Annotated in this window: 48 protein-coding genes, 1 tRNA gene and 1 other RNA gene (2 of these 50 cut by a window edge); 10 read left to right on the plus strand and 40 right to left on the minus strand. The window is 70.5% G+C overall.

Annotated features, from left to right (window positions below; all coding sequences use genetic code 11):
* Positions 1-867, minus strand: the 5' portion of a protein-coding gene (locus IE325_RS37180; RefSeq protein WP_190074580.1) for an MFS transporter. Its footprint begins 588 nt before the window's first position; only the first 867 of its 1455 coding nucleotides appear in the window; the start codon lies at positions 865-867; its stop codon lies off the left edge, out of view.
* 188 nt (positions 868-1055) lie between these two features.
* On the opposite strand from IE325_RS37180, the gene IE325_RS37185 reads away from it, so the two are divergent.
* A tRNA-Cys gene (locus tag IE325_RS37185) sits at positions 1056-1130 on the plus strand.
* A gap of 7 nt (positions 1131-1137) precedes the next feature.
* Here the strand turns inward: IE325_RS37185 and IE325_RS37190 are convergent.
* Positions 1138-2211 carry an endonuclease/exonuclease/phosphatase family protein gene (locus IE325_RS37190; protein WP_190074581.1) on the minus strand — a complete coding sequence of 358 codons (1074 nt, stop codon included), beginning with the start codon at positions 2209-2211 and terminating at the stop codon, positions 1138-1140.
* Between the two features lie 131 nt (positions 2212-2342).
* Here IE325_RS37190 and IE325_RS37195 point away from each other — a divergent pair, with 131 nt between their 5' ends.
* The 3 genes from IE325_RS37195 (at position 2343) to IE325_RS37205 (ending at position 5471) form a co-directional block, all read left to right on the plus strand.
* Positions 2343-3029, plus strand: coding sequence for a response regulator transcription factor (locus IE325_RS37195; protein WP_190074582.1), 687 nt, complete (start codon positions 2343-2345; stop codon positions 3027-3029).
* Positions 3022-4134 (plus strand): sensor histidine kinase, encoded by a 1113-nt coding sequence (locus IE325_RS37200; RefSeq protein WP_190074583.1) that lies wholly within the window; start codon positions 3022-3024, stop codon positions 4132-4134. The genes IE325_RS37195 and IE325_RS37200 overlap by 8 nt, the downstream gene beginning before the upstream one ends.
* Positions 4135-4232: 98 nt before the next feature.
* Positions 4233-5471, plus strand: coding sequence for an LPXTG cell wall anchor domain-containing protein (locus IE325_RS37205; RefSeq protein ID WP_190074584.1), 1239 nt, complete (start codon positions 4233-4235; stop codon positions 5469-5471).
* A 42-nt stretch (positions 5472-5513) separates the two neighbouring features.
* On the opposite strand, the gene IE325_RS37210 is transcribed toward IE325_RS37205, so the two are convergent.
* The 11 genes from IE325_RS37210 to IE325_RS37260 form a co-directional block, all read right to left on the minus strand.
* Positions 5514-6002, minus strand: coding sequence for a GNAT family N-acetyltransferase (locus tag IE325_RS37210; protein WP_190074585.1), 489 nt, complete (start codon positions 6000-6002; stop codon positions 5514-5516).
* Positions 6003-6022: 20 nt separating this feature from the next.
* The gene (locus tag IE325_RS37215) at positions 6023-7228 is read right to left on the minus strand and encodes an SUKH-4 family immunity protein (protein ID WP_190074586.1); all 1206 of its coding nucleotides are present in this window, start codon (positions 7226-7228) and stop codon (positions 6023-6025) included.
* 286 nt (positions 7229-7514) lie between these two features.
* On the minus strand, positions 7515-9824 hold the full coding sequence (locus IE325_RS37220) for a xanthine dehydrogenase family protein molybdopterin-binding subunit (RefSeq protein ID WP_190074587.1): 2310 nt from the start codon (positions 9822-9824) through the stop codon (positions 7515-7517).
* Entirely contained in the window at positions 9821-11506 is a 1686-nt protein-coding gene (locus IE325_RS37225) for a 2Fe-2S iron-sulfur cluster-binding protein (RefSeq protein WP_190074588.1), read from the minus strand. Before IE325_RS37225 ends, IE325_RS37220 begins: the two co-directional genes overlap by 4 nt.
* Positions 11503-12396 (minus strand): FAD binding domain-containing protein, encoded by an 894-nt coding sequence (locus IE325_RS37230; RefSeq protein ID WP_190074589.1) that lies wholly within the window; start codon positions 12394-12396, stop codon positions 11503-11505. The genes IE325_RS37225 and IE325_RS37230 overlap by 4 nt, the downstream gene beginning before the upstream one ends.
* A 236-nt stretch (positions 12397-12632) precedes the next feature.
* Positions 12633-14258 carry a beta-N-acetylhexosaminidase gene (locus tag IE325_RS37235; RefSeq protein WP_491590975.1) on the minus strand — a complete coding sequence of 542 codons (1626 nt, stop codon included), beginning with the start codon at positions 14256-14258 and terminating at the stop codon, positions 12633-12635.
* 1 nt (position 14259) lies between these two features.
* Positions 14260-15093 (minus strand): carbohydrate ABC transporter permease, encoded by an 834-nt coding sequence (locus IE325_RS37240; RefSeq protein ID WP_373315290.1) that lies wholly within the window; start codon positions 15091-15093, stop codon positions 14260-14262.
* Between the two features lie 14 nt (positions 15094-15107).
* Positions 15108-16088: a carbohydrate ABC transporter permease gene (locus tag IE325_RS37245; RefSeq protein ID WP_190074591.1), complete on the minus strand. Its 981-nt coding sequence runs from the start codon at positions 16086-16088 to the stop codon at positions 15108-15110.
* The gene (locus IE325_RS37250) at positions 16085-17380 is read right to left on the minus strand and encodes an extracellular solute-binding protein (RefSeq protein WP_190074592.1); all 1296 of its coding nucleotides are present in this window, start codon (positions 17378-17380) and stop codon (positions 16085-16087) included. Before IE325_RS37250 ends, IE325_RS37245 begins: the two co-directional genes overlap by 4 nt.
* A 199-nt stretch (positions 17381-17579) precedes the next feature.
* A complete protein-coding gene (locus tag IE325_RS37255; protein WP_030946851.1) occupies positions 17580-17870 on the minus strand; it encodes a DUF3039 domain-containing protein in 291 nt (96 codons plus the stop codon).
* A 29-nt stretch (positions 17871-17899) separates the two neighbouring features.
* Positions 17900-18472, minus strand: a complete 573-nt coding sequence (locus tag IE325_RS37260) for a YqgE/AlgH family protein (protein ID WP_190074593.1) — start codon at positions 18470-18472, stop codon at positions 17900-17902.
* A 252-nt stretch (positions 18473-18724) separates the two neighbouring features.
* Here IE325_RS37260 and murA point away from each other — a divergent pair, with 252 nt between their 5' ends.
* Complete coding sequence (gene murA, locus IE325_RS37265) at positions 18725-20065, plus strand: UDP-N-acetylglucosamine 1-carboxyvinyltransferase (protein WP_190074594.1); 1341 nt, start codon at positions 18725-18727, stop codon at positions 20063-20065.
* 161 nt (positions 20066-20226) lie between these two features.
* Here murA and IE325_RS37270 read toward each other — a convergent pair whose 3' ends face one another.
* The 6 genes from IE325_RS37270 to IE325_RS37295 form a co-directional block, all read right to left on the minus strand.
* Positions 20227-20508, minus strand: a complete 282-nt coding sequence (locus tag IE325_RS37270) for an HU family DNA-binding protein (RefSeq protein ID WP_007382399.1) — start codon at positions 20506-20508, stop codon at positions 20227-20229.
* Positions 20509-20869: 361 nt separating this feature from the next.
* The gene (locus IE325_RS37275) at positions 20870-22282 is read right to left on the minus strand and encodes an NAD-dependent malic enzyme (protein ID WP_190074595.1); all 1413 of its coding nucleotides are present in this window, start codon (positions 22280-22282) and stop codon (positions 20870-20872) included.
* Between the two features lie 315 nt (positions 22283-22597).
* Positions 22598-24955, minus strand: a complete 2358-nt coding sequence (locus IE325_RS37280) for a HelD family protein (protein ID WP_190074596.1) — start codon at positions 24953-24955, stop codon at positions 22598-22600.
* A gap of 69 nt (positions 24956-25024) precedes the next feature.
* A complete protein-coding gene (locus tag IE325_RS37285; protein ID WP_308437706.1) occupies positions 25025-25804 on the minus strand; it encodes an anti-sigma factor family protein in 780 nt (259 codons plus the stop codon).
* A gap of 59 nt (positions 25805-25863) precedes the next feature.
* Entirely contained in the window at positions 25864-26385 is a 522-nt protein-coding gene (locus tag IE325_RS37290) for a sigma-70 family RNA polymerase sigma factor (protein ID WP_010039908.1), read from the minus strand.
* Positions 26386-26704: 319 nt separating this feature from the next.
* Entirely contained in the window at positions 26705-27301 is a 597-nt protein-coding gene (locus IE325_RS37295; protein WP_190074598.1) for a CGNR zinc finger domain-containing protein, read from the minus strand.
* A 160-nt stretch (positions 27302-27461) separates the two neighbouring features.
* Between IE325_RS37295 and IE325_RS37300 the strand changes: the two genes are divergently transcribed.
* Positions 27462-27989: an anthrone oxygenase family protein gene (locus IE325_RS37300; RefSeq protein WP_229912282.1), complete on the plus strand. Its 528-nt coding sequence runs from the start codon at positions 27462-27464 to the stop codon at positions 27987-27989.
* Positions 27990-28079: 90 nt separating this feature from the next.
* Here the strand turns inward: IE325_RS37300 and IE325_RS37305 are convergent, their stop codons facing one another.
* The 7 genes from IE325_RS37305 to IE325_RS37335 all read right to left on the minus strand — a co-directional run bounded on the left by IE325_RS37305 (position 28080) and on the right by IE325_RS37335 (position 37964).
* Positions 28080-29234: a uroporphyrinogen-III synthase gene (locus IE325_RS37305; protein WP_190074600.1), complete on the minus strand. Its 1155-nt coding sequence runs from the start codon at positions 29232-29234 to the stop codon at positions 28080-28082.
* Positions 29235-29388: 154 nt separating this feature from the next.
* A complete protein-coding gene (locus tag IE325_RS37310; protein ID WP_190074601.1) occupies positions 29389-30771 on the minus strand; it encodes a nitrate/nitrite transporter in 1383 nt (460 codons plus the stop codon).
* Between the two features lie 177 nt (positions 30772-30948).
* A complete protein-coding gene (locus tag IE325_RS37315) occupies positions 30949-31836 on the minus strand; it encodes a hypothetical protein (RefSeq protein WP_190074602.1) in 888 nt (295 codons plus the stop codon).
* Positions 31837-31917: 81 nt separating this feature from the next.
* On the minus strand, positions 31918-33210 hold the full coding sequence (locus IE325_RS37320; protein ID WP_190074603.1) for an acyltransferase family protein: 1293 nt from the start codon (positions 33208-33210) through the stop codon (positions 31918-31920).
* Entirely contained in the window at positions 33207-35411 is a 2205-nt protein-coding gene (locus IE325_RS37325) for a bifunctional polysaccharide deacetylase/glycosyltransferase family 2 protein (protein WP_190074604.1), read from the minus strand. Before IE325_RS37325 ends, IE325_RS37320 begins: the two co-directional genes overlap by 4 nt.
* Complete coding sequence (locus IE325_RS37330; protein ID WP_190074605.1) at positions 35411-36700, minus strand: hypothetical protein; 1290 nt, start codon at positions 36698-36700, stop codon at positions 35411-35413. Before IE325_RS37330 ends, IE325_RS37325 begins: the two co-directional genes overlap by 1 nt.
* Before the next feature lie 298 nt (positions 36701-36998).
* Positions 36999-37964 carry a LysR family transcriptional regulator gene (locus IE325_RS37335; protein WP_190074606.1) on the minus strand — a complete coding sequence of 322 codons (966 nt, stop codon included), beginning with the start codon at positions 37962-37964 and terminating at the stop codon, positions 36999-37001.
* A gap of 84 nt (positions 37965-38048) precedes the next feature.
* Between IE325_RS37335 and IE325_RS37340 the strand changes: the two genes are divergently transcribed.
* The gene (locus IE325_RS37340) at positions 38049-39356 is read left to right on the plus strand and encodes an MFS transporter (protein ID WP_190074607.1); all 1308 of its coding nucleotides are present in this window, start codon (positions 38049-38051) and stop codon (positions 39354-39356) included.
* Here IE325_RS37340 and IE325_RS37345 read toward each other — a convergent pair.
* Positions 39307-40677, minus strand: coding sequence for a cytochrome P450 (locus IE325_RS37345; RefSeq protein ID WP_190074608.1), 1371 nt, complete (start codon positions 40675-40677; stop codon positions 39307-39309). The two genes, IE325_RS37340 and IE325_RS37345, sit on opposite strands and share 50 nt — an antisense overlap.
* Positions 40678-40800: 123 nt before the next feature.
* On the opposite strand from IE325_RS37345, the gene yicI reads away from it, so the two are divergent.
* Positions 40801-43053 carry an alpha-xylosidase gene (yicI, locus tag IE325_RS37350; protein ID WP_190074609.1) on the plus strand — a complete coding sequence of 751 codons (2253 nt, stop codon included), beginning with the start codon at positions 40801-40803 and terminating at the stop codon, positions 43051-43053.
* Positions 43053-44036: a LacI family DNA-binding transcriptional regulator gene (locus IE325_RS37355; protein ID WP_190074610.1), complete on the plus strand. Its 984-nt coding sequence runs from the start codon at positions 43053-43055 to the stop codon at positions 44034-44036. The genes yicI and IE325_RS37355 overlap by 1 nt, the downstream gene beginning before the upstream one ends.
* A 608-nt stretch (positions 44037-44644) precedes the next feature.
* Here IE325_RS37355 and dacB read toward each other — a convergent pair.
* The 10 genes from dacB to ftsE form a co-directional block, all read right to left on the minus strand.
* On the minus strand, positions 44645-46243 hold the full coding sequence (gene dacB, locus IE325_RS37360) for a D-alanyl-D-alanine carboxypeptidase/D-alanyl-D-alanine endopeptidase (protein ID WP_190074611.1): 1599 nt from the start codon (positions 46241-46243) through the stop codon (positions 44645-44647).
* A gap of 49 nt (positions 46244-46292) precedes the next feature.
* Positions 46293-47273 (minus strand): extracellular catalytic domain type 1 short-chain-length polyhydroxyalkanoate depolymerase, encoded by a 981-nt coding sequence (locus IE325_RS37365; RefSeq protein WP_190074612.1) that lies wholly within the window; start codon positions 47271-47273, stop codon positions 46293-46295.
* A gap of 67 nt (positions 47274-47340) precedes the next feature.
* Complete coding sequence (locus IE325_RS37370) at positions 47341-47907, minus strand: hypothetical protein (protein WP_190074613.1); 567 nt, start codon at positions 47905-47907, stop codon at positions 47341-47343.
* The gene (locus tag IE325_RS37375) at positions 47904-48911 is read right to left on the minus strand and encodes a DUF4232 domain-containing protein (protein ID WP_190074614.1); all 1008 of its coding nucleotides are present in this window, start codon (positions 48909-48911) and stop codon (positions 47904-47906) included. Before IE325_RS37375 ends, IE325_RS37370 begins: the two co-directional genes overlap by 4 nt.
* 74 nt (positions 48912-48985) lie before the next feature.
* Positions 48986-50293 carry a hypothetical protein gene (locus IE325_RS37380; RefSeq protein ID WP_190074615.1) on the minus strand — a complete coding sequence of 436 codons (1308 nt, stop codon included), beginning with the start codon at positions 50291-50293 and terminating at the stop codon, positions 48986-48988.
* A 78-nt stretch (positions 50294-50371) separates the two neighbouring features.
* Positions 50372-50740: a transfer-messenger RNA gene (gene ssrA, locus IE325_RS37385) on the minus strand.
* A gap of 112 nt (positions 50741-50852) precedes the next feature.
* Positions 50853-51395, minus strand: a complete 543-nt coding sequence (gene smpB / locus IE325_RS37390; protein WP_190074659.1) for an SsrA-binding protein SmpB — start codon at positions 51393-51395, stop codon at positions 50853-50855.
* A gap of 84 nt (positions 51396-51479) precedes the next feature.
* Positions 51480-52646, minus strand: coding sequence for a S41 family peptidase (locus IE325_RS37395; protein ID WP_190074616.1), 1167 nt, complete (start codon positions 52644-52646; stop codon positions 51480-51482).
* A gap of 68 nt (positions 52647-52714) precedes the next feature.
* Positions 52715-53632: a permease-like cell division protein FtsX gene (ftsX, locus tag IE325_RS37400; protein WP_190074617.1), complete on the minus strand. Its 918-nt coding sequence runs from the start codon at positions 53630-53632 to the stop codon at positions 52715-52717.
* 38 nt (positions 53633-53670) lie between these two features.
* Positions 53671-54360, minus strand: coding sequence for a cell division ATP-binding protein FtsE (gene ftsE / locus IE325_RS37405; RefSeq protein WP_030952755.1), 690 nt, complete (start codon positions 54358-54360; stop codon positions 53671-53673).
* Between the two features lie 278 nt (positions 54361-54638).
* Here ftsE and IE325_RS37410 point away from each other — a divergent pair, with 278 nt between their 5' ends.
* Positions 54639-54830, plus strand: a complete 192-nt coding sequence (locus IE325_RS37410; RefSeq protein WP_190074618.1) for a hypothetical protein — start codon at positions 54639-54641, stop codon at positions 54828-54830.
* A gap of 110 nt (positions 54831-54940) precedes the next feature.
* Here the strand turns inward: IE325_RS37410 and IE325_RS37415 are convergent, their stop codons facing one another.
* From IE325_RS37415 to IE325_RS37425, 3 genes are all read right to left on the minus strand, one after another.
* Entirely contained in the window at positions 54941-55573 is a 633-nt protein-coding gene (locus IE325_RS37415; protein ID WP_190074619.1) for a hypothetical protein, read from the minus strand.
* Between the two features lie 306 nt (positions 55574-55879).
* Positions 55880-56986, minus strand: a complete 1107-nt coding sequence (prfB, locus tag IE325_RS37420; protein ID WP_190074620.1) for a peptide chain release factor 2 — start codon at positions 56984-56986, stop codon at positions 55880-55882.
* Between the two features lie 135 nt (positions 56987-57121).
* On the minus strand, positions 57122-57536 hold the 3' end of the coding sequence (locus IE325_RS37425; protein ID WP_190074621.1) for a serine/threonine-protein kinase. Its footprint extends 827 nt past the window's final position; the window shows 415 of its 1242 coding nt (coding positions 828-1242); its start codon lies beyond the right edge, outside the window; its stop codon occupies positions 57122-57124.

Genomic DNA, 57536 nt, shown 5'->3' on the forward strand with positions numbered 1-57536 from the left:
CAGCACCACCGAAGGCAGCCCGCGCGCCGCCCGGTAGGTGCCGCGCGGGAGCAGACCGAGCACGGCCGGCACGAGCAGCGCGGCTCCGACCGCGCCGGGCACGAGGGAGAGCCAGCGCAGGTCCTGGGCGGCGTACTGAAGGAGCCCCGCGCCGAGGGAGATGCCGAGGGCGAGCCGGATCCGCCGCCGGTCGAAGGACGCGCCGCCGGCCGAGTCGTCGAGCGGGCCGCCCGCCCGGCGTCGTATCTGCGGCAGCGCCAGCGCGAGCGGGAAGACGACGAGCACCGGAATCCCGATGAACACCCAGCGCCAGCCCAGATGCTCGGTCACCGCCCCGGAGGCCAGCGGCCCCACGATCGACGGCACGACCCAGCTCGCCGCGAACGCCGCCATGATCGCCGGCCGCAGCCGCTCCGGGTAGACCCGCCCCACGACGACGTACAGCGCGACGATCACCAGCCCGCCCCCGAGCCCCTGCACGGCGCGCCCGAGGATGAACACCCACATGGCGCCCGCGGTCCCGGCCAGCAGCAGCCCGGCCCCGAAGGAGGCGATCCCTGCCGTCAGCGGGCCGAGCGGTCCCCGCCGGTCCGACCACTGCCCCGCGAGCACCATCCCGAACAGGCTGGTCGTGAAGTACCCCGAGAACGCGAACGCGTACAGCGACACCCCGTCCAGCTCCCGCGCCGCGACGGGCATCGCCGTGCCGACGGCGGTCGCCTCGAAGGCGATGAGCAGCACGACGGAGACGATCCCGATGCTGAGCGCCCGATAGGACCTGCTCAGCACCTTCTCCTCGGCCGCCGGGTCCGGGGGCGCGTCGGATGTCTTCGCGAGGTCGGGGCCGCGCGGCTCGAGGGCAGTCATGGTCGCCAGCGTAAGGGCCGCAACCGACTTTGACCCCTGTCGGGAGACGGTCCCACGGTGCGACCTTGGTCGTACGACCAAGGGGTGGAACCCGGGATTCATGAACGCGGTGTGGCAGTCGCGTTGCAGCGCGCCCGATTCCCTTGAGCCGCTCGTCAACCGGCCCGTACGGTCGAGGAACCGATCACGGCCGTGTGCCCGAGTGGTTCAGGGATTCGCCTGCAAAGCGAATTACGCGGGTTCGATTCCCGCCACGGCCTCCAAGCTCTTTCACCAGCCGATCGCCGCCGCCACCGGACGGTGATCGCTCCCCGTGGCCGGCAGCACCCACGAGCTCTCCGCCCGCACCCCGCGCACGAGGATCTGGTCGATCCGCGCCACCGGGAACTCCGCCGGCCAGCTGAAGCCGAAGCCGGACCCGGCCTCCTCCTGGACCGAGCGCAGCTGCGAGGTGAGTCCGGCGAACGCGCGGTCGTCCATGGTGCCGTTCAGGTCGCCGAGCAGGACCACGCGCTCGCTCCGCTCGGCGGCGACGGCCTTGGCGAGCGCCTGCGCGTTGCGGTCCCGTGAGTCCGTCCAGAAGCCGTTCCGGGGCATCACCCGCACGGAGCCCAGGTGGGCCACGTACACCGCCAGCGGGCCCTGGTCCGTGGCCACCGTGGTGCGCAGCGCGCGGGCGTAGGCCAGCTTGACCTCTTCCGGCTTGGCCTCCCCCAGCGGCCCGACGTCCTGCTCGATGTCGACCGACCGGGTGTCCGACAGCGGCAGCTTGCTCCACAGCCCGACCGTGCCCAGCACGGTGTGGTGCGGGTAAGCCTTCGCCAGCGCCTTCTCGTACTGCGGCTTCGCCTGTGCGGTGATCTCCTCCAGGGCCAGCAGGTCCGCCCCGGAGGCGGCCAGGTCCCTCGCGGTGCCCGCCGGGTCGGGGTTGCCGGCACCGACGTTGTGGCTGACGAGGGTGAGGTCGCCGCCCGAGCGGGACTTGTCGGTGAGGAGCCCGCCGAAGAGGTTCAGCCACACCGTGACCGGCAGCAGCAGCGCGACGACCGCGGTGGCGGAGCGGCGCCAGAGCGCGCCGGCCAGCAGCGGCGGCACGAACAGGGCGAACCACGGCAGCATCGTCTCCACCAGGCTGCCGAGGCCCCCGGTGTTCGGGACGCTCGCGTGGAACAGCATGACCAGGCCGAGCAGCAGCGCGAGCGCCGCGAGCAGCGGGCCGCGCTTCCAGGGGGCCGGCCGAGAGAGGGCGCGGATCGCGCGGCGGATGTCCGCGCGCCGTGTGCTGGTGTCCCTGGGACCGGCGGCGCCCTGTCCGGTCGTCGCCTCCGTGTCCACCTGCGTCATCGTCCGTCCTCGCTCACTGTCGGCCGGGTCATGGCAATGGAGTGACCGTCAGTGAACGCGGTGCGGTGTTGCCTGCGCGTATGCGGATTTCGATACGCCGCCGATACGCGCCGGCTCCTAGCATCGATGGCATGCGTGTGCTGATCGTCGAGGACGAGCCCTATCTGGCGGAGGCCATCCGGGACGGGCTTCGTCTGGAGGCGATCGCGGCGGACATCGCGGGTGACGGCGACACCGCGCTGGAGCTGCTGGGCGTCAACGCGTACGACATCGCCGTGCTCGACCGTGACATCCCCGGTCCGTCCGGTGACGAGATCGCCCGCCGTATCGTCGCCTCCGGCAGCGGGATGCCGATCCTCATGCTCACCGCGGCCGACCGCCTCGACGACAAGGCGTCCGGTTTCGGACTCGGCGCCGACGACTACCTCACGAAACCCTTCGAGCTGAAGGAACTCGCGCTCAGGCTCAGGGCGCTCGACCGCAGACGTGCCCACCACAGGCCTCCCGTACGGGAGCTCGCGGGACTGCGCCTCGACCCGTTCCGCAGAGAGGTCTACCGGGACGACCGCCATGTCGCGCTGACCAGGAAGCAGTTCGCGGTGCTGGAGGTCCTCGTGGCCGCCGAGGGCGGGGTCGTCAGCGCCGAGGACCTGCTGGAACGGGCGTGGGACGAGAACGCCGACCCCTTCACCAACGCCGTACGCATCACCGTCTCGGCCCTGCGCAAGCGGCTCGGCGAACCCTGGCTGATCGCCACGGTGCCGGGCGTCGGCTACCGCATCGACACGGCGCCGGACTCCGGAGGCGACCATGGATAGGGCACCTGGTCCGAGCGTCCGCCTCAGACTCACCCTCAGCTACGCCGGATTCCTCATGGTCGCCGGCACGCTGCTGCTCGCGGCGGTGTGGGTGTTCCTGCTGCGTTACGTCCCCGAGCGTGCCGTGCTCATCGTCCCCGACGACGGTGGCGCGCCCGGTGATGTCTTTCCCGTCCGGTCCAATCTGCTGGGCGTCTTCGCACCGAGGGCGGCCGCGGTGTTCGCGTTCCTGCTGGTGTTCGGTCTCGTGGGAGGGTGGTTCCTCGCCGGGCGGATGCTCGCTCCCCTGACCCGCATCACCGACGCCACCCGCAGGGCCACTCACGGCTCGCTCTCCCACCGCATTCAACTGCCGGGCCGCGACGACGAGTTCCGTGAACTGGCCGACGCCTTCGACGCGATGCTCGCCCGCCTCGAAGCACATGTCGCCGAACAGCGGAGATTCGCGGCCAACGCCTCGCACGAGCTGCGCACCCCGCTCGCGATCACGAAGTCCCTGCTCGACGTGGCCCGCACCGACCCGGACCACGACACCGGCGAACTCATCGACCGTCTGCACACCGTCAACGCCCGCGCGATCGACCTCACCGAGGCACTGCTCCTGATCAGCCGCGCCGACCAGCGCGCCTTCACCCGGGAAGACGTCGATCTGTCCCTCCTGGCGGAGGAGGCCACCGAGACCCTCCTCCCCCTCGCGGAGAAGCACGGCGTCACCATCGAGACCGGCGGCGACATCACCCCCACGTCCGGATCGCAGGCGCTGCTGCTGCAGCTGACCATGAACCTCGTGCACAACGCGATCATCCACAACCTGCCCGAGCAGGGCACCGTATGGGTCACCACCGGCGTCCACCCCGGGACGGTGACGCTCACCGTCGAGAACACCGGCGAGCAGCTCACCCCGGAGCTGGCCTCGACCCTCACGGAGCCCTTCCGGCGCGGCACCGAGCGCGTCCACACCGACCACGCGGGCGTCGGCCTCGGCCTGGCGATCGTCAGGACCATCACCGAGGCCCACGACGGAACCCTGACGCTCACCCCGCGCCCGGCCGGCGGGATCAGGGTCACCGTGGAACTCCCCACATCCCCCTCAGTTTCTTCATGAACGGCGGCGCAACCTTCGGGGCTCTCGGGATGTCCAGTACATGACTGGACGGTGACGTTCCGATCGCCGTGCTTCCGTTTCGACGAGGAGACCCATCCGTGCGCCAGCGCCTCCGCCCCTCGTACCTCCGCACGTCGGCCGCCTGGGTGGCCGCCGCCGCGATCGCCGCGGCCGTTCCCGCGATCGCCGCCCCCACCGCGTATGCCGAGGAGGGCGAGCCCTCCCTGGTGATCTCGACCCTGCCGACTACGTCCCCCAAGCCGGGCGAGGTGTACGACGAGAACGTCGTCATCACCAACAAGGGCACCGCCGCCGCGGACGGCGTCACCTTCCGGATCCGGCTGACCCGCGGGCTCGACTTCCCCGAGACCGTCGAGGGCTGCACCTACTCGACGATCGAGGACAAGGTCAGGCAGGCCCTCTGCGAACTCGACACCGTCGTCGAACCCGGCGCCTCCGTCGAGACTCCCGTGCGCTTCAAGGCACAGCCCAGCGCCCTGATGGAGGCCATCGAGTACGGCACCTCGGCCACCGGCGAAGCACCGGGCGAGGGCTTCGGCGACAGTCACCGGCGGCTGACCCTGACCGCCGACAGCTCGGCCGATCTCGTCGCCATCGGCGAGGACACCGAGGCGCTCGCGGGCGACCGGCAGTCCATCACGGTGGGGCTCCGCAACGACGGCCCGGGCTGGATCCAGAACCAGGAGAGCGACGACCAGACCGCCCTCATGGTGCGGATACCGGAGGACACGGTCGCCACCCAGGTGCCCGAGGAGTGCGCGCCGTTCGGGATCGACGGCCCGTCCGGACCCGGGGGTACGCCGGGCAAGTCCACGTACGTCTGCTGGCCAGCCGATCACACCATCGACGTCGACGAGACGCTGTCCTTCACCTTCATGCTGGACATCGACGACGACGCGAAGACCACCACCGGCGAGGTGAAGGCGACCTCCGTCTACGACATCCACCCGGAGTTCGACAAGAACCCCGCCAACGACAAGGCCGCGATCCGCGTCGCCATCCCGACCGACTACGAGCCCGAACCCGCCACCTCCGGCGGCTCCTCCACCGGCGGCTCGACGGACGGCGGCGCCACCACGGGCGGCGACGGCAACGACCCCGAGGGCCAGTCCACCGGCGGCACGGGTGGCACGGGCGGCAGCACCGGCGGTACCGGCACCACCGGTTCCACCACCGACTCCGTCGACGGCAACCTCGCCAGCACCGGCTCCGACGGCACTCCTCTCATCGCCGGCGCCGCAGCCGCCACGGCGGCCCTGGGTGGCGGCCTGGTCCTGGCCGTACGCCGCCGTCGCGCGGCCGCCAACTCCTCCTGACGACCCCTGCCTCTGGGCCGGCGCGCACAGCCAGCAGCCGGCTCAGGGGTACGGCGTCGTCCGCGCGACCGGCACCTGGAGCAGTCTCGGCGAGTTCTCGAACCCCTGGCGGGCGTAGGCGGGGACCGCCCGAGGCGACGAGTGGACGGTGACCCGCTCAAGGCCTAGCTCCCTCGCCCTGGCCAGGGTCTCGGTGATCAGCCGGCCACCCAGCCCGGAGTCCCGTGCCTCGGGGACGACATACACGCACTGGAGATCGCCGGACGCCCGGTGCAGCGCCTGCGGGGTCGGCACCCGGTGGACGACCGCCAGCCACGCCATACCGAGGATCTTCGCGTCGCCGCCCACCAGGACCATGCAGCGGTGCGAGGAGGAATTCCGCTCGGCCCAGTCGACGAAGTGGCGTACGAACTCCTCGCGTTCCACGCCCGTCGGCGCGGAGCCGTCGCCCTCCAGGATCCACTGCCAGCGCAGTCCGGCGACGGCCGCCAACTCCCCCGCCTCGGCGGGCCGGACGATCACACGGTCCATGCCGGCCCCGCCGATCGGGCTCACCGCGCCCCGCCCACCGACTCCAGCGCGCCGCACGCCTCGTCCTGGAACACCTGCGTCCAGTAGTGCCGTCCGTCCGTGCCCGCCTCGGTGCCCGTCGGATCGACCGTCGACAGGACCTGGAGCATCGTCATGGCCAGCTGGTCGTAGGTGTCGGCCGTCAGGGCGTGGCCCGACTCCTCGTCGATCGTCTGCTCGCGGTGCAGCAGCCAGAGGGTGAAGGCGAGCGTCGAGATGTCGGTGTTCAGCGGGAACAGTCTCGCCTCGGACTCGCTCCAGTTCAGGACCGCGCCCGTCGAGCCGTCGACGACCAGGCTGTGGTCCTCGACGAGATGCCCGAGGCGGATCAAGTGACCGGCCCCGACCGGGAGTTCGGCCGAGGCATCGATGTCGGCGTAGTACTCGGCGAGCGTCGGCAGCGACACGTCGTCGGTGTCGAGGGTGAACAGGAAGCCGTCCTCCGGCAGGCCCACCTCGCGCAGGAAGCGGCGAGTCGGCTCATGGCGGAGCGCGCCGGGGAAGTCGACGTCCTCGAAGCGCACCATCCTGCGCCGGCCGAACTCCTCGTCGAGCAGCCGCGGCGGCAGGTCCAGGGCCAGCCCCGACGCCCCGGCCCGGCCCGCTACGAGCGCCAGCGGCCGGATCAGCGCCGCCATCCTCCAGAACGGCGCGGGCTCGCCGTCCGTGGCCTCCTCGAACACGGAGAGCAGATGCCGCGAGGCCTCCGCCACCGCCTTGGGGCCGTAGCGGCCGACGTACGAGGCGAACTGGCCGCGCAGCCCCGCCAGTTCGTCCGTGGCCTCGGCGAAGCGCACCAGGGTGTGCAGGGACGGGGCCAGGGGGCGGCGGTCCATCAGGTCCGGGCGGTCGTGCAGGAAGTGCGTCGTCGAGATCTCGCCCGTCGCCCCGTCCAGCAGGACCGACTCCGTCTCCAGGCCGCCGGGGCCCAGCAGTCCGCCTATCACCAGCTGGTCCCGCAGCTCCGCGGTCAGCCTGTCGTCCGCGTCGCCCGTGGAGTCCGCCACCCTGCGCAGACCGTCCCGGCCCAGCCCGGCGAAGCTCAACACGCCATTGTCCCCGGGCAGTCCGGGGCCGGTCAGCCAGCGCCTGGTCGACGCGTGAGTGACGTACGGATCCAGGTCCGCCTCGGTCAGGACGATCGACGTCGCCGTGTCACCGATGTGGGTTGTGATCGTCGTGCTCATGGCTCCCCCGCATGCGCTTTCTCACCGCCCCCGGGCACGACACGGCCGGCTGACCGACCGACCGCCGGATCCGGCTGCCGTCCCCACTGCCCAGAACACTACGCGCCACCACTGACAACGCCCCTGGGCCACAGCACGCCCGCTGACAGCGCTTCACCTCAGTAGACGCTCTCCCCACCCGCGAACGTTCCCTTCCGGCTGGAATCGCTCCCACGACCGGCCTCGCGGCGCGGACAATCCCGCACCTTCGGGACAGTCCGGTCCCGGTCCGCCGACCGGGGCCGGTTCACTGCGCGTTGACCACCGCCGCCTGCGGGCGGATCGGCAAGCGGTTCACCGGCCGGCCCGTCGCCGATCGCACCGCCGACGCGATGGCCGCCGGAGACGTCACCACCGGCACCGCGCTGACCGCCTTCGCACCGAAGGGCGCGACCACGTCCCGCTCCTCGACCAGCTTCACGATCTGGATGTCGGGGGCGTCGAGCGCCGTCGGCAGGGAGTAGCCCGTCAGATCCGGGTGGCGGATCAGGCCGCGTGCCGAGCGCAGGTTCTCCGTGAGCGCTATGCCGACGCCCTGCGTCACCCCGGCCTCGATCCGCGCCTGGAGCTGCGCCGGGTTCAGCACCCGGCCGACGTCCTGGGCGAGGGCCAGTTCCACGACGCGCACCGAGCCCAGCTCGATGTCGACGTCGACCACCGCGCGGATCGCGCAGAAGGACATGCCCACGAAGGCATCGCCCTGCCCGGCGTCGTCCAACGGTTCGGTCGGGTGCGGGCGGCACTGGGCCGTCGCCCACAGCTCCTTGCCGTCCATCGCCTCGGTGACGGTGGTCGACAGGACTCCGTCGTACGACGTGATCTTGCCGTCGGTGATCTGGAGCAGCTCGGTGGACATGCCGAACTTGTGCGCCAGGGGCTGCAGCAGCTGCGTACGGACCATCTTGGCCGCCCGCTCCACCGCGCCGCCCGACACCCAGGTGTGACGGCCGCGGCAGCCCGCGCCCGCCGGGGGCTGGTCGGTGTCCACGGGCGCGACATGCACCTCGTCGATGCCGAGCGTGTCCTGGACGATCTGCCGGGCCAGCGTCGTGAAGCCCTGGCCGGTCTCGACGGCCGCGCAGAGCACGGTCGCCACACCGTCGTGGACCTTCACGGTCGCCGTGGAGACCTCGTCCGCGCCCTCGGCGCCGAGCATGTGCACCATGCCCAGGCCGTAGCCCACGCCCCGGCGCACGGCACCGGGTTCGCCCGCGCCCTCGGGGCCGCCGGGCAGCAGCCACTCGTCCTCGGGGGTGTCCTTGGGCAGGGCCGGAAGCGGGTAGTCCCGCACAGCCTGCAAGAGCTCCGCCACCGGGGCCGGACAGGTCACCGTCTGGCCGGTCGGGAGTACGTCGCCGGTGGCCAGCGCGTTGCGCAGGCGCAGTTCCGCCGGGTCGACGCCGAGCTTCTTGGCGAGCTTGTCCATCTGCGCCTCGTAGGCGGCGCACACCTGCATGGCGCCCTCGCCGCGCACATGGCCGGAGGGCGGGTTGTTGGTGCGTACGGCCCAGCCCTCGATGAAGGCGTTCGGGACGACGTACGGCCCGCAGGCGAAGCCGACCGCGGCGGCCAGGGCCTCGGCGGAGGTGTCGGCGTAGGCACCCGCGTCCAGCAGGATCTGCGCCTCGACCTTGACGAGCTTGCCCTCTGCGTCCGCGTGGTGGCGGTACCGGAGAAGGGTGGGGTGCCGGTGGGTGTGGCCGAGGAAGGACTCCTCGCGCGTGGCCGTCAGCTTCACCGGGCAGCCGGTCTTCAGCGCCAGCAGGCCGAGCGGGAGTTGGAAGCCCTGGTCCTCGCGGTCGGCGGTGGCGCCGGGGACGCCGGTGACGACGACCTTGACGCGCTCGGGCTCCAGGCCGTAGCAGGCGGCGGCCCGGTCGCGGTCGGTGTGCGGGTCGGTGGAGGCGAGGTACAGCTCCACGCCGCCGTCCGGGCGCGGCACGGCGAGGCCCGCCTCGGCGCCGATCGGGGCCGGGTCCTGGCGGCCGATGCGGTACAGGCCCTCTACGACGATGTCGCCGGCCGCGTCGGGGTCGCCGTGGCGCAGCGGGATGTGCCGGATCAGATTGCCGTCGGGGTGCAGCGGCTCGGCCTCGAAGGCCTGCTCGGGGTCGGTCACCGGGTCGAGCGTCTCGTACTCGACGATGACGGCGGCGGCGGCCAGGCGCGCGGTGTCGGGGTGGTCGGCGGCGACGGCGGCGATGGGCTCGCCGTGGTGGCGTACGACCTCGGAGGCGAACACCGGGCGGTCGGCCTTGCCGCGGCCGAGCAGCGGGCTGCCCGGCACGTCCTCGTGCGTGACGACGGCCCGGACGCCGGGCATCTCGCGCGCGTGGGTCGTGTCGATGGACTTGATGCGCGCGTGCGGGTGCGGCGAGCGCAGTACGGCCGCCCACAGCAGGCCCTCGGCCCACAGGTCGGCCGCGTACGGGAACGTGCCCTCGGTCTTGGCGCGGGCGTCGGCGGGCTGCAAGGAGGCGCCGATGCCGTGCGGGATCTGGTCGGGGGCGGGGGCTGCCTCCGCGGCTGTGGTCGCGGTGGCGGCTTCGTTGCTCACGCCTGGCCTCCGTCCTGGCCGTACGCCTGGTCATGCGGTCGTCCCATGGCACCCGGCGCCTCGAACGCCGACGGGTTGACCCCGCCGGCCCCGGGGCCCGCCTGGTGAGGGATACGCGGCTCGTCCCCGTCCTGTTCGCCGTCGTCGGCACCGGCATGCGCCTCGCGTTCGGCGACGACCTCCTTGACGGCTTCCACGACGCCCCGGTAGCCGGAGCAGCGGCACAGGTTGCCGCACAGCGCCTGGCGGGTCTCCAGCTCGCTGGGTGCCGGGTTGCCCTCCAGCAGGTCGTGCACGGTCATCGCCATGCCCGGCACGCAGAAGCCGCACTGCACGGCGCCGCACCGGGCGAGCGCGCGCTGCACGTCGGAGGGCCGGCCGTCCTCGGCGAGCCCCTCGACCGTACGGACCTCGGCGCCTGCGGCGGTCACGGCGGACACCAGGCAGGACGCCACGAGCCGTCCGTCGACCTGCACGTTGCAGGCCCCGCACTCGCCCTGCGAGCAGCCGTCCTTGGCGCCCGCGAGGCCGAGCCGTTCCCGCAGCACGTAGAGCAGCGACTCGCCGATCCAGGCGTCCGAGACGGGCCGGTCGACGCCGTTGACGCGCAGGACGTAGGAGGCGAGGGGGTGTTCCTCACCGGGCAGCGACGGCGCGTCGTCGGTCTGCTCGGCGTCCCCGGCGTCCTCCGTGGCCTCGGGGCCCGGGTCGTCGTCGGCGGGCGGCTCCGCGGGGCCCTGGGGGGCCTCTGTGACGCCTTGGGCGTCCGGGCCGTCCGTTGCGGGCTCACCGGTCCCGGGAGCGTCCTGTGAGGCCTCTGTAGCGCTTTCGGCGGAGTCCTCGGCGGGCCGCTCGGAGCGGCCCGGGGCGAATGCGTCGGGCTCCACGCGCGCGTGGGGCTCCGCGGCCGGGTCGCCGTCGCGGCCGAACGCGGCGGACGCCGGACCGGTTCCGACAGGCCGCCGGTTGGGGCGCCCGCCGGTGGGCCCGGCGTGCGGGTCGCCGGGTTGCGGTCCCGGCTGCCCGGGAACGTGCCCGGCATCGGCAGGCCGCCCGGGCGCGGTTCCCAGCGCCTCGCCGGTCGCCGCGGCGGCCTCGGCCTGCTCTCCCCACGGCTGTCCGGTCGGCTGCGTCGCCCACGGCGCGGCGGCGCCGCCCGGCAGCGTGGCCGGCGGGGTGCCGCCCCACTGCTCGACGAGCGACGACGTGGTGAACTCGCCGGATTCGTCCGGAAGGTCACCGTCGGCGACGGGGATCGACCACTGCCCGGTGACGTCCTGGCGCTGCGCGGCGGCGTCCTGTCCGGCCGCGGTCGCCCCGGTCTCCGAGAAGTTCCACTGCTGGGTGGCGCCGGGGTTGTACGTGAACCGGTCGCCGCCCGCGTCCTGCGCGGCAGCGTTCGGGTCGGGCCACCGGTCACCCTCGGCGGGCACGCCGGCGGCGGGCCAGCCGGCGGGGGCCGCGGGGTCGGCGCCCGCTCCCTGCGCGGCCGCTATCTGCGGCGGGACGTACCCGTGGCCGGGCGCGGCGAGCGGGGTGTCGGAGGATGCCAGGAGGGCGTCGATGCCGCCTTCGGGGAGCTTGACGAAGGCGGTGGCGCCGTCGTCGTACTCACCCTGGGGCAGCGGGTCCCAGCGGCCCGCGCCCTGGGGCGTGCCCTCTCCGTGCTGGTCGTCGGTCACGACAGCGCCCTCCCCAGTGCTCGTCGGGCCAGCGCGGCGACGGTGCGCCGCAGGTGCAGTACGGCGGGCGGATGCTGGGCCACGGATCCGTCCTCGGCCGGGGCCGGGTCGGGGATGCAGGCCGCGGCGACGTACTCGCCGAAGGCGCCCAGCGCCTCGGGGACGATGGTGCGGTTGTTGTCCCAGTCGATCAGCTGGGCGACCCACTGCTCGGCCTCCAGCGGCCTGAGCGGCATCGGCGCTATGGCGCCGACGGCGCACCTGACTCCGCGCCGGGCGGGGTCGAGGACGACCGCGACGGACGCCATGGCGCGCCCCGGGCCGGTGCGGCCGGTGGCCTTGAGGAAGACCTGCGGGGCGTGCAGCAGCGGCACGCGCACGTAGCCGATGAGTTCGCCGGCGCGCAGCATCTCCATGCCCGCCAGCAGGTGCGACACCGGGATCTCTCTGCGGGCTCCACCCGGGCCCGCGACGATCAGGGTCGCTTCGAGGGCGGCGAGCACCGGCAGGGCGTCACCGGTCGGGGACGCGGAGGCGATGTTGCCGCCGAGGGTGCCGGCGTTGCGGATCTGCGGCGGGCCCGCGGCGCGTGCGGCGGCGGCGAGCGCCGGGATGAGGGCCGCGAAGTCGGGGCGGCCCATGCGCGCGTGCGTGAGTCCCGCGCCGAGCAGCGCGTGGCCGTCCTGGTACTGCCAGCCGCGGATCTCGCTGATCCGCCCGAGTCCGACCAGTGCGGCGGGCCTGAGCTGCCCGGAGTTGACGGCGGCCATGAGGTCGGTGCCGCCCGCCACGGGCACGGCGGCGGGCATGGCCGCGAGGGCCGCCACGGCCTCGTCCAGTGTCGTGGGCAGCGTGACGGCCTGCGCCGCCTGCGGTGCGTGCGTGGTCAAACCGGCTGCCCCTTCCCGCTGCCCCACCTGGTCCCACCTGTGTTGCCGTACGGTACGTGCTGACAGGGCGGACGTGGCAACTCTGGCACATCTTCGCAGGGCACGAAGACAGGGGTCCGCTAGGAGGCATTCGCCCACCTGATCAGGGAGATGGTCCGTTTTCGCACGGCATCACCCGGCATCACCAGTGCGTACCGATTGACACTCTTCGGTGACCCGTTGCCGGTTTTTTTCCATTATCTGTTCGGGGGCGGGCCGTCGATCGGCCGGCCCAGCACTCCGGGGCGCCGCTGCCAGGGCCGCGGTCCCGTGGGTGGCCGGTACGCGACCCCCAGGGCGTCAAGTCGCCCGTAGTGGACGGCCAGTCGGCGCTCGAAGCCGGCGAAGTCCCGTTCCGCGGGGACGGGCAGGCTGCTCCAGGCCACTTCGGCGAAGGCGGCCAGGCGCGGAAACGCCTGGTAGTCCACCCGTGCCTGGTCCTCCATCACCTCGGTCCACACATTGGCCTGCGTGCCGAGCACATGCCGGGCCTCGTACGGCGTCAACTCGGCGGGCACCGGCTCGAACCGATAGACGTCCTCCAGGGAGCGCACATAGCCGATCGGCACCGGCTCGTCGGCGCCCGCGTCCTGACGGTGGTCCAGATACACCTGCTGCTCGGGGCACATGACGACGTCGTGACCCGCGCGGGCCGCCGCGATTCCACCGGCGTATCCACGCCAGGACGACACGGCCGCGCCTTTCGCGAGCCCGCCCTCCAGAATCTCGTCCCAGCCGATGAGGCGCCGCCCGCGCGCGGAGAGCCAGCCGTCGAAGTGGCCGATGAACCACGCCTGGAGCTCGTCCTCGTCCTTCAGCCCGAGTTCCCGCATGCGGGTCTGCGCGGTGGCCGACTGCCGCCACTGGTCCTTGAGGCATTCGTCACCCCCGACGTGAATGAACTCCGAGGGGAACAGCTCCAGGACTTCCTCGAAGACGTCCTCGTAGAAGCGGAGGGTGTTGTCAGTGGGGGCGAGTACGTTCGGATTGATCCCCCAGGTGTCCCAGACGGAGAGGGCGGTCGTGTCGATGACGTCGGTGTTGCCGAGTTCCGGATACGCGGCGATGGCGGCCTGCGAGTGGCCCGGTACGTCGATTTCGGGGACGACGGTGATATGCCGCTCGGCGGCGTACGCGACGATCTCGCGGATGTCGTCCTGGGTGTAGTGGCCACCGTGCGGCTTCTCCTCCCACAGCGGGGAGGCCCGGTGGCCGATTTTCGTGCGCGCCCGCCAGGAGCCGACTTCCGTCAGCCGGGGGTACTTCTTGATCTCGACGCGCCAGCCCTGGTCGTCCGTCAGATGGAAGTGGAAGACGTTGAGTTTGTGCGCGGCCAACAGGTCCAGGTAGCGCAGCACGCCGTCCTTGGGCATGAAGTGCCGGGCCACGTCGAGCATGAGGCCGCGCCAGCGGAATCGGGGCGCGTCCTCGATGGTGAGGTGCGGCACGGCCCAGGTGCGGTCGCGGCCGACCGGGGCCCTGCGGTAGGCGTCGGGGCCGAGGAGCTGACGCAGCGTCTGGGCACCCCAGAAGACACCGGCCGCGCCGCCGCCCTCGATCAGGACACCGCTCGGGCCGCTGACGAGGCGGTACTCCTCGGCGCCCAGCCCCGGGGCGAGCCGGAGCCCGATGCCGTCGCCGTCGGTGTCGTCGAGTTCCCACCCCTCACGCAGGGGCAGCCCGGTGGCCTGGCGCAGCACGCCGCTCAGCCACTGCCCCACGCCCTCCGCCCCCGGGCCGGCATGGATCTGCGAGTACTCCGTCAGCCTCACCTCACCGGAACCGGCGACGACATCACGGGGCATCGGAATCAGTTCAGTCACGTCAGTCCTTTACCGCTCCGCCCAGCCCCGACACCAGCCGTCGCTGCACGAGCACGAAGAAGATCAGTACCGGAATCGTCATCACCGTGGACGCCGCCATCACACCACCCCAGTCCGGCTCGTCCGGCTTGTAGAAGACGAGCAGGGCCATCGGCAGGGTCGACTGCGAAGTGTCGCTGATGATGAAGGACTTGGCGAAGAGGAAGTCGTTCCAGGCGGAGATGAAGGAGAAAACGCTGGTGGCCACGAGCCCCGGGAAGACCAGCGGGAAAAGGATCTGCCACAGGAATCGCGACCGGCTCGCCCCGTCGATGTACGCGGCCTCCTCCAGCGCCTCCGGAACGGCCTTCACAAACCCCCGCAGCATCCAGATCGCGAAGGGCAGCGAGAAGGCGATGTGCGGCAGGATCAGCGACCCGAGGGTGTTCAGTTGGCCGAAGTCCCGCATGAGGAAGAACAGGGGGATGGTGAGGGCCTCCACCGGCACCATCTGGGCCACCAGAAACATGATCAACAGCGTGGTCCGGAAGCGGAACCGGAATCGTGTCACCGCGGTCGCCGCGAGAAACGCGATCAGCGCCGAGGCGATCACGACGGTGCACGCGACGACAAGGCTGTTGACGAAGTAACGGCCGAATTCGTTCTGCTCGAAGACCCTCCGGAAGGAATCCAGGGAAGGGTCCAGCGTCCACGGCCGCGGCTCGCTCGACTCGATCTCCCCGGCCGGTTTGAAGGCCCCGAGCACCATCCAGTACAGCGGGAACGCCACGACCACGGCGATGAGCAACGCGGACGCCTCGGCGAACAGCCGCCAGGGACGCCGTACGAAAGTCACCGACTTCACCGATCTCACAGCTCCTCCCCCTGCCTGCGCAGCAACCGCAGATATACGAGCGTCACGGCCAGCAGGATCAGCAGCATCACGACACCGATCGCCGAACCCAGGCTGTACTGCGAGGACGCGAACGCCTTCTGGTAGGCGTACACATTCAGGACGAGGTTCTGCCCCGCGATGCCGCCGCCGTTGGTCATCACATAGATCTGAGTGAAGACCTTGAAGTCCCAGATCACCGACTGGATGGTGACGACGACCAGGATCGGCCGCAGCATCGGCGCCAGCACCGACCGCCAGATCCGCCACTGCGAGGCCCCGTCCAGCGCGGCGGCCTCCAGCACCTCGGCGGGAACGGCCCTGATCCCCGCGTACACCGTCACCATCACGAACGGAAAGGAGCACCACACCACTTCGAGCAGCACGAGAAAGAAGGCACTGAGCCGCCCGTACGTCCAGGAGTAGTCCCCGAGCCCCAGCATCCGGTTCACCGGCCCGAAGTCCGGATCGAACAGAAACAGCCACACGGTCGACCCGGTGATGGCGGGAGTCGCCCAGGCCCCGAGCGCGGCCAGCATCAACGCCAGCCGGGGAAGCGCCCGCACCCGCGTGAGCAGCACGGCGAGCGCACACCCGACAGCAAGGGTGGACACGACACAGGCGGCGGCGAAGACGAGGGTGGCGAGCAGTACTTGCCAGAACTGCGAGTCCGAGAACAGCGCGCTGTAGTTCCCGAACCCCTCAAAGGTGGTGGGTTCTCCGCCGCTGACCTGGGCCTGCGTGTACTGGAAGAAGGAGATCAGCCCGAGCTGGTAGACGGGGTAGACGAGCAGTCCAGCAAGGACAACAAGCGCCGGGGCGAGATACAGCCAAGGAGTCCAGCTCTTTCGGCTCCGCGCGCTGGAACCCCCCAAGGGGCGCGGAGAACTGTGCGACAAACCACGATCCACCGGCAGCCGCACACGGCCCGCACGCCCCGAGCTGGTAGGCGCTGTCATCCGACGGACCCGAACGCCGAGTCCATCTTCTTCGCCGCATCCCCCGAAGCCCCGGCCACATCCTTCTTACCGCTGATGACCTCCTGGAACATCGTCGGCAGCACAAGCGACGCGTCGATCTCCGACCACGCGGGCGACGCCGGCACGAACTTCGTCCCCGCCCCCAGCGTCTCCACGAACGGCTTCACATACGGCTTCTCCGCCGCCGCCTTCTCCCGTACGTCCCCGAAGGTCGGCAGGAACCCCATCGCCTCGAACATCGACGCCTGCGTCTCCTTCGAGGCCAGCGACTCCATCAGCTGAACCGCGAGCGTCCGATGCGACGTGCTCTTCAGGACCCCGATGTTGTTGCCCCCGGCGAACGCCGGCGCGACGGACCCCGCCTTCACTCCCGGCAGCGGCACGACCGCGTACTTGCCTTTGACCTTCCCGGCCTCCACCGCCGCATGGCTGAAGTCACCTCCGATGGCCATGCTCGCCTTGCCCGCCGCAAAGGCGGTGACGGTGTCGTTGCCGCCCATGCCCGCGCACTTGGCGGCGGGGCAGTTGTCGTCGGAGAAGAGGGAGGTGTACGCCTTGATGCCCTTCTGGGCGGCCGCGCTGTCGATCTCCGAGGTGTACGAGCCGCCCTTGCCCTCGGCGAGTTCACCGCCGTTGGCCCAGACGAACGGCATCGCGCCGTACGTGTACGCCCCGCCGACCACGAGCCCGTACAGCTCGGGCTTCTCGGCACGCACAGCGCGGGCCGTGGTCGCCAACTCGGCCATGGTCTTCGGCACTTCGAGGCCGAGTTCCTTGAAGACGTCGGTCCGGTAGTACAGGGCGCGGACGCCGACGTAGAAGGGCGCGCCGTAGATCTTGCCGTCCACGGTGACGGACTGCTTGGCGGTGGGGTCGGTGTCCTTCGCCTCGCTCCAGGCCCCGAACTCCTTCGATACGTCGAGGAGCCCGCCGTCCTTCACATAGCCGGCGGTGTCGGTGTTGCCGTACTCGATGACGTCGGGTGCGGACTTGGGGTCGTTGAAGGCGGCCTTGACGCGCTGGGCGCGGGTCTCGACCGGGATGTACTCGACGTCGACCTTGGTGCCGTCGTGCTTCTTCTCGAAGGCGGCGACGACGGAGTCGACGACCTTCTCCTTCGGCTTGTTGCCGACTTCCTGGAAGAGCCAGACCCGCAGGGTGCCGGTCTTCTCGTCCTTGTCGGAGGAGGAGTTGTCAGAGGTCTGCGGGGCGCAGGCGGTGACGACCGCTGCCGCCGCGAGGAGTACGGCGAGTCGAGAGGGGAGCTTCATGGAGTGTTCCTCCGAGCGTGTGTTGCAACATATGCAATGGCTATTTCGCTCTGCACAACGCATCGGAGCCTAAGGACTACGTGAACATGTCCACAAGAGGTCTCAACCACTTCGTGACACGCAACGGGCACGCAAAGGCCCCCGGGCGCGTCGAAACGCGCCCGGGGGCCTCGCGAAGCTCGGACCTAAGACACCGGCGTTACTTCTTGTCGCCGCCCTTGCCCTTGTCGTCGCCGCCACCGGCGCCCATGGACTCGTAGATCTCCTTGCACATGGGGCACACGGGGTACTTCTTCGGGTCGCGGCCGGGCACCCAGACCTTGCCGCACAGCGCCACGACGGGAGTCCCGTCGAGGGCGCTCGCCATGATCTTGTCCTTCTGGACGTAGTGGGCGAAGCGCTCGTGATCGCCGTCGCCGTGGGAAGTCTGCGGCGTGGGCTCGACGAGGGTCCCCGTACCAGTCCCGCGCTCGGGCTCGAGAGTGCTCATACCGCCAAGAGTACTGAAGCTCACACGCATCAGTTGAGCGAAGGGTCGTCCGGGTACGTGGCCACCATCGCGAGCTCATTGCGCTGGCGCCGCAGCACCGAGCGCCAGAGTCTTTCCGGGGACGGCGAGGACACATCACCCGGCTCGGACTCCACGACGTACCAGGCGCCCTCGACCAGCTCGTCCTCCAGCTGGCCAGGCCCCCAGCCGGCGTACCCGGCGAAGATCCGCAAGGATCCGACGGCCGAGGCGAGCAGCTCCGGCGGGGCCTCCAGGTCCACGAGCCCGATCGCGCCGTGCACCCGGCGCCAGCCCAGCGGGGCGCTCTCGCCGTTCGAGTCGCCGGGGATGACGGCGACGCCGAGCGCCGAGTCCAGCGACACGGGGCCGCCCTGGAAGACGACGCCGGGCTCGCCGGCCAGATCCGCCCAGCCCTCCAGGATGTCGCCCACGTCCACGGGCGTGGGACGGTTGAGGACGACACCGAGGGAGCCCTCCTCGTCGTGGTCGAGAAGGAGCACCACCGCGCGGTCGAAGTTCGGGTCCGCCAGGGCGGGCGTTGCCACGAGCAACCGCCCTGTGAGCGAGGACACCTCGGTCATGCCAGACATGATCCCGCATCTTCCCTCCGCATGGGGAGGCAATGCCGGTTCGTGAGTGAACGCAGCTCAGGGCGGACAGAAGCGTCACCGGCGCACGGCCGTCATGGTGACCGCTCGTGCCCGGCGGTGAACCGTTCGTGTTGTGACAGAGCTATGACGTTCCTGAGCCGTACTTGGGCTTACTGAAGGGGGGTCGGCGGCGATTACCCTTTCCCTCCTGGCCCCTGCCCAACTCATCGGAACGCGAGATACATGACCGTCAACGACGATGTCCTGCTTGTCCACGGCGGAACCCCGCTGGAGGGCGAGATCCGTGTCCGCGGTGCGAAGAACCTCGTACCGAAGGCAATGGTCGCCGCTCTGCTGGGCGGTGAGCCAAGTCGACTGCGCAACGTGCCGGACATCCGTGACGTGCGAGTCGTGCGTGGACTGCTCCAGCTGCACGGGGTGACGGTCCGTCCGGGTGAGGAACCGGGCGAATTGGTGATGGATCCGTCGCATGTGGAGAGCGCGAACGTCGCTGACATCGATGCCCACGCGGGTTCCAGCCGTATCCCGATCCTGTTCTGCGGCCCCCTTCTGCACCGCCTCGGCCACGCCTTCATCCCCGGCCTCGGCGGCTGCGACATCGGCGGCCGTCCGATCGACTTCCACTTCGAGGTGCTGCGGCAGTTCGGCGCGACGATCGAGAAGCGGGCGGACGGGCAGTACCTGGAGGCTCCGCAGCGGCTGCGCGGCACGAAGATCCGGCTGCCGTACCCGTCGGTGGGCGCGACCGAGCAGGTGCTGCTGACGGCGGTCCTGGCGGAGGGCGTCACGGAGCTCTCCAACGCCGCCGTGGAGCCCGAGATCGAGGACCTCATCTGCGTTCTGCAGAAGATGGGCGCCATCATCGCGATGGACACCGACCGCACGATCCGCATCACCGGTGTGGACAAGCTGGGCGGCTACAACCACCGCGCCCTGCCGGACCGTCTGGAGGCCGCCTCCTGGGCGTCCGCGGCGCTCGCGACCGAGGGCGACATCTACGTCCGCGGCGCACAGCAGCGCTCGATGATGACGTTCCTCAACACCTACCGGAAGGTGGGCGGTGCCTTCGAGATCGACGACGAGGGCATCCGTTTCTGGCACCCCGGTGGCCAGTTGAAGTCCATCGCCCTGGAGACGGACGTACACCCCGGCTTCCAGACGGACTGGCAGCAGCCGCTGGTCGTGGCCCTCACCCAGGCGACCGGCCTGTCCATCATCCACGAGACGGTCTACGAGTCCCGGCTCGGCTTCACCTCCGCGCTGAACCAGATGGGCGCCCACATCCAGCTCTACCGCGAGTGCCTCGGCGGCTCCCACTGCCGCTTCGGCCAGCGCAACTTCCTGCACTCCGCGGTGGTCTCGGGCCCCACGAAGCTCCAGGGCGCCGACCTCGTCATCCCCGACCTGCGCGGCGGCTTCTCCTACCTCATCGCGGCCCTCGCCGCCCAGGGCACGTCCCGCGTCCACGGCATCGACCTCATCAACCGGGGCTACGAGAACTTCATGGAGAAGTTGGTCGAGCTCGGCGCGAAGGTCGAACTGCCGGGCAAGGCGCTCGGCTGACAAACGGTAAGCAGTAACGCCGATGGGGCGGCCACCTGAACTTCAGGTGGCCGCCCCATCGGCGTTACTGCGTGCCCCTCAGGGGCGCGGGGAACTGCGCGAGAACCACGACGGACCCGCAGTCGCCCACGGCGCCGAGCCTGCGCGGCGATCAGGCGCCCTTACTTACCCTTGGCGGCTTCCTTGAGCTTGCTGCCCGCGGACACCTTCACGCTGTAGCCGGCGGGGATCTGGATCGGGTCGCCGGTCTGCGGGTTGCGCGCGGTGCGAGCGGCACGGTGGGTGCGCTCGAAGGTCAGGAAGCCGGGGATGGTGACCTTCTCGTCGCCCTTGGCGACGATCTCGCCGACGGTCTCGGCGAAGGCGGCCAGAACGGCGTCGGCGTCCTTGCGGGTCACCTCGGCGCGGTCGGCCAGCGCGGCCACCAGCTCACTGCGGTTCATGTTCTTACTCCCGTGTTCAATTGCCTTGAGGCGTGCCACGCGGCGGAGCCGCATGTCGGGCACAGCGATGTCGATGCTGCCAGGGTCCTCGGTGGGTCACCGGACCCGGGTCCTCGGTCAGACCCTCGCGCCCAGAGACGCATCCTGCCCCTACCTGCGGCGGGAAAGCCAATCCGGCGCCCGGAGGAGTCGTGAGAACACCCTTCGGAGTCACACGAAGAGAGGGCCCGAGCTTGGCCGTCACGATAAACGGCGTCCCAAGGCCCCAGGTTCCACGACGCGCCGTCGCAAGGGCTTGCCGTGGCGATCCTCACAGCCCACACACACTTACCGGGGCTGTGAGGCACCGTCACCCCGTCCGCTACTCGGCGGACACGGCCTTCGCGGCCTCGCGCACGGCCCCGGCGACCGCGCCGGCGACCTTATCGTTGAAGACGCTGGGGATGATGTAGTTCGGGTTCAGCTCGTCCTCGGTCACCACGTCCGCCAGCGCCTTCGCGGCCGCGAGCATCATGTCGGTGTTGACCGTGCGGGACTGGGCGTCCAGCAGACCGCGGAAGACGCCCGGGAAGACCAGCACGTTGTTGATCTGGTTCGGGAAGTCGGAGCGGCCGGTGGCCACAACTGCCGCCGTCTGACGGGCGATTGCCGGGTCGACCTCGGGGTCCGGGTTCGCGAGCGCGAACACGATCGCGCCCTCCGCCATGGCGGCCACGTCGGTGCCGTCGAGGACGTTCGGGGCGGAGACGCCGATGAAGACGTCCGCGCCGCGCACGGCCTCCTTCAGCGTGCCGGTCAGACCCTCAGGGTTGGTGTTGTCAGCGATCCAGCGCAGCGGCGAGTCGGCGGCGGCGTTGACGAGGTCCTCGCGGCCGGCGTGCACGACACCGTGGATGTCGGCGACGACGGCGTTCTTCACGCCCGCGGCGAGCAGCAGCTTGAGGATGGCCGTACCGGCGGCGCCCGCGCCGGACATGACGACGCGGATGTTCTCGATGGCCTTGCCCGCGACACGAAGTGCGTTGGTCAGGGCGGCGAGGACGACGATCGCGGTGCCGTGCTGGTCGTCGTGGAAGACGGGGATGTCGAGGGCCTCGCGCAGGCGGGCCTCGATCTCGAAGCAGCGCGGGGCGGAGATGTCCTCCAGGTTGATGCCCGCGAAGCCCGGGGCGATCGCCTTCACGATCTCGACGATCGCGTCGGTGTCCTGGGTGTCGAGGCAGATCGGCCAGGCGTCGATCCCGGCGAACCGCTTGAACAGGGCCGCCTTGCCCTCCATGACCGGCAGCGCGGCCTTCGGGCCGATGTTGCCCAGGCCCAGCACGGCCGAGCCGTCCGTCACAACCGCAACGGAGTTGCGCTTGATGGTGAGGCGGCGGGCGTCCTCGGGGTTCTCGGCGATGGCCATGCAGACGCGGGCCACACCCGGCGTGTAGACCATGGACAGGTCGTCACGGTTGCGGATGGGGTGCTTGGACTGCATCTCGATCTTGCCGCCGAGGTGCATGAGGAACGTACGGTCCGAGACCTTGCCCAGCGTGACGCCCTCGATGGTGCGCAGCTGCTCGACGATCTCGTCGGCGTGCGCGGTGGAGGTCGCGGCGATGGTGACGTCGATCCGGAGCTTCTCGTGCCCGGAGGCGGTGACGTCGAGGCCGGTGACCGAGCCTCCGTGGGACTCGACGGCCGTGGTGAGCTGGGAGACCGCGGTTCCGCTCGCGGGCACCTCCAGCCGGACCGTCATCGAGTAGGAGACGCTGGGCGCCGTTGCCATGGCCGACTTCCTCTGCTTTCACCGGGTGTCGCTGTATGCCGTCCGATCGTCGCACCTACCGCTGAGTAGGAGTTAGCCGGGCGTGGATTGCGAACGTATTGTTCGCCACGTCTTCGCAACAAAAGAGACCCACGTCACATGATGACGTGGGTCTCTTTCTTACGTTCATGACACCGACCCGCCATGCTCGCCTCGCGGCAAGTGGTCGCTCGTAGCGACGAAGGTTGGGCCCGGGGGCTTGGATCGGGCCGGTGCCACACCCAGGCTAACAAACGGATCCCGTAAGGCCATTCCCGTAACCGTGGTTCATTCGGATCAATCCCTGAGCAGGTCCGGGACCCCGGACGCGTCCGGCTCGTCGCGCTCCCCCGACACCACCGTCAGCTGCTGGGTGGCCCGGGTCAGCGCCACGTACAGCACCCGCAGCCCGGCCGGTGACTCGTCCGCGATCTCGGCCGGGGACACGACGACCGTGGCGTCGTACTCCAGGCCCTTGGCCTCCAGGCTGCCCAGCGCCACGACCCGGTCGCCGAGCCCGGCGAGCCAGCGCGCGGCCTCTTCCCTGCGGTTCATCGCGACGACGACACCGACCGTGCCGTCGACGCGGTCGAGCAGCCGGGCGGCCTCCTCGCGGACGGACTGTGCGAGGGAGTCCCGTACGACGGCGAAGCGCGGTTCGACGCCGGTGGAGCGGACCGCCGTCGGGGATGTCGAGCCCGGCATGGCGAGGGCCAGCACCTTCGCGGCGAGGTCGGCGATCTCGGCCGGGTTGCGGTAGTTCACGGTGAGCTGGAAGCGGCGGCGCGGGCGGGTGCCGAGGGCCTCGTCGCGGGCCTCGGCGGCCTCGTCGACGTCGGACCAGGACGACTGGGCCGGGTCGCCGACGACCGTCCAGGTGGCGTGCCGGCCGCGGCGGCCGACCATGCGCCACTGCATCGGCGTGAGGTCCTGGGCCTCGTCGACGATGACATGGGCGTATTCGACCCGCTCGGCCGCCAGCCGCTCGGCGCGCTCGCGCTGCGACTCCTCGCGCACCGGCATCAGCTCCTCCAGGCCGGTGAGCTGGTCGAGAGGGTCGAGCTCACGCTTCTTCCGCGGGCGGAACGGGGTGCCGAGGATCGCCTGGAGCTCGTCCAGCATGGCGATGTCGTGCACGCTGAGGCCGCTGCGCCGGAGCGAGCGGGCCACCTTGCGGATCTCGCCGGGGTTGAGGATCCGGCGGGCCCAGCGGCCGAGGCGGCGCTCGTCGGCCATCGCCGCGAGGACCGCCTTCGGGGTGAGCTCGGGCCACCAGGCGTCGAGGAAGGCGATGAAACTGTCCTCCGAGATCACGTCCTCGTCGAAGGAGGAGCGCAGCTCGGCGGCGAGTTCGGGGTCGGTGTGCCGGGAGGCGCCGCCGGACTTCGCCCACAGGGCGTCGAGCAGCAGCTTGCGGGCGCGCGGGCGCAGCAGGTTCACGGGTGCGGTGCCGCCGAGGGCGTTACGGCGGATCCGCTCCAGCTCCCCGGCCTCCAGCTCAAGCCGGCGCCCGAAGGCGACCACCCGCAGCCGGGTGGGCGTTCCTGCGGGGGCCGAGGGCTCGTCGGCGTCGTCGCCGAAGGCAAGCTGCCCGGCGCGTCCGGCCCCACCCGTCGACCCCCGCTCCAGCGCCCCCCGCGCCGCCTTCCGCAGCACCTTGAGCATCCGGTACGAGCCCTTGGCGCGGGCGGTGGACGGCGAGTCGTACAAGGTGGCCTCGGCGCCGTCGACCAGGGAGCCGATGGCGCGGATGGCGACCTGGCCCTCCTCGCCGAGCGACGGGAGCACGCCCTCGGTGTACGCCACCAGCAGCGGGGTCGGCGAGACGATGAGGATGCCGCCGGAGTAGCGGCGCCGGTCCTGGTAGAGGAGGTAGGCGGCGCGGTGGAGTGCCACCGCCGTCTTTCCGGTCCCCGGCCCGCCCTCGACGTAGGTCACCGACGCGGCGGGGGCGCGGATGACCAGGTCCTGCTCGGCCTGGATGGAGGCCACGATGTCCCGCATGGTGTGGGTGCGGGCCTGGCCGAGGGCGGCCATGAGGGCGCCGTCGCCGATGACGGGCAGTTCGTGGTCGCCGAGGAAAGCTTTGAGCTCGGGCCGCATCAGGTCGTCCTCGACGCCGAGCACCTTGCGGCCCTTGGAGCGGATGACCCGGCGCCTTACGACCCGCCCCGGGTCGACCGGGGTGGAGCGGTAGAAGGGCGCCGCGGCCGGGGCCCGCCAGTCGATGACGAGCGGGGCGTAGTCGGCGTCGAGGACACCGATACGGCCGATGTGCAGGGTCTCGGCGATATCGGCGGTGTTGTCGTCGCGCACCGCGCCCTCGGCGGGTTCGACGGCGGTGTAGGCGCCGTCGGGCCCCTTCTTGCCGTCCTTGCCGAGGAGCAGGTCGATACGGCCGAAGAGGAAGTCCTCGAACTCGTTGTTGAGCCGGTTGAGGTGAACGCCGGCCCGGAAGACCTGGGCGTCCCGCTCGGCGAGCGCGCCGGGCGTGCCGACCTGGCCGCGCTTGGCCGCGTCGTTCATCAGGAACTCGGCCTCGTGGATCTTCTCCTCAAGGCGTCGGTACACCCGGTCCAGGTGTTCCTGTTCGACGCCGATCTCTCGGTCTCGCAGGGAGTCGAGCGCGGTTTCCTGTTGAGCCTGAGCGGCCACCGGGCCCCCTTCTGACGTGCTGGGCAGCCGTCAACCGTACGCGAAGGGGACCCGGAAAAGCTACGTCGACTACACGTCGACCTCGGCGATCTTTTCTCCGTCGAAGGTCATGACCTCGACATGATCGACGTCGCTCGGGGACATGGACACTCCGCCGCTGACGTAGAGCGGGTTCCTGGCCTGCTCGGTCTTGGCGTCCGGGATGCCGTAGCCCCACTTCGGGACGGACCAGGAGGCGGCGGTCTCACGCTCGCCGTCCTTGCTGACGAAGATCATGGAACACTTGAGCGGGCCCTTGACGCCGCTGAGCTCCAGGGCCGTCTCGGTGCCCCACGCCTTCTCCTGGAGGGCCACGGTCGCGGTGACCTTGCCGCCCGAGCCGGTGCCCTTGACCTTGTCGGCGATGCCGTTGAACAGGTCCCTGGCGGGGTTGGCAGCGAGAGTCGCGTTGGTGCCGCTGCCGCCGTCCGAGTCGGTGCCGGTCGTCGCGATCGCGGCGAAGGGGCCGGCGACGATCAGCGCGGCCGCCGCGGCCACCATGTAGAAGCTGCGCCGGCGCTTCTGGGCGCGGCGCTCGGCGATCTCGTCGACGAGGTTGTTCACGATGCGCGGGCTGGGCTTCGCCGACAGGGACTCGCCGATCGCGGGCGAACCGGAACCCGGCAGGTCCGCGAGGGCGGCCAGCATCGGTTCCATCCCCGCGAGTTCGTCCAGCTGCTGGGCGCACCATTCGCAGGTCGCGAGGTGGGCCTCGAAAGCGGTTGCCTCGGCGTCGTCGAGAATGCCGAGGGCGTAGGCACCGACGGTTTCGTGCTCGTTCGGGCCCGGATGTCCCTGCATGGGGCTCATGGACCCAGACATACCCGAACCGCCCATCCCGAATCCCTGGTTTCCCCCGTACACACTCATCACGCCGTCACCCCCCGCTCCTCCAGAGCCAGCTTCATCGACCGAAGGGCATAGAAAACCCTTGAGCGAACGGTGCCGCTGGGTATGCCCAGCGTCTCGGCCGCCTCATTGACGGTACGTCCCTTGAAGTACGTCTCGACCAGCACCTCCCGGTGGGCGGGGGTCAGGTCGTCGAGTGCGTCCGACAGCGTCATCAGCCACAGCGCCTTGTCGATCTCGTCCTCCGCGGGGATGACCTCCAGCGGCGACGGATCGACCTCCTGCGGCCGGGCCTGCCGGCTGCGGTGGCCGTCGATGACGATGCGCCGGGCGACCGTCACCAGCCAGGGGCGTACCGATCCGGTCGCTCGATTGAGCTGTCCGGCGTTCTTCCAGGCACGGATGAGCGTCTCCTGCACAACGTCCTCTGCTCGTTGCCGGTCACCGGCGACCAGTCGAAGGACATACGCAAGGAGGGGTCCGGCGTGCTCTCTGTACAGCGCACGCATCAGCTCCTCATCAGGTTCCGAGGGCTGGGACATGCGATGTCGGGCCCTCGATCCACGTTCATTGGCCACGACGGAATCCTTGCGCACGCCCACCTCCGATGTCCGGGGGTTCCCCCAGTCGGTCGCTCGACTACCCGTACGGAAGGGGTGCGTTGAGTGTTCAAACCGAGGCGACAGTTTTCTTCGGAGTGACGTGACGAGCGGGACATGGCAGCACATTCCCACCGCGCGATCTTTACATATCCGTCACATCGGCAAGATCGATTCGAGGCTTCCCTACGGTCGCGTAGGTAAACGACATGTAATCGAAATCACTTCGACGGCCGTTTCACAGAAGCCGCATAACGGACTGTCAGGCCCGTGCGACCGCCGCCCGACGACGATGCCGGGCCACCCTTTCGCGGTTCCCGCAGACCTCACTGGAGCACCAGCGCCTCCTGCGCCCCCGGGACGTATCGAGATAAACGATCGGGCAGTTGTCCCCCTCGCACTCCCTCAGTCCGGCCCGCGCGACGGGATCGGTGAGCAGTTCCAGCGCGTCCCGGGCGACCGCGCCGAGCAGCGCGGCGCACTCCGGCGGATGATCCAACCGCCGGACCAGCGTGCCGTCCTCAGCCCGTACGGCACAGGGGGCCGGGGGTGCGGCGCGGGCGATGTCGTTCACCCGGGCGAGCGCGATGCCGTACGACGGCCAGGGCTCGGGGACGAGAGTGCCGCGCACCAACTGCCCGACAAGTCCGCGCAGTTCACGGAAGTCCACCAGCCACGCGGCGCCGGCGTGGGCCAGCGGGGTGCCGGGCGGGACGAGACCGGCGCCGACGATCCAGGCGCACAGCACCTCGACGGAGTCGAACCGTTCCTCCGGGTGCGTGGTCGCGAGCAGATCCAGACAGATCCGCCCGGCGCCGAACCGCAGTTCATACGGGTCCGTGGCCATACCCAGTGCCATGTGCCTGTCACCGCCCAGGGGTCAACCGTCTCTCTCCCACAGTGCCTGCCCAGGGGCGGGCCCGGAACCCCTCGTACCGGAGGTTGGCGCTGGACGACCGCTTATGGGGCTGCGCGTGACGGCCATGGTCGGGTCGTGTGCGGATCCGTTGACTGAAGGCATGACACGCAACAGCACAGTCGTGGGAACCGTCATGGTCGCGGCCACGGTCGCCATGGGCCTGATCGCCGGGGCCTTCTACATCTTCGCCTGCGGGGTGATGCCGGGCCTGGCACGCAGCGACGACCGGACGTACGTCGAGGTCATGCGCGACATCAACGACGCCTTCGAGAACCCGGTGTTCTTCCTGAGCTTCTTCGGGGCACTGCTGCTGACGGGGGTATCGGCGTGGCAGGTGCGCGGGCAGCAGTACCGGTGGTGGGTGTGGGCGGCCCTGATCGCGTACGGCGCGGCCTTCCTGATCACCGTCGCCTTCAACATCCCGCTGAACGAGAGCCTGAAGGACGCCGACGATCCGGCCGAGCTGCGGGAGAAGTTCGAGGATCCGTGGCTGGCGTGGAATGTGCTGCGGGCGGTGCTGTCGACGGTGGCGGTGGGGTGTCTGGGGCGGGGGTTGGTGCGGTACGGCCGGATGATGGGCGGGGCTTTCCATCGCCGGTCGGCATCATCCAGCCCGTCCGGCGTTTGAGGACAAGGCCCGTTCAGGGCCGACAGCGGGGGTCCGGGGGCGCAGCCCCCGGGGACGGGACGGGTAGGGGCGGCGGGGGCGAAAACCCCCCTACGCGTCCGCGTACTTCGCGTCGGCGGCCGGATCCAACGCCAGCCGATACCCCCGCTTCACCACCGTCTGGATCAGCTTCGGCGCCCCAAGAGCCGTCCGCAGCCGAGCCATCGCCGTCTCCACGGCATGCTCGTCCCGCCCGGCCCCCGGCAGCGCCCGCAGCAGCTCGGCCCGCGACACCACCCACCCCGGCCGCCGCGACAGCGCCCGCAGCAGCGACATTCCCGCGGGCGGCACGGGCCGCAGCCCACCGTCCACCAGCACCGCGTGCCCCCGGATCTCCACCCGGTGCCCGGCGATCGGCAGCGACCGCGCCCGCCCGGGAAGCTCCTGGCAGAGCAGCTGCACCAGCGGCCCGAGCCGGAAGCGCTCGGGCTGGACCGTATCGACGCCTTGGGCCTGCAACGGCAGCGCGGTGACCGGCCCGACACAGGCCGGAACGACGTCATGGGAGAGGGCGGCGAGCAGCTCCGGAAGCAGCCCCCGCTCCTCCGCCCGCGACAGCAGGGACACCGCGGCCGGTGCGCTGGTGAAGGTCACGGCGTCCAGACCGCGGGACACGGCCGCGTCCAGCAGCCGGTCCACCGGCCCGATGTCCTCCGGCGGCAGCCACCGGTACACCGGCACCCCGAGCACCTCCGCGCCCCCGGCCCGCAGCGCCTCCACGAACCCGGGCAGCGGCTCCCCGTGCAGCTGGATGGCGATACGGCGCCCGTCGACGCCCTCCTCAAGGAGCCGGTCCAGCACCTCGGCCATGGACTCGCTCGACGGCGACCAGTCCTCGGTCAGCCCGGCGGCCCGTACCGCGCCCTTGACCTTGGGGCCGCGCGCGAGCAGCTCCACCCCGCGCAACCGCCCCAGCAGGTCCTCGCCGAGGCCCCACCCGTCGGCGGCCTCGATCCACCCCCGGAACCCGATCGCGGTCGTGGCGACCACGACATCCGGTGTCCGCTGGATGATCTCCTTGGTGGCCGCGAGCAGCTCGCTGTCGTCGGCCAGTGGCACGATCCTCAGGGCAGGGGCGTGCAGGACGGCGGCGCCGCGACGCTGAAGCAGCGCCCCGAGCTCGTCGGCCCGGCGCGCGGCGGTCACGCCCACGGTGAACCCGGCGAGGGGCCCGTGTTCGGATTGCTTCAGTTCGTCGTCGTACATAACTCTCGTCCCGCACTCGAGTCGTGGTGCTTGCGCCAGGCGGTCGCACCGAGGGAGTTCCTGACTTCACCCAGGGTGGTCACACCTGCATGCCGAACGAGCCTGTCAACGGTCCATGACAGGCTCGGTTCGGCTTCATGTCAGCAGTGTTACGTCACACCTCGGCATAGCTGAGCTGCGGCTTTGCCTCCGTGGTCGATGTGGCGTGGGTCTGGGAGGCGGCCGGGCGGCGAAGGTATACGGCCCAGGTGACCACGAAGCAGACCCCGTAGAAGGCGAGGAAGGCGACGAAGGCGCCGGTGCCGGAACCCACGCTGAGGAAGGACTGGCGGAAGGCGAGGTTGATGCCGAGACCGCCGAGCGCGCCCACCGCGCCGATGAGCCCCATGGAGGCGCCGGAGAGCCGGCGGCCGTAGGCTGCGGCCTCCTCACCCTGGAGCCCCTTGGCCAGCGCCTTCGCATGGAAGATCCCGGGGATCATCTTGAACGTGGAGCCGTTGCCGAGCCCGGTCAGCACGAACAGCGCGATGAAGGCGACGGTGAACAGCGGCAGCGACTCGCGCATCGAGGCGACGATGATGACGGCGGTCGCGGCGGCCATGGCGACGTAGTTCCACAGCGTGATCTTCGCACCGCCGAACCGGTCGGCGAGGGAGCCGCCGACGGGACGGATCAGCGAGCCGAGCAGCGGGCCGATGAAGGTGACGTAGGCGGCCTGGAGCGGCGTACGCCCGAACTGCGTCTGCAGGACCAGCCCGAACGCGAAGCTGTACCCGATGAACGACCCGAACGTCCCGATGTAGAGGAAGGACATGATCCAGGTGTGGGCGTCCTTCACGGCATCCTTGGCGGCACCGGTGTCGTTCTTCACCGACGCGATGCTGTCCATCTTCAGCCAGGCGAGGGCCGCGGCGATCACGATGAACGGGATGTAGATCCCGAGCAGCAGCCGCGGGCCGCCGCTGGCGCCGATGACCGCGAGCCCGATGAGCTGCACCACCGGCACCCCGATGTTGCCGCCGCCGGCGTTCAGGCCCAGCGCCCAGCCCTTCTTCCGCAGCGGGAAGAAGGCGTTGATGTTGGTCATGCTGGAGGCGAAGTTGCCGCCGCCGACACCGGCGAGCATCGCGCACACCAGGAAGGTGCCGAACGACGTCCCCGGCTCCATCACGGCGAACGCGGCGACGGTCGGCACGAGCAGCAGGCTCGCCGATACGACCGTCCACATCCGGCCACCGAAGACGGCGACGGCGAAGGTGTACGGCACCCGGACGACGGCGCCGACCAGCGTGGCCATCGACACGATGGTGAACTTGTCGGCGGGGGTGAGCCCGTACTCCGGCCCCATGAACAACACCATCACGGACCACAGGGTCCAGATCGAGAAGCCGATGTGCTCGGAGAGGACGGAGAAGAAGAGGTTGCGCTTGGCGACCTTTTCCCCCTTCTCGTTCCAGAAGGTCTCGTCCTCGGGGTCCCAGTGCTCGATCCAGCGGCCTCCCCTACTCGCGACGGGGGCTGGGCTAGGGGCAGTCATGTCGCCTCCACGGTCTTCGGGCTCGGTCGCACCACGTCTACGAGTGGCTGATCCCGAAGGTAGGGAGGGCGCGTTTCCACGCTGTGGCACCGAGTGACCGGAAAGGAACTTTGCTCTCACCGGGTGGGGAGGGGGGATGAGAGGTTCGTCGGCGGTGCCCCCTATATAGGGGCGGCGTCAGTACTGCTGCGGGGGCTGCCAGTGGGGGTTCTGCTGGGGGTAGGGCGGCTGCTGCGGGTAGGGCTGGGGGTGGCCGTACGGCTGCTGCGGTGGCTGGGGCTGGGGCTGCTGCTGGGCGTAGGGGCCGGGGGCCGGGGCGGGCGGGTTGCCGTACGGGGCGGGCTGGGCGGGGTACGCGGGCTGACCGCCGTAGGGACCCGGGGTGGGGGCGTGCTGCTGACCGTAAGAACCAGGAGTGGGCTGCTGACCGTAGGAACCGGTCCCGCCGAACGGATTCCCGTGCCCCGGCATCTGCCCGCCCGGCGGCAGATACCGCACCCGCCCACCCTGCTCGGTCACCGGCGAGAAGCCGGCGGCCTGGAGGCGGGCCGCGAACTTGGCGTTGCGCTTGCGGGTCACGGCGAGCCCGATCCCGAGCAGGGCGATGAGCCCGACCCATCCGAGCCCGGCGAAGAGAACGGCGTCCCCGTCCCCTCCGGCCTTGACGGCGCCGAGCACACACCCGAGGGTGATGCCACCCGCCGCCCACCACATCTTCTTCTCGGCGTGCTTGCCGGTGAGGTCGAAGTTGATGCGGGCCTTGAGGAGCTCATGCGCGTCGGGCACGAGCGGCGGCACGGACACCCCGTCACCGGCGTTCGGATACTGCGCCCAGTTCTGCGCGGCGCGAGCACGGGCCTGAGGGCTGGGGTCGGGCACGATCAGCATCACGAGCGCGTTGTTGCGCCCGCCGCTCTGCCGTACGTCCATGTACTCGTACCCGAACTGCTGGGCGATGAAGGCGAGCCGGGCGAGCTTCTTCACGGACGCCATGGGACTGGTGAGCTCGACAGGCTGCCCACTCGCGATCAACCGCAGCATCTTCTGCACCTGCCGCTTACTCACCAGCCACCCCACTCCCACCGGCCCACCCCGGCAGCTCCGTTCACGCGCGCAACCCGGTCAGTGTTCCATGTGCCACTGACATCACCGAGCCCGGTGGCGCGTTCCCTTCCTCGTTCCCTTCTTCGTTCTCTCCTTGGTTCCATTCGGCCAGAGCCGTGGGCTCCGCTTGGCCGCGATGTCCTCCACCCACCCCACGGTCAGGATCGCCAGGCCGATCAGGGGCCAGACCAGGAAGAACATCCAGATCATGTATGTCGAGTCGAGTGCCGAAGTGGCTCGTTCGTCCTGCATGAAGGGGAGTTCGTACAGGCGGTCGAGGATCGGGACCGTGGCCATGATCAGGAGGTTGTGCCAGAGGTAGATGGTGACCGCTCGGTTGTTGGAGAGGGTCACCAGCTTGTCCCATCTGGCGAGTCTGCCGGGGAGTTCCTGCCAGGACGGGGAGTACTGGAGCAGGATCACCACGAAACCGAAGGACCAGGTGGCCTGGGCCAGCGGGATGTCGTTGAGGTCCCAGCCGTCGGGGCCCAGATGGCCCGAGGCCCACCACAGGCCGAAGGCCATCACGAGGGCCGCGGAGGAGACGGCGACATAGCGCGGGATCTTCGCGAGGAAGCCCTCGTGGTGGGCGAAGCCCAGGACCCAGCAGCTGCCGTAGACCGCGAAGTCGGTGACCGCGTTGCCCGTTTCGCCGGGGATGGAGACGAGTCCCGTGCCCACCACCGCCGTCAGGCCGAGCGGGGCGAGCAGTGTCGGCCACGGTGCCCGGCGGAACGCCCACAGCAGCAGCGGGGACGCCACGACGAACCACAGATAGGCGCGCAGGTACCACAGCACGCCCGCCGCCTGCACCGCCCAGGTGTCCTCCAGCAGGCCCGACTGAGAGCCGATGTGCCACGGGAACGGCGGTGCCCCGATGGGGACGATGTAGTTGATCAGGTCGACCAGGGCCCAGGTGCCGCCGTGGTCCGGGTCCTTCACCGGGTTCCAGCCGCCCGCGAACATCATCGCCAGCACCACCGCGCTGAACACCCACAGGGGAGGCAGCAGGCGCCGGACGCGGCCCCTGATCACACCCCAGGCGGGGCGGTTCAGGGAGCGTGCCATCAGCGAGCCGGCCAGCGCGAACATCACGCCCATGGACGGGAACAGCACCGTCAGCCAGGCCCAGCCGAAGAGGTGGTAGGCGACGACGCGGACCAGGGCGATGGTCCGCAGCAGGTCCAGATAGCGGTCCCGGCCCGGTTTCTTGGGCGGCGCGGGCCGGGCCGGTTCCTCGGGAGCCGCGGGTTCGTCGAACGCGGCGGCCAGTGCCGTAGCACGCTGCGGCGGTACGGCGTACGGCGCCGTCTGCCATACGGGATCGTGCGTCATCCGACCGGCCTCCGATCGCCCTCACGCGTGCCCGCCGAGCGCTGCCGCGGCACGGGTCCGCCGGGCGCCTCGACCACGCCGGTGCGGCGCAGCTTCTGCCAGCGCAGGCGGCCGCCGGTGAGGGCCGTGATCCAGGACTGGAGCAGGACGACGTACATGAGCTGGCGGTAGAGGATCTGCTGGAGCGGGAGGGAGATGAGGTGGGTCATGCGTTCCTTGTCCAGGCGGAAGGCGTAGGCCGCGCAGACCACCTGGATGGCCAGGACGCCCAGCCAGGCGCCGATCGTCTTCTGCGTCGGCCCGAAGACCAGGCCGTAGAGGAGGAAGACGTCGATCAGCGGGGCCAGTAGCGGGGCCAGGACCATGAACAGGGACACCAGGGGCAGGCCCACCCTGCCGAAGCGGCCCGAGGGGCCCTTCTCCACCAGTGCCTTGCGGTGCTTCCAGATCGCCTGCATGGTGCCGTACGACCACCGGTAGCGCTGTGACCACAGCTGCTGGACCGACTCCGGGGCCTCGGTCCAGGCGCGGGCGTTCTCGGCGTAGACGACGCGCCAGCCGTCGCGGTGCATCGCCATGGTGATGTCGGTGTCCTCGGCGAGCGTGTCGTCGCTCATGCCGCCGACCCGCTCCAGGGCCGAGCGGCGGAAGGCGCCGACCGCGCCCGGGATGGTCGGCATGCAGCGCAGCATGTCGTACATACGGCGGTCGAGGTTGAAGCCCATCACGTACTCGATGTGCTGCCAGGCGCCGATCAGCGAATCGCGGTTGCCGACCTTGGCGTTGCCGGCGACGGCGCCCACCTCGGGGTCACCGAAGGGCTGCACCAGTTCCCGTACCGTCGCCGGTTCGAAGACGGTGTCGCCGTCCATCATCACGATGATGTCGTAGCGGGCGTTCGCCAGGCCGCGGTTGAGGGCGGCGGGCTTGCCCGCGTTGAGCTGGCGTACGACGCGGACGTTCGGCAGGCCCATCGCCTCGACGATCCGGGCCGTGCCGTCGCTCGATCCGTCGTCGATGACGATGACCTCGATCGGGTGCTCGCTCGCCATCAGCGACCGGACGGTGTTCTCGATGCACTTGGCCTCGTTGTACGCCGGGACCAGCACCGACACCGGTTCGGTGACCGGCGGGCCCCAGCGGAAGCCCCGGCGGCGCACCCGGCGGGCGTGGACGGCCGACAGCAGCAGCATCAGCACGAACCGGCTGATGACCAGGAACCCGATCACCGCCAGGCCGACCACCAGTACGCCGGTGATGTTGTCCGAGGCCTGGACGAGGAAGATCCAGGCCCTGCCCTTCCACCGGTCGAGGCCGGTGACCTGGGTGTGGGCGCTGGGGGCGCCGAGGGCCTCGGTGAGGTTGTCGAACTCGTAGCCGTCGGCCTTCATGTCCGGCAGGAACGTGTCCAGCGCCTGGACGGTCTGGTGCCGGTCGCCGCCGGAGTCGTGCATGAGGACGATCGCGCCCTTGCCGCCCTTGGGCGTGGCGTTACGGATGATCCGGTCGACGCCGGGCTTGCGCCAGTCCTCGCTGTCGGTGTTGTTGACGACCGTGATGTAGCCGCGCTTGCCGATGTACTCGGTCACCGGCCAGGACTTGTTGTCCATGGCGTCGGCGAAGGAGGAGTACGGCGGACGGAACAGGGAGGTGCGGATGCCGGCCGCGCCGCTGATCGCCAGCTGGTTCTGGGACAGCTCCCAGTCGATGCGCTTCTTCGACTGGAAGGACAGGTCGGGGTGGTTGAAGGTGTGCAGGCCGATCTCATGGCCTTCGTCGACCATGCGCCGGACCAGGTCCGGATAGCGCGAGGCCATGGTCCCGGTGACGAAGAAGACGGCGTGCGCGTCGTGCTTCTTGAGCACGTCCAGCACCTTGGGCGTCCAGGTCGGGTCGGGGCCGTCGTCGAAGGTGAGGACGAGGCGGTGGTCCTGGAGGGTGAGGCTCTCGGTGCGGCCACTGCGGGTGTCGATGACCGGGCCGCCGTCCAGGATCTTCTCCGGCACCTGGTCGGAGGAGGCGGGCGGACTGACACGGTGATCGGCCAGGATCTCGCTGTGGACGTACCCGCGCAGCATCAGCATCGCCATCAGCGCGACGAGGACGAGCGAGGGCAGCAGCAGGCGCATGGGCACACGGCGGCGCCGGGAGCCGTCGGGGGCTCCGGTCGCGGGCCCGTGACGGCGGGTGCGGGTTGCCATCAGAGGGTGTACTCCGGGGACGAGGCGGCGGGCGCGGCGGCGTCGAGGTCCGGCTCCTGCGCGATGGGCGTGGGATCGCTCGGGCCGTTCGCGACCGGCCCGGCTGCGGGCCCTTCGGTGGTCGCGGGATCGGTCGGCTCCTCGGTGGGGCCGCCGCCGTCCGTCGGGCTCGGGTCGGGGTCGCTGGTGGTGGGCTGGGTGGTCGGGTCGGGATCCACGGTGGGATCCGTGCCCGGGTCGGTGGTGGGCTTGGGGGCGCTCGTCTTCGGGTCGGCCGAGGTGCCGGGGTTCTCGGCGGTGGCCGACGCGCCGGGCGCGGTGGCGCTCGCGCCGGGGGACGGGGTCGTGCCCGTGCTCGCCGTCGGCGAAGTCCCCGGCGAGACACTGCCGGTGGCGGAGGGCTGCGGCGCCGACTCCGCGGGCAGCGGCGAGGTGTCGACCTTGCCGGCCGGCTTCTCCCTGGGGCCCTCGACGGGCAGCCAGGGCGCGTCGGAGTTGCCGGACAGCAGAGTGGCGACGATGACGACGGCGTAGACCGCGCAGGCGAGACCGACCGCCATGCCGATACGCCGGAAGCGACGGCTACGCCGCCCCGACTCATCGACGAACACCGGCCCGTCGGAGCCCTCGCCCCCGCCCGGCCCGTCACCGGCCGCGCGCAAGCTGTGGTCCCGCTGGAAGGCGACGGCGTCGAGCTGGACGGTCACCTCGTGCGGGTCGTGGGTCGCGGCGGGGTCGCCGGGGCCGGCGGGCTCGTCGAATGCGGCCGACGCGCCCGATGCGCCGGGTCTGCCGGATATACCGCGCGCACCGGCCCCCGCCGGCGTCTGCGACTGCTCGGGTGCGCCGGAGTCGCCGGATATGCCGACCCGCGCGGGCGGCGCCTGCACCCCCTCGCGCTGCTCCGACTCGCTCCACGGGTCGTTCCACGGATCACGAACCGTGGGCACAGCCCGCGTCTCGCCAGGTGTCTCGCCAGGTACCGGGGACCGGGATCCCGCGTGTCTCCCACGGGCCGTCGGCCGATCGAAGGCGGACCAGGCGCCGCCCTTCCCGTCGGGAGCCGGCCGGGACGGGTCCGCCGCCGTGTCGCCGGGGACGCGTCTCTCCGCCGTCCCGGCGACCGACGGAAGGACCGCGGTCTCGTCGGCGTCGGACGCGGACGTGCCGGGCACGCCGCGCAGGATCTCCGTCTCGTCGGCGTCCCTGGAGGAACGCCCGGCACCGTGCAGTATCTCCGTCTCCCTCTCCCTCGCTACGGCTCGGGAGTGACGGCCCTGACCGGGCATGCCGGCCACCTCGGTCTCCCCGGTCGCCGGGAAGGCCTGGGTGTCAGCCCTCGAACCCCTCGCGGAAGCACCGCCCCCGGAGCCGGACCCTGATGACACGTCGGGCCACTCCGGTTGGGCGTCTTCTCGCCACTTCTTCACACGCACGCACATCCCCCCACGGGACTGTTCTGGGTGCGCGTACGACACTGAGCACCCGTCGCCGTACCGAGCCCCCACCCGGCCGAGCGCCCCCCTTTACCACAACGTGCTCAGGCCAAGAATGTAGCGCACGCGGAGGTTTCGTGGTTGCCGCGTGTCAATTGCGCGGGGCCATAGTGGCTGAATCAATGGCCGGAATCCAACCGTCCGAGGGCCTGCGCAGCCACCCCTCCTCGGCCGCGACCTCGGCCGCAGCGCGTCGAAGTGCGTCGAATGCCGGGTGCACCAGCCCCTTGCGCCACACCAGTGACACGGGTGACAGGGGCACGGGATCGATCAAGGGCCGCAGCACGGTCCCGGGCATGGCCGGAAAGTCGATGACGACAAGAACCGGGGTCCGTGTCTTCGCCATGATCCGCCGGAACTCCTCGTCACCCACGGCGAGCGGCGCGGGGGCGTCAACCGTGATGCCCCGCCCCTCGAACAGCCGGTGCGCGAGGTCCGTCCACTCCGGGGTACGGGCGTTTCCCGCCCCGGCGTACACGGTCCGGCCGGCCAGCGCGGCCAGCGGCACCCGATCCGATTCGGCCAGCGGGTCGTCCTCGGGCAGCAGGATCGCCATCGGCTCGTAGCGCACCGGCTGATGGTCGAGGCCCGCCCGCAGCGCCGGGTCCAGCCCCGCGAACCGGCCGAAGGACGCGTCGAGCCGTCCCGCGACGATCTCCCCGGCCGCCCCCGTCAGACCGCTCTCGTAGCGGGCCATCAGCTCGTGCTCGGGCGCGAGCGCACGGGCCCGGTGCAGCACGCGCCGCGGGGTGCCGAGCCCCGGCGAGTTCACGTCCACCAGCAGAGCACGCGCCTGCCCGAACACGGCGAGCAGCTCCTCCTGCGCCTGGAGCACCCGGCGGGCGTACGGCACCAGCCGCGCGCCGTCGGCCGTGAGCGTGACCTGCCGCGTCGTCCGCACGAACAGCTCGGCACCCAACTCCCGCTCCAGCCGCCGTACGTCCCGGCTGAGCGCCTGCTGGGCGACGTACAGCCGAGCCGCGGCCCGCGTGAAGTGCACTTCCTCGGCGACGGCGAGGAAGGCACGCAGGAGTCGGGGGTCGAGGTCGGCGGTCATACGCGGGAACCTACAACCCAGGTGCGTCAATCCCCACCGATCAGGTGTTGGACCCCGTGATCGACTCGCGGCGACGGTGGACCCATGCCGCAACGACCCACCAACCCCGCCCCCTTGCTCACCGTCACCGCCGACACCCTCGTCGCCGTCGACCTCGCCCCCCGGACCCGCGACCGCCCGCCCGGCCCGTACCGCCGCCTCTTCACCCGCCCCGGCACCCGCGCCTTCACCCTCGCGAACCTGATCGCCCGCCTCCCGATGGGCATGTTCAGCGTGAGCGCGGTCGTGATGATCGCCGGTACGAGGGGGTCGTACGCCCTCGCCGGCGCCGTCACCGCGACCGGCCTGGCGGCAACGGCACTGGTCGCCCCCTGGACCGCCCGCCTCGTCGACCGCCACGGCCAGGCCCGCGTCGCCGTACCCGCCACCCTCATCGCCGCACTGGGCAATCTCGCCCTGGTGCTGTGCGTGCACACCGACGCCCCGGCCTGGACCCTCTTCGCCGCGTACGCCGCCACCGCGACCACCCCCAACACCGGCGGCATGTCCCGCGCCCGCTGGGCCCACCTGCTGGGGGGCGACCCCGACGCCCTGCACACCGCCAACTCCTTCGAGCAGGCCGCCGACGAGCTGTGCTTCATGCTGGGCCCGGTACTGGCGGCCTTCCTGTGCGGGACGTTCTTCCCGGAGGCGGGCACGCTGGTCGCCGTAGCCCTCCTGACGACAGGCGTACTGGCCTTCGCGGCCCAGCGCTCGACGGAGCCGCCACCACGACGCCGTACGGCCACCGCACCCCTACGCGCCCCCGGCATACCCCCGCTCCTCGCCGTCTGCCTCGCCATGGGTGCCGTGTTCGGATCGACGGAGGTCGTCACGATCGCCTTCGCCGACGCGACGGGCCACCGCACGGCGGCCGGCGCGGTACTCGCCCTCCAGGCGGTCGGCTCCTGCGCGGCGGGCCTGCTGTACGGCCGGCTCAAGTTCACCGGCCGCCCCGAGCACCGCTACCCGTGGTGCATCGCCGCGATGACCACACTCCTTACGCTCCCGCTGCTCGCCGCAACCGTCACCGGTTCGCTCACACTCCTGGCCGCGACCCTGCTGATCGCCGGGATGGCCACGGCCCCCACCATGATCACCAACATGACCCTGATCCAGCACCGCACGCCGGGCGACCGCCTGAACGAGGGCATGACGCTGGCGGTGACGGCGCTGCTCGGGGGCATCGCGGGCGGGAGTGCGGCGGGAGGATGGGTGGTCGAGCAAGTGACACCGACGGCGGGTTACGGCGTACCGGTGGCAGCAGCGGCAACAGCACTACTAATCGCCCTCGCATCAACCCCTAACGCGGCGAAATCCCCACCCGCACAGGCCCTTTGGCCATCAACGTAACCCCCGCCCCCAACGGCACCGATCCCGTCCCCTCATCCTCGAACCCGAACTCCCGCAAAAGCACCGCCAGCCCAAGCACCGACTCCAACATCGACAGGTGCTGCCCGATACAGGCACGAGGCCCACCCCCAAAGGGAAACCACGCATACCGAGGCCGCGCAGCCTCCGCCTCCGGCGTAAACCGCAGAGGATCGAACCGCTCCGGATCCACCCAGTAATCGGGATGCCGCTGGGTGACCCAGGGACTGACCAGCACATCCGCACCCGCAGGTATCCGCACACCCCCCACCTCCGCGTCGGCGACGGCCCGCCGCCCGACCACGGGCGCGGACGGATACAGCCGCATCGCCTCCTTCACCACCATCGTCAGATACGGCAGCTCCCCCATGTCCGCGGCCGTCGGCGCCCGCCCTCCGGGGCCGCCGAGCACCCCGTCCACCTCCTCCCGCACCCGCGCCTGCTGCTCGGGATGCCGGGCGAGAAGGTGCAGGGCGAAGGCGAGCGCCGTGGCGGTGGTCTCGTGGCCGGCGAGGAGGAAGATCAGTACCTGTTCGCGCAGTTCGGCGGCGTCGAGGCTGCCGTCCTCGGCGTTCTCGGCGTGCACGAGGAGGGTGACGAGGTCGTCCCGGTCGCCCCGGTCCCGGCGGCTGTCGATGATCTCGTCGCACAGGGCGAACAGCTCGGTCTGCCGGCGTACGGCACGACGGTTGGCGGGGGTGGGCCAGCTGCGCGGCGCCTTGATCGGGGAGAAGCCGCGCTTGAGGGAGTACTCCTGGAGCGGCGGCAGGGTGCGCTCGACCACGTCGAGCGCCTTCTTCACATCCGTCCCGAACAAAATGCGGCCTATGACGAGCAGCGCGAACCGCCGCATCTCACCGACCAGTTCGACGCTCCCGCCCGACTCCGTGCGCCACGCGGTGGCCAGCGCGGCCGCCTCCTCCCCCACCTGGCCCGCATAGCCGTCGACCCGGCGCCGGGTGAACAGCGGCTGCACCAGCCGCCGTTGACGTAGATAGGTGTCGTCCTGGCTGGTGAGCAGCCCGTTGCCGACGGACTGGCGCAGTTCCTCGTAGAAGACGTTGTCCTTGCGGAAGTCGGCCGCCTGCGTCGCCAGGATCTGCTGGGCGCCCTCGGCGGAGAACACCGCGTAGATGTCGGACCGCAGACCCGGCGGACCGGCGCGGAAGCGCACCACGTCGCCGTGGTCGCGGCGGGCGCGGAGGTAGGCGGCGAGGGGGTCGTTCAGCAGGTCGCTCATCGAGCCGAGTAACGGACTCCCCGTCACGATCGGCGCCGCGGCGGCCGTCGTAGTCATCGTCATGGTTGCCCCCTTCCCGCCATGCCCCATTGACTCACCCCGGGGTCGCACATACCTTCGCCCGTACCTCCGCCAGTCGAAGCGCTTCGACACCCTCCCCCAACGGGACCCCCCATAAGGACCCACATGAAGTTCACCGACGGCTACTGGTTGTTGCGCGAGGGCGTCACCGCGGCCCACCCCGCCGAGGTCCTCGACGTCATCGAGCAGAACGGCGCCCTGGAGATCCACGCGCCGACCCGCCCCATCCGCTCCCGCGGCGACCTGATGACGGGACCGGTCCTGACGATCAGGGCACACTCCCCGATGCCGGACGTCATCGGCCTGACCTTGACGCACTTCACGGGAGGGACGTCCCAGGGCCCGGAGTTCGAGCTGGCCGAGCAGGAGGCGACCACGCCCCACACCTCCTACGACCCCGAACACGCCACCCTCACCTCGGGCGCCCTGTCGGTCCGGTTCGCACGCACCGGCCCCTGGCGGGTGGACTTCGTCGCCGACGGCCGCACCCTCACCTCCAGCGGCCCGAAGAGCATGGGCATCATGCGGGACGCGACCGGCGCGCACCACCTCCGCGAGCAGCTCGACCTCCGGGTCGGCACCTCCGTCTACGGCCTCGGCGAGCGCTTCGGCCCGCTGGTCAGGAACGGTCAGGTCGTCGACATCTGGCAGTCCGACGGCGGCACCTGCAGCGAGCAGGCGTACAAGAACGTGCCGTTCTTCCTCACCGACGCGGGCTACGGCGTCTTCGTCGACCACCCGGGCAAGGTCTCCTTCGAGGTGGCCTCAGAGGTCGTATCGCGAGCCCAATTCAGCGCGGAGACACAGGAGTTGACGTACTACGTCATCCACGGCCCGACCCCGAAGGACATCCTCCGCAAGTACACGGCCCTGACCGGCCGCCCGGCACTCCCGCCCGCCTGGTCCTTCGGCCTGTGGCTGTCGACGTCGTTCACCACGTCGTACGACGAGGAGACGGTGACGTCCTTCGTGGACGGCATGCGGGAGCGCGAACTCCCGTTCTCCGTCTTCCACTTCGACTGTTTCTGGATGCGGGAGTTCCACTGGTGCGACTTCCGGTGGGACCCGCGAGTGTTCCCCGACCCGGAGGGGATGCTGGCCCGGCTGAAGGCGAAGGGCCTGCGGGTGAGCGTCTGGATCAACCCGTACATCGCCCAGCGCTCATCGCTGTTCGAGGAGGGCAGGGCCCTGGGCCACCTGCTGCGGCGACCGGACGGCAGTGTCTGGCAGTGGGACATGTGGCAACCCGGCATGGCCCTGGTCGACTTCACGTCCCCCGCGGCCCGCGACTGGTACGCGTCGAAACTGGAGGCGCTGCTGGCCCAGGGAGTCGACTGCTTCAAAACGGACTTCGGCGAACGCGTCCCCCTGGATGTGGCCTGGTCCGACGGCTCCGACCCGGAACGCATGCACAACTACTACACCTACCTCTACAACCGCACCGTCTTCGACGTCCTGCGCAAGCACCGCGGCGAGGAGGAGGCGGTGGTCTTCGGCCGCTCGGCGACGACGGGCAGTCAGCAGTTCCCGGTGCACTGGGGCGGCGACTGCGAGGCGACGTACGAGTCGATGGCGGAGTCGCTGCGCGGCGGCCTGTCCCTGGGCCTGTCCGGCTTCGGCTACTGGAGCCACGACATCGGCGGCTTCGAGGGCACCCCGTCCCCGGCCCTCTTCAAACGCTGGCTGGCCTTCGGCCTGCTCTCCTCCCACAGCCGCCTGCACGGCTCGTCGACGTACCGCGTCCCCTGGCTCTTCGACGAGGAATCGGTGGCCGTGGCCCGCCACTTCACCCACCTGAAACTGCGCCTGATGCCCTACCTGTACGAGGCCGCCCGCACCGCCCACACCGAGGGCGTACCGATGATGCGGGCGATGGTGCTGGAATTCCCGGACGACCCCGGCTGCGCGCACCTGGAACGGCAGTACATGCTCGGCCCGGACCTCCTGGTGGCCCCGGTCTTCAGCGACGAGGGCGAGGTGACCTACTACGTCCCAGAGGGCACCTGGACCCATTACCTCACCGGACGGACGGTCACCGGCCCTCGCTGGGTGCGCGAGCACCACGACGTCCTGAGCGTGCCGCTGCTGGTGCGGCCGGGTGCGGTGATCCCGGTGGGCGCGGTGGCCGACCGGCCCGACTACGACCATGCCCACGGGGTGACGCTGCGGGCGTACGGGCTGGAGGAGGGCAAGCGGCGGGTGGTGCGGGTCGGGGAGGTGGCCTTCACGGTCGTACGCGAAGGGGACACGCTGCGTGCGTCGTGCAGCGACCCGGCCGGGCCCTGGGGGCTGGCGGCGGGTGAGCGGGAGGTGCGGGCGCCGGCCGGGACGGGGCTGCTGACGTTGGAGCCGGCCTGATGGTGCGGATCACGGATGTGGCGCGGCACGCCGGGGTCTCCCCCAGCACGGTGTCGTACGCGCTGAGCGGCAAGCGCCCGATCTCGGCCGAGACCCGGCGCCGCGTCGAGGAGTCCGTCCGCGCGCTGGGCTACCGCCCGCATGGACGCGGGTCCCGCGTCCTGGCGCTGGCGGCGCCGCTGCGAAAGGGGATCGACGTGCCGTCACTGACCCGCCTCACGGAGTCGGTGGTCACCGCGGCACGGCGCCACGACCATGACGTACTGCTGCTGACCCAGGAGGAGGGACCGCGGCGGGTCGCGGAAACGGGGCTGGCGGACGGCCTGATCGTGACGGACGTACAACTGCACGACCCACGGCTCCCCCTGCTCCGGCGCCTGGACCGCCCCTCGGTCCTGATCGGCTTACCGGCCGACCCCGACGGCCTGACCTGCGTCGACCTGGACTTCAGGGCGGCGGCGGAGGCCTGCGTGGACCATCTGGCGCGGCTCGGGCACCGGGTGGTGGCGCTGGTGGGCCCGCCGCCGGAGGTGTACGTGCGCGGGACAGCGTCCGCCCAGCGAGTGATCCAGGGCTTCACGACCGCCGCCGACCGCCACCGGCTCACCTCCACCATCCACCCCTGCGAGGCCTCACCGACGGCAGCACACGCGCTCACCGAACAACTACTCCGCGAACAGCCCGCGTTGACCGGCGTCGTAGTACACAACGATGCGGCCCTGACCCCCCTCCTCGACGCCTTCGAACAACAGGGCCTACGGGTCCCGGACACCCTGTCCCTCACCGCGATCTGCCCGGACGACCTCGCCGAGTCGATCCGAATACCCGTGACATCCGCCGCGCTGCCGACCGCGGAGATGGGGGCACGGGCGGTGCACCTGCTGCTGCGGGAGCTGAGCGGGGAGCGTGCGCCGGGGTCGACGCTGCTGGCGGCGAGGGTGACGGAGCGGGGGAGTACGGGGCGGCGGCGGGCGGGGGTGTGAAGTGCGGGAGATCGTGGTGCCGGGTCGGGGGGTGGTGTGCTGTACTTGGGATCAGCGGGTGTTTGTCGTATGTCCCCAGGTCCGTGGGGGATATCCGGCTAGCTCGCAAGCCACCAGAAATTGGTGGGCCCCCACCGGAGCTGCTAACTCCGAACGGGGGCCCGGCTCATCAGGAGCCCGTCGGATGTCCCCACCGTGGAAGGGGACATCCGGCTACCTGCTGAGCCACCAGAAATGGTGGGCCCCCGCCGGAGCTCGTAACTCCACACGGGGGCCCGGCTCACGAGGAGCCTGTCGGATGTCCCCAAGCCCTGTGGGGATATCCGGCTACCTCGTAAGCCACCAGAGCAGCCACCTCCTCGCGTGCCTCGCGACCCGCTCCGGCAGAAGCCGGATCAGCCGCATGACGAGAGTCAGTTCCTGCTCCTCGTGACCGCCCATGCTGGGGCGTCCTCCCTTCGACGTGAGGCGGTCAGTCAGGGTCCCGGGACGCGCACTCGTCGGGCCGGGCCCCGAGGGGACGGGGCCCGGAATGAAGGGAGGACGCACCCAAGAGGGTGCGTCACAGCATCAGATACTACCGGTGCTGGATCACTCGCTGTACGTAATCAGCAGCGTGCAGGCTTGCGCCAGGAGCACTCGACGTCACCGCGCGCCCCACCTTCACCCCCACGCACCGACACCGGACCCGCCCCCTCCGCAGTCGACTTGGCCAGCATCACGACGATCGCGTCCTCCAGCGGCTTCACCGAAGACGCGGGGTAGTTGTTGAGGACGATGCCGTAGACCAGTTCACGGCCCTCGGCGTCCGTGACGTACCCGGACAGAGCCGACGCCCCCGTCAACGACCCTGTCTTCGCACGGGCGTTGAGCGCGGCAGGCGTCCCGCACATCCGTGACCGCAACGTGCCCCCGACGAAGCGGTCCGGGTCGCAGGCGACCGGCAGGGACCGGTACCAGTCGGCGTACCAGGGCTCGGAGCGCACGGCGAGGAGGAGTCGGACGAGCTGTGCGGCCGGGAAGTTGTCCATCCGCGAGAGCCCGGAGCCGTCGACCTGTCGCAGCTGGGCGGTGTCGACGCCGATGCCCTTGAGGTAGCCGCCGATCGCCGCGAGCCCGGCGTCCCAGCTCCCCTTCCCCGCGACCTTGACGCCCATGGCCTTGGTGAGGATCTCGGCGTGCATGTTGTTGGAGAGCTTCATGAACGGGACCAGCAGGTCCTTCAGCGGCATGGAGTCGTGCGAGGCCAGCGTGCGTGCGGAGGAGGGGGTCCGGTGTCCTGTGCGGGTCGGTCCCGTCACCTTCACCCCACGCTTCGCGAGCGCGCTCCGGAAGACCGCGGCGGCGTATCCGGTGGGCTCCCACACCGTGGTCCATTCCTTGGCACCGGCGCCGCCGACCGGGGTCGTACCGCTGACGACGATCGTGTTGGTGCCGTGCTCGCGCTCGACGGCGAGGTCGTCGGGCCCGCCGGCGGCGACGGTCGTGGCGGTCACGTCGAGGTCGACGTAGTCGGTGTCGGGTGTGACGGTCACGGAGGGCCGGTCCCCCGCCGACGCCCCCGGCCGGACCGTCACGATCACGGTGCCGGTGTCGTAGTCGGTGTCCGGCGCAACGCTCAGCGCGCTGATCTGCGCCGAGTAGTAGGAGGACTCGTCGTCGGCGGCCCAGGAACGGCCGAGGCGCCGGTCGTCGAAGCGGGTGTCGTCGGCGATCAGCCGCCCGGTCACCCGTCTGATCCCCGACGCGGCGAGGCGTGCGGCGAGCCCGTCGTAGTCGGCGGCGAGGAGGGTGGGGTCGCCGGTGCCCCGCAGATACAGGTCGCCGCGGAGCACGCTGCCGTACTGCTGCCCGTTGGTCGCCACATCGGTGCGGAACCGGTGGTCGGGGCCGAGGATCTCCATCGCGGCGGCCGAGGTGGCGAGCTTGGTGTTGGAGGCGGGCATCAGACGGGTCGACGGAAGGCGCTGGTACAGCGGCTCACCGGTGCCCGCGTCCGCGATGACGACGCTCGCCACGCCGCCGTCCATCCGCGCATCGCCCAGGATGGTGTCGACGGCCTCCGGCAGGCCGGTGCGGTCGGAGTCCGCACCGGCCTGTGCGCCGGGCCCGAGGACAGCGGCGACGAGCGCGACTGCGAGGGCCCAGATCCATGGTCTGCTACGGGAGTTGAGGCATCTCCCGGACTTGCTCACGGGTCTGCTCATGCGTCAGCAGCATCCCGGACACTTCAGTGCGGCGAAAGGGCACCTCGGCTCAGCCCAGCCCCCACGCCCGCCCCATCCGGTACGCGGCACACAGGTTCACATCCAGGACGTACGCCCCGGCGGTCCCGCACTGCTCGCTCCCGCTCCCCGGGTCGACGGGCTGCCCGTGCCCCATGCCGGTGACGCTGTACGTCTCCACGACCGCGCGCCCTGCCGCGTCCCGGAAGACCTGGTGCGGATACCCGGCGACCGTGTCGCTCACGTCGGCCGTCTGGTCGGTGCCGTGCACATCGGTCCACTGGCGCATGAGGTCGGTCATGTTGACGGGCTTCACGGTGTAGTCGGCCGTGCCCTGGAAGGCGATCAGCGTGGGCCAGGGGCCGGGGTGGGCGGCGCGTACGCGGTCGCCCCACTGCTTCGGGGTCTGAGTGGCCCCGACGTACATGCAGACGTACGGCGACCCGGCGGCCTGCGCGCATCCGTACGGCAGCCCGGCCACGATCCCGCCGGACGCGAACCGCTCCGGGTACGCCGCCATCATCACGGCCGTCATGCCGCCCCCGGCGGACAGCCCGGTGACATACACGCGCGACCCGTCGCCGGAGACATCGGCGAGCTGCCGGTCGACCATCTGGGCGACGGACGCGGCCTCGCCCTGGCCGCGCGCGATATCGCCGCTCTGGAACCAGTTGAAGCAGGAGGATGCGTTGTTGGCGGTCTGCTGCTGCGGCAGGACGACCGAGAAGCCCCAGCGGTCGGCGAGTTGGAGCCATCCGCTGCCGGTGCCATAGCCGGAGGCGTTCTGGGTGCAGCCGTGCAGGGCGACGACCACGGGCCGGCCGGTGGGCAGGCCGTCGGGGACGTAGCGGAACATGCGCAGGGCACCGGGGTTGGTCCCGAAGCCGGTGACCTCCTGGAGGGAGGCGGCGGTGGCCCGGCCGGGGGTGAGGAAGGCGGCGATCAGGGCGATGAGGAGGGTCGCCAGGGCGAGGGGGGTGGGACGGCGGCTTGCGGCTCTGGTCTGTGTCATGCGGAGGGACCGTAGAAGCGTGAACGGTCCGTCGATATGGGGTGGGACACCACAACGGACACGGCCGTCATGGGGGTGGGCCCTGCGGCAGGGTGCGGAACTGCCGCACGAGCGCCCTCGGGTCCCGCGCGACCTGCCACAGGCCGATCGAGAGCAGCAGCACGCTGGTGACGAAGCAGACCCAGAACACGAACTGGGCGCCCGTCGCCAGGTCATGGGTGCCGCCGCTGTCGTAGCGGCAGTACGCCTGCGGAGGAAACGCCTTGGAGACGCCGACACCGCCGTAGTACATGGAGCACGGGTCCTCGCCGGGGTCCTTGAGGGCGTCGTCCGCCGTGACGACCAGCAGCCAGGCGAGCGCCGTCGCCGGGACCGTGGCGAACACCGTCATCTTCGACCAGAGCGGCAGCCGGGGGTGGCCGAGGAGTCCGATCAGGGCGAGCAGTACGACCACGAACACCGCGGCGACGGCCACGGCGGCGGACGACTCGTCGAGCACCGCCTCCAGGAGCCAGATCACCGCGGCCACCGGGGGCGCGGTGAGGACGAGGACCTTGATGCCGCGGGGGATGCGCGGCTGGGCGAGCAGATACAGGGCGAGCGCGCAGGCGAGGAGGGCGAGGAGCGTGATCACGGCTGCCGGGTGGCGGCGGGGGCCGTCTCGTCCTTGCGCCACGGTCCGACGCCGAGCTTGCCCGTGGTGCCGAGGTCGAGGTCCGGTATCACCATGACGGGGCGGGCGTCCGGCTCGGGCCACACGCGGACGTACGGTGCGTTCACCGGGTCGCCGACGCCGAGTTCGGTGGTGTTGCGCCACGCCAGCGTGGTCGCCGCGGCCTCGCCCGGACGCAGGACGACCGGCTGCGGGCTGTCGCTCCCGCCGAGCCCGGTACTGATCGCACCGGTTCCCTCAAGGATCTTCACGCCCTTCACGGGGTCGTGGTCCTCGTCGTGGAGTTCCAGCTTCGGGTAACCGTCGAGCCGATACGTCCCGGTACCGCAGTTGACGAGATGCAGACCGACGACGCGCAGGCCCATGGCGGCGTCCCCCTGGTCGGCGTACAGATGCACCCCGGACTTGGGGCACGGCCCCGAGGCCGTCGAGAACTCGGCGGTGGGCACGCTGCGCACCTTGACCACCTCGACGCCCGTCACGTCGCTCGTCTGGACGCTCGCCTCCCTCATGGTGACGGTGCCCTTGACGGTCCGCCCCGGTTCTACCGCCTCGACGATGCCCTCCCCATTCACGGACGCGGCTCCCGACCCCGGGCGGAAACCGAGGGTCACCGTGTAATTCGCGGCCTCGGCCAGCCGATTGGTGACCTCGAAATCGGCGCTGTAGTCGACACCCTCACAGCCGCTCCCCGCTCCCCAGGCGTACAGCCCGGTGATCTTCACCCCGTCGTCGGGCTCACTGTCGGCGGAGGGCACGGGCACCGATCTCGGCGTACCGGATGGACTCGCGGCCGGTTCGGTGGCCGCCTGCTGCCCGCCGTACTGCGAGTACTGCGAGGGGCACAGCTTCTCGGCCCGGACCCGCCCGTTGTCACCGCCCGGCGAGGCGCTCTCGGAACCACATGCGGCAAGCAACAGAACACCGGCGATGACGGCCGGAGCCGTGCGGGAGGCGGTAGACATCCGCCCACCTCACCAGGGAGCGCTCCCACAGGCTGTGGCGGAACCCACACCTCCGGTCACAGCAGTGTCACAGATCACTCGTCACTCTGGACGCGATGGTCGACCTCGGTGACATGGAACTCTCCGTAGCCGAACCGCTCACCGAGCGCCTTGTAGCGGGCGAGCCTCGCTCTGGTGAGGAACATCCCCAGCGCGACCAAGGCGCGCAGGAACATCCGGAAGCCGAGGTCGGGATCCACCTGGGTGACGACCTGCTCCAGCGCCCGCGCCACCACGGCGCCGGGTATGGGGTGCCAGTGCGGCTGCACCTCCCTGGTCACCAACTCGGGTGCGATTTCCCGGAGTTCACGCAGCACCTCATCCGCCAGGTCCGCACGGACGGGCGCCGGAGCGGGATGGTGGTCCGGCGCCACATCCCGCAGCCGCTCCCGGCAGACATCGGCGATCTGCTCCAGCCATCGCCGTACGTCAATGCTGTAGCGGTCGATCCTGAAGCCGCCGTCGGACCCGGCCAGCCAGAGCGCGGTGAGCGCGTCATCGGACAGCTCGGAGGCGTGCAGCCGCGTGACGTCCGCCAGCAGAACGGCGGCCGCGGTGCCCGGCGGCTGCAGGACGTCGTCGTACCGGGCCGTGTCACGGACGACCTCCCGTGCCGTGTATTCGAACCATTCCCCGGAGAACCGCGAGACGAGTTCTGAGAACCCGAAGTTCCAGGAACTGTCACGGCGGGTGATGTCGATGGGCGGCCAGTCGACCCGCAGGTCGTCGCGGATGACCGCGAAGGGGTACCCGAACGGGTCGCTCAGCTCGACAAACCTGTCGTAGCGCCCCTTGGCCACCGTCACGGAGTGCGCCTTCAGGATCCGCAGCAGCAGCCGGAAGCCGAGCTCCTCATCGGCCTCGACAACGGCCGACCGCAGCGCCGCGACCGTACCGGGCACGGGGACCGCACGCACCAGGTCCGCCTCGACCGCCCCGATCTCGGCGAGTACGGCGTCCCGCATCGCCCCCTTCGCCGGCGCGCGAGGGCCATTCGGCGGCTTGATGACGCTCACATACTTCGTGGCAGCCCGCGGGCGCTTCGGCGCGGGCGGCGGATACGCCTCTGACCAGGCACGCAGCCAGGACCTTATGGTCGTCCCCCGAGCCGTCGGATCGAACCTTCCCCGGTCGGCGGCCAGCCACAGGGTCCGGATCACCTCGTCCGTCAGGTCGGACTCCAGCAGGCTCCGGGCATCCTCGCCGAGCTGCTCGTCCCCCTCGACCTCGCCCTCGGGCAACGGCAGCAGCTCGCCCCCCGCCCTCCCGGCGAGGCCGCTGAGCCCGAAGTCCGCGTCGTACATCACGTAGTACGGCTCGTCCTGCTCCTCCGGCTGTGCCATCGTCCCCCGTCCTTCGCGCTACCGGCATGACAAAGGCCCCGCTGCCCTAGAGCAGTGAGGCCTTTGTCCACATGGGATGAGTGGAGATGGCGGGAATCGAACCCGCGTCCAACGGTGCGGAATCAGGGCTTCTCCGTGTGCAGTTCGCTGTGATTTTCTCGGCCCCGGCGATCACGCGAACAAGTCGCCGACGGGCCCAGTCACTGTTAGATTTCCCTCTTCACCCCGTGACCGGGATCAAGGTTTAGTTCCCTAGCTGATGCCAGGATCCGGGTCGGGAACAGCCCCGGGCTGACACTTCGCAAGTCGCTACTTAGGCAGCGAGGGCGAAGGAATCGCGCTTGGTATTGGCGATTATTTTTTGCGACATATGGTTTACGAGATCATTGCCGCTTCCTCGACACGCTTCCCCTGCTTCGACAGCCGCTGTCGAAACCGATCATCCCCATGTTGTTTTTTCAATCCCTCCGGAGACCGGAGGAGGGCGCACCCTCTGTGAGGTGCAGGTCCATCGTACGTGACCAACGCACGACGATGCCAGCCAATTCCCGGCGGCCTCCTACACGCCCCGCTGCCGCCGCTTCGCCGCCGCGATCGCGCGGTCCGACTCCCGCCGGTCCTGCTTCTCGCGCAGGGTCTGACGCTTGTCGTACTCCTTCTTGCCTCGTGCGAGGGCGATCTCGGCCTTCGCGCGGCCGTCCTTGAAGTACAGGGCGAGCGGCACGATGGTGTGGCCCGTCTCCTGGGACTTGGCCTCCAGCTTGTCGATCTCCTCGCGGTGCAGGAGCAGCTTGCGCTTGCGGCGCGCGGAGTGGTTGGTCCAGCTGCCCTGGTGATACTCCGGGATGTGGGCGTTGTGCAGCCACGCCTCGCCCCGGTCGATCTGGACGAAGCCGTCGGTCAGCGACGTCCGGCCCTCGCGCAGCGACTTGACCTCGGTGCCCATGAGGACGAGGCCCGCCTCATAGGTGTCGATGATCGCGTAGTCGTGCCGGGCCTTCTTGTTCTGGGCGACGATCTTGCGCTTGCCGCCCTTCTCGCCTTCCCTGGCCTTCGCGGCCGTCCCGCCCTGCTTGGGCTGGGACTCCTTCGGTACGTACATTCCCTTGCTCATAGTGCCGTCCATTTTCGCACTACGGAGGGGGTGCGGGGAAAGCCGATTTACTAGGTCGGTCCACTACTCGGTCTACGACTCGCCGAGGCCGCTCAGGACCGTCTCGGCCCGCCCCAGCACACCGCGGTCGGCCTCCAGGTCGGGGGTGATGCCCCGGCCGTCGACGGTCCGCCCGGAGGGGGTGCGGTAGTGGCCGACGGTCAGCTCGGCGACGGAGCCGTCGGGCAGCCGGCTCGGCATCTGTACCGAACCCTTGCCGAAGGTGCGGGTGCCCACGACGACCGCGCGACCGCGGTCCTGGAGGGCGCCGGTGAGCAGTTCGGCGGCGCTCATGGTGCCGCCGTCGACGACCGCGACGAGCGGCCGGCCGGTGTCGCCGCCGGGTTCGGCGTGCAGGGCGCGCTGGGCGCCGTCGACGTCGTAGGTGGCGACGAGGCCGCCGTCGAGGAAGGCGGAGGCGGCGGTGACGGCCTCGGTGACCAGACCGCCGGAGTTGCCCCGCAGGTCGAGGACGATGCCGGTGGCGGCCGGGGCCTTGCGTACGGCGGCTCGGACCTCGTCGCCCGCGCCCTTGGTGAAGGACGCGATCCGGATGACGGTGATGCCGCCGGCGAGCGACCGAACGGTGACCGGGTCGATGGACATCCGGGCGCGCCGCAGTGTGAGGTCCCACGCGCGCGTGCCCCGTTCCACGCCCAGCCGCACGCTCGTACCGGCCGGCGTGTCCAGCGTGTCGCCCCTGAGTAAGGCGACGACCTCGGTCACCGGACGCCCGTCGACCTCGGCGCCGTCGACGCTGCGCAGCCGGTCTCCCGCGCGGATCCCTGCGGTGGCCGCGGGCGATCCGGGCCGCACCTTCGACACCTCGATACGGCCGTCCCGCTCACGCCGGGCCCACAGCCCGACGCCGGTGTACGCGCCGTCCAGGGCCTCCTCGAACTCCTCGTACTCGCCCTGGGAGTAGACGGCGCCCCAGCGGTCGCCGCTGCGGCTGACCGCGCGTTCGGCGGCCTCCATGGGGGACTCGCCGGCGGCCATGGCCTCGGCGGCGGCCTCGGCGACGTCCTCGGGCCGCCCCGCGGGTACGGCCGAACGGGCCTCGTCGGCCGGGGATTTCCGGTCAGGGCCGGGCAGCGAGCCGGTCGCGGCACCGGCGACGAGCACGCTCGCGAAGACCAATGTCAGGGCGGCCCCGCGGCCGAAGCGGCGGGGCTGACAGAACAGGTCACGACCTGACATGCCGGTGAGTCTAGGACAACGCGAAGGGGCCGTACGGTGCCTTGCCCGTACGGCCCCCTTGGCGTTGGTCACACCTTCAGGTACTTGCGCAGCGCGAAGAACGCCGCCAACGCCGGCATCAGCAGGCTTGTCGCGAGGATGAGCGGCAGCTTCGTCAACACCGCGTCCCAGCCGATGAAGTTGATCAGATTCAGTTTCTCCGACAGGGCCAGGCCGTGGTCGATGATGAAGTACCGGGCGACCACCAGGAAGCCACAGGCGACCGTGCCGCCGATGAGCCCGGCGACCGCGGCCTCCATGATGAACGGCGCCTGGATGTAGAAGCCGGAGGCGCCGACCAGCCGCATGATGCCGGTCTCACGCCGCCGGCTGAACGCCGAGACCCGCACGGTGTTGACGATCAGCATCAGCGCGACGACCAGCATCAGCGCCATCACCGCCCGCGCGGCCCAGTTCATGCCGTTCAGCAGCCCGAACAGGTTGTCCAGGATGCCCTTCTGGTCCTGCACGGACTGCACACCGTCACGCCCGTCGAAGGCGGTCGCGATGACCTGGTACTTCTCCGGGTCCTTCAGCTTGATCCGGTACGACTCCTGCATCTGGTCCGGCGTCAGGGAGGCGGCCAGCGGGGAGTCGCCGAACTGCTCCTTGTAGTGCTTGTACGCCTGGTCCTGCGACTCGTACGTCACCTTCTCGACGACCGTCATCTTGTCCAGGTCGCCGAGGATCTCCTTCTTCTGGTCGTCGGTGACCGCACCCTTGGCGCAGTTGGGGTCGGACTCGGCGTCGCTCTTGTTGCAGAGGAAGACGGAGACGTTGACCTTGTCGTACCAGTAGCCCTTCATCGTGTTGACCTGGTCGCTCATCAGGAGCGACCCGCCGAACAGGGCGAGCGACAGGGCTACGGAGACGATGACGGCGAACGTCATCGTCAGATTGCGGCGGAGACCGACACCGATCTCGGAGAGTACGAACTGGGCGCGCATGGCGTCTGGTTAAGCCTTTCCGTGGAGCGTGTCGGCGGTCAGTGCTGGTAGCCGTAGACGCCGCGTGCCTGGTCGCGGACGAGGCGGCCCTTCTCCAGCTCGATGACGCGCTTGCGCATCTGGTCCACGATGTTCTGATCGTGCGTGGCCATCACGACCGTCGTGCCCGTCCGGTTGATCCGGTCGAGCAGCTTCATGATGCCGACGGAGGTCTGCGGGTCGAGGTTGCCGGTGGGCTCGTCGCAGATGAGCAGCTTCGGACGGTTCACGAAGGCGCGGGCGATGGCCACCCGCTGCTGCTCACCACCCGACAGCTCGCCGGGCATCCGGTCCTCCTTGCCGCCGAGCCCGACGAGGTCGAGCACCTGCGGCACGGACTTGCGGATCTCGCCGCGCGACTTGCCGATGACCTCCTGGGCGAAGGCGACGTTCTCGCCGACCGTCTTGTTCGGCAGCAGCCGGAAGTCCTGGAACACCGTCCCCAGCTGGCGCCGCATCTGCGGGACCTTCCAGTTGGAGAGGCGCGCGAGGTCCTTGCCCAGAATGTGCACCTGTCCATGGCTGGCCCGCTCCTCGCGGAGGATCAGCCGCAGGAAGGTGGACTTTCCGGAGCCGGAGGACCCCACGAGGAACACGAACTCGCCCTTCTCCACTTCCAGGGACACATCCCTGAGTGCGGGGCGGGTCTGCTTGGGGTAGACCTTGGAGACGTTGTCGAATCGGATCACGGATGCACCACGGGTAGCCGGGGGTAGATGAGCGTGACCATACGCGAACCAGGGGTGGGGGCGCAGTCGCCGGAAGGGGTTGCGTAGAGCTTGTGCGTTTTTGTGCCGGTCAGGTGACGCCCTCCCAGCCACACACGGCCCGCAGCCGCGAGACAATGGAACCCACCACTCCGCAGGCGCCCGAGCCGCACACGGAGGAACCTGGCATTGTAGAAGGGGGAACGTTCCACGGGCCGAACCCGTTGAACCCCCGGAGGGACTCGCAAGGAGGGTGGCGCATGACGTACGACCGGCTGGTGTGCGCGAACTGTGCCGCGCCCGTGAGTGAGGGCCGCTGCCCCGTGTGCCGGGCGAACCGTGAGCGGCTGCAGCAGGAGAACTTGTTCGCGGGTCTGAACCCGATGACGCTGATCGCCCTGCTGGCAGTGCTGATCGCGGCGGTCGCGCTGCTGGCGCACCAGACAGCGTAAGAGGCATTCGCTCCACCGCACGCGGACATGACGAGGGGCCCGGAGCGAAGCACGCTCCGGGCCCCTCGACCGTACGACGTCAGTCACACGGCGTGCACGACGGGCTACCGTCAGGCAGCTGCACCGCTGCGACCACCCGCGAGACGCGGCAGGACGCGGAAGCCGATGCCACCGGCGATCATCGTGGCGGCACCGATCAGCAGGAACGCGGTCTGACCGGCACCGGTCTCGGCGAGCTCGTCGCCGCCGCCCTGGGCGGCGTTGTTGGCGCCCGCACCCGTGCCCGTGCCGGTGTTGTCGTCCGCACCGGTGTCGCCGAGGCCGCTGGAGCCCTCCTCCTGGGTGGAGGTGCCGCCGTCGGGGTCGGTGTTGTTGTTGCCGTTACCGTTCCCGTTGCCATTCCCGTTTCCGTTGCCATTGCCGTTCCCGTTGCCCGGGTCGGTCGGCTCGGTGGTCGGGTCCTCGGTGGGCTCCTGCGGCTCGGTCGGCTCCTCGGTGGGCTCCGTCGGGTCCGTGGGCTCCTCGGTCGGGATGTCCGTCGGGATGTCCGTGGGAATGTCGGTCGGCGGGTCCGTGGGAGCCGGCGGCTCGGTCGGGTCCTCGCCCACGCACAGGATGCCGAGCAGGCAGTCGTCCTCGGCCTCCGCGGCAGAAGCGGCACCCGCAGCCGTGAGCGAGGCACCGGCGGCGATCACGGCGCCGGCCGCGAGGCGCGCGATGCGGATCCGCGTCTTCTTAGTCATCTGGTTGCTACCCCCAGTAGCCGAATCGTCAATGAGGCTGCACTCAGGGGCAGGGCCGTGATCAACGGGGTAGCAGAACATGAGCCCCCCGGTTCACATGCGCCCCAGAGATACGCATGCCACGCTTTACCCTTCCCATTTTTCAAGAGCACGTCAAGGCCGATCCGAGCGGGATGTCCAAATGCGGGCTCTTTGATGGGGGTTGGAAGCTGTGAGTGTGATGTAAAACCCAGACATGCAGGCACAGAAAAGGCAACTGCCGCCGAGGTGGCGGCAGTTGCCTTGTCGACAAAGCAACGTCGTCGGCTACTTCTCCTGCTGCTTGCGCCAGCGAATTCCGGCCTCCAGGAAACCCTCGATCTCACCGTTGAAAACGGCCTCGGGGTTACCGACCTCGAACTCGGTCCGCAGATCCTTGACCATCTGGTACGGGTGCAGCACGTACGACCGCATCTGGTTGCCCCAGGAGTTGCCGCCGTCGCCCTTGAGGGCGTCCATCTTGGCCTGCTCCTCCTGGCGGCGGCGCTCGAGCAGCTTCGCCTGGAGGACGTTCATCGCGGTGGCCTTGTTCTGGATCTGCGACCGCTCGTTCTGGCAGGAGACGACGATGCCGGTGGGGATGTGGGTGAGCCGCACCGCGGAGTCGGTGGTGTTCACGCCCTGGCCGCCGGGACCGGAGGACCGGTAGACGTCGACCCGCAGCTCGGACTCGTCGATCTCGATGTGGTCGGTCTGCTCGACCACGGGCAGCACCTCGACGCCCGCGAAGGACGTCTGGCGGCGGCCCTGGTTGTCGAAGGGCGAGATGCGCACGAGGCGGTGGGTGCCCTGCTCGACCGAGAGGGTGCCGTAGGCGTACGGCACCTGCACGGCGAAGGTGGTCGACTTGATGCCGGCCTCTTCGGCGTACGACGTCTCGTAGACCTCGGTCTTGTAGCCCTTCTGCTCCGCCCAGCGCAGATACATCCGCTGGAGCTTCTCGGCGAAGTCGGCGGCGTCGACGCCGCCCGCCTCCGCGCGGATGTTGACGAGCGCCTCACGGGCGTCGTACTCACCGCTGAGCAGCGTGCGGACCTCCATCTCGTCCAGTGCCTTCTTGACGGCGGCGAGCTCGGACTCGGCCTCGGCACGGGTGTCCGGGTCGTCCTCCTCCTCGGCCATCTCGAAGAGAACGCCGAGGTCGTCGATACGACCGCGGAGGGCCTCGGCCTTCCGCACCTCCGCCTGGAGGTGGGAGAGCTTGCTGGTGATCTTCTGCGCCTCGTCCGGGTTGTCCCACAGGGACGGCGCGGCCGCCTGCTCCTCGAGCACGGCGATGTCTGCCCTCAGCTTGTCGAGGTCCAGAACGGCCTCGATCGACTCCATGGTCGAGGAGAGGGACTTGAGCTCTTCGGATACATCGACGACTGCCACGCCTCCAGCGTAACGGCTCCGCCAGGCGGGCAGAGCCGGGTGACCGCCGCCTGCGGGGGACCCGGGTCACCAGTGGGTCTGCTGGGGAGGGGCTCAGGAGCGCCGGGGCCACCAGTGGGTCCGCCGGGGTGGGGCTCAGGGGGTCGACGGGGCCGAGTTGTTCGTGTCCTGAGGGGTCGCGCCCGTGTCGTCCTCCGATGTCGCCAGCCAGGTGCCCACTCCGGCCGCCGCCACCAGCAGCGCGGCGGCCGTGCCCAGCACGATGCGCCGACGCCTTGTCACCGCGCGGTGGCGGGCGGAGCCCGGCCGGGGCGCTCCCGTCGCCCTCGGCACCCGTGCCGTACCTCGCGCGCCGCCGGCCAGCTCATCGGGACCGGGCACCCTCATCGACGTATGTGTGTCGCGGTTGGAGTCGGCCGGCTTGGCGCCGGGCACGAGGGGGACCGCGCCCCTTCGGCGTGCCCGCTCCCCCGCCGGTGCCGCCTCCTCGGCGGCCGGGGCCTCGTCCTCCGCCGACTCCGCCTCCGGCTCGTCCACGTCCAGCGGTGGC

The organism is Streptomyces lanatus (assembly GCF_014655715.1).
Classification (GTDB): Bacteria; Actinomycetota; Actinomycetes; order Streptomycetales; family Streptomycetaceae; genus Streptomyces; species Streptomyces lanatus.

Coding starts and splice junctions, on each gene's coding strand:
- IE325_RS37255 (WP_030946851.1), bottom strand. CDS start 17,870: ATGAGCACTCTCGAGCCCGAGCGCGGGACTGGTACGGGGACCCTCGTC.
- dacB (WP_190074611.1), bottom strand. CDS start 46,243: ATGAGCAGACCCGTGAGCAAGTCCGGGAGATGCCTCAACTCCCGTAGC.
- IE325_RS37295 (WP_190074598.1), bottom strand. CDS start 27,301: ATGGCACTGGGTATGGCCACGGACCCGTATGAACTGCGGTTCGGCGCC.
- IE325_RS37345 (WP_190074608.1), bottom strand. CDS start 40,677: ATGACGATGACTACGACGGCCGCCGCGGCGCCGATCGTGACGGGGAGT.
- IE325_RS37355 (WP_190074610.1), top strand. CDS start 43,053: ATGGTGCGGATCACGGATGTGGCGCGGCACGCCGGGGTCTCCCCCAGC.
- IE325_RS37250 (WP_190074592.1), bottom strand. CDS start 17,380: ATGAAGCTCCCCTCTCGACTCGCCGTACTCCTCGCGGCGGCAGCGGTC.
- IE325_RS37340 (WP_190074607.1), top strand. CDS start 38,049: ATGCCGCAACGACCCACCAACCCCGCCCCCTTGCTCACCGTCACCGCC.
- murA (WP_190074594.1), top strand. CDS start 18,725: ATGACCGTCAACGACGATGTCCTGCTTGTCCACGGCGGAACCCCGCTG.
- IE325_RS37335 (WP_190074606.1), bottom strand. CDS start 37,964: ATGACCGCCGACCTCGACCCCCGACTCCTGCGTGCCTTCCTCGCCGTC.
- IE325_RS37325 (WP_190074604.1), bottom strand. CDS start 35,411: ATGGCAACCCGCACCCGCCGTCACGGGCCCGCGACCGGAGCCCCCGAC.
- IE325_RS37310 (WP_190074601.1), bottom strand. CDS start 30,771: ATGACTGCCCCTAGCCCAGCCCCCGTCGCGAGTAGGGGAGGCCGCTGG.
- IE325_RS37215 (WP_190074586.1), bottom strand. CDS start 7,228: ATGAGCACGACGATCACAACCCACATCGGTGACACGGCGACGTCGATC.
- IE325_RS37380 (WP_190074615.1), bottom strand. CDS start 50,293: ATGGCACAGCCGGAGGAGCAGGACGAGCCGTACTACGTGATGTACGAC.
- IE325_RS37260 (WP_190074593.1), bottom strand. CDS start 18,472: ATGACCGAGGTGTCCTCGCTCACAGGGCGGTTGCTCGTGGCAACGCCC.
- IE325_RS37285 (WP_308437706.1), bottom strand. CDS start 25,804: ATGAGCCCCATGCAGGGACATCCGGGCCCGAACGAGCACGAAACCGTC.
- IE325_RS37365 (WP_190074612.1), bottom strand. CDS start 47,273: ATGACACAGACCAGAGCCGCAAGCCGCCGTCCCACCCCCCTCGCCCTG.
- IE325_RS37195 (WP_190074582.1), top strand. CDS start 2,343: ATGCGTGTGCTGATCGTCGAGGACGAGCCCTATCTGGCGGAGGCCATC.
- IE325_RS37300 (WP_229912282.1), top strand. CDS start 27,462: ATGACACGCAACAGCACAGTCGTGGGAACCGTCATGGTCGCGGCCACG.
- smpB (WP_190074659.1), bottom strand. CDS start 51,395: ATGTACGTACCGAAGGAGTCCCAGCCCAAGCAGGGCGGGACGGCCGCG.
- IE325_RS37210 (WP_190074585.1), bottom strand. CDS start 6,002: ATGGACCGTGTGATCGTCCGGCCCGCCGAGGCGGGGGAGTTGGCGGCC.
- IE325_RS37330 (WP_190074605.1), bottom strand. CDS start 36,700: ATGCCCGGTCAGGGCCGTCACTCCCGAGCCGTAGCGAGGGAGAGGGAG.
- IE325_RS37320 (WP_190074603.1), bottom strand. CDS start 33,210: ATGACGCACGATCCCGTATGGCAGACGGCGCCGTACGCCGTACCGCCG.
- IE325_RS37190 (WP_190074581.1), bottom strand. CDS start 2,211: ATGACGCAGGTGGACACGGAGGCGACGACCGGACAGGGCGCCGCCGGT.
- IE325_RS37410 (WP_190074618.1), top strand. CDS start 54,639: ATGACGTACGACCGGCTGGTGTGCGCGAACTGTGCCGCGCCCGTGAGT.
- IE325_RS37245 (WP_190074591.1), bottom strand. CDS start 16,088: ATGACAGCGCCTACCAGCTCGGGGCGTGCGGGCCGTGTGCGGCTGCCG.
- IE325_RS37375 (WP_190074614.1), bottom strand. CDS start 48,911: ATGTCTACCGCCTCCCGCACGGCTCCGGCCGTCATCGCCGGTGTTCTG.
- IE325_RS37305 (WP_190074600.1), bottom strand. CDS start 29,234: ATGTACGACGACGAACTGAAGCAATCCGAACACGGGCCCCTCGCCGGG.
- IE325_RS37200 (WP_190074583.1), top strand. CDS start 3,022: ATGGATAGGGCACCTGGTCCGAGCGTCCGCCTCAGACTCACCCTCAGC.
- IE325_RS37395 (WP_190074616.1), bottom strand. CDS start 52,646: ATGTCAGGTCGTGACCTGTTCTGTCAGCCCCGCCGCTTCGGCCGCGGG.
- yicI (WP_190074609.1), top strand. CDS start 40,801: ATGAAGTTCACCGACGGCTACTGGTTGTTGCGCGAGGGCGTCACCGCG.
- ftsX (WP_190074617.1), bottom strand. CDS start 53,632: ATGCGCGCCCAGTTCGTACTCTCCGAGATCGGTGTCGGTCTCCGCCGC.
- IE325_RS37275 (WP_190074595.1), bottom strand. CDS start 22,282: ATGGCAACGGCGCCCAGCGTCTCCTACTCGATGACGGTCCGGCTGGAG.
- IE325_RS37270 (WP_007382399.1), bottom strand. CDS start 20,508: ATGAACCGCAGTGAGCTGGTGGCCGCGCTGGCCGACCGCGCCGAGGTG.
- IE325_RS37415 (WP_190074619.1), bottom strand. CDS start 55,573: ATGACTAAGAAGACGCGGATCCGCATCGCGCGCCTCGCGGCCGGCGCC.
- IE325_RS37290 (WP_010039908.1), bottom strand. CDS start 26,385: ATGTCCCAGCCCTCGGAACCTGATGAGGAGCTGATGCGTGCGCTGTAC.